Source organism: Bacteroides luhongzhouii, from assembly GCF_009193295.2.
GTDB classification, from domain to species: domain Bacteria; phylum Bacteroidota; class Bacteroidia; order Bacteroidales; family Bacteroidaceae; genus Bacteroides; species Bacteroides luhongzhouii.
Window position 1 is genome coordinate 1730141 of the sequence record NZ_CP059973.1, and the last position, 57671, is coordinate 1787811.

Here is a 57671-nt window from a genome sequence, read left to right on the forward strand (position 1 = left end):
AAGGATAAATGGATTCAGGGAGAATTGCCGGAACAGAAATACGAATGGATGAACCAATATGGGCACAACATCAATGGAGTGAAAGGATATGTTGCCGAGGGACTGTTCACTCAAGCTGAAATAGATGATATGGCACGTTGGGAATCTTTGTCGGATGCCAATAAAGCAATTACTCCCAAACCGTTTGCGTCACAGTTTGGAACAGTGAAAGCCGGAGATATCAAATACAAGGATTTAAACAATGACGGTCAGATAGATGCATACGACCAGACTTACATTTCTCGTGGTGATGTGCCGACAACTGTCTATGGTTTCGGGTTTACAGTAGGTTGGAAAGACTTGTCTGTGGGCATGATGTTCCAAGGAGTGGCAGGAGCCGAACGTGTCTTGAACGGTAGCAGTATTAATCCGTTTAATGGCGGTGGTGGTAGTGGTAACCTCTACTCTAACATTGGCGACCGTTGGACAGAAGATAATCCGGATCAGAATGCCTTTTATCCGCGTTTGTCTTATGGAAGCGAAACAACCAGTAACATTAATAACTTCCAGAGAAGTACCTGGTGGGTGCGTAACATGAACTTCCTGCGTTTGAAGACATTGCAGATATCTTATAATCTGCCGAAACCTTGGGTGAATAAAGTTCATCTGAAGAATGCGGCTGTATACGTAATGGGAACTAACCTGTTCACTTTGAGTCGTTTCAAATTGTGGGATCCGGAGTTGAATACCGATAATGGTGCTTCTTATCCAAATACGACTTCTTATTCAGTTGGTATTAATTTCACATTCTAAACAAAAAGATAATGAAAAAATATAATTATATAATCGTTAGTTTGCTGGCGTGTCTCTTGACGACATCTTGTAATGACTATTTTGACCAGGTGCCTGATGACCGTTTATCACTAAAGGAGATTTTCACAACTAGAGATGGAGCCTTGCGGTATCTTTCGAACGTATACACATTCTTACCGGATGAATTTAACCAACGTCAGGTGCACGAAACAAGTCTGTACCGTACTCCCGGTCCCTGGACAGGCTCCAGCGACGAAGCAGAGTGGACAAATGACAATAAAGGGAAATTGATAAATAACAACTCTATCGATGCGACTGAAGGAACGATGGTATTGTATCGCTGGAAGAGCTGGTTTTCAGGTATTCATGAAGCGGCAGTATTTACAGAAAATGTAGATCAGGCACCGCTGACTGTTACAGAAAGAAATCAATGGAAAGCGGAAGCAAGAGCTTTGCGGGCGATCTACTATTTTTATTTAGTGCGTACCTATGGTCCGGTTCCTTTGCTTGAAAAGGATTTCCCGATGGATACTCCGAGCGATGAGTTGCAGCTCCCGCGCAATACAGTAGATGAGTGTTTCGATTTTATCGTATCAGAACTGAGGGGTGCGCAAAACGATGGTTTGCTGGACGATGCTTCTACCGACAAAGTGTCCGGATATGGCCGTATTGATAAGGCGATTGCACAGGCATTTATCATTGAAGCATTGACTTATCGTGCCAGCTGGTTGTTTAATGGAGAGTGCAATTTCTATTCAGACTTGGCTAACACGGACGGAACAAAACTGTTTCCTAACAAACCGGACGAAGCTACCAAACGTGCCAATTGGCAGAAAGTGATTGATGAATGTAACACTTTCTTCTCTAATTACGGAACTCGTTATCATCTGATGTATACCAATAAGGACGGTGTTTCTGTTTCCGGTCCGGACTCGGAAGGATTCAGCCCGACGGAATCTTATCGCCGTGCAGTAAGAACCCTGTTTTCTGAAATGGGTAACAATAAAGAAATGATTTTCTATCGTTTGGATAATGCTGCCGGAACCATGCAGTACGATCGTATGCCAAATAGATCCGGTAATACGACCAATTATAGGGGTGGTAGTTTGTTGGGAGCAACCCAAGAAATGGTAGATGCCTATTTTATGTCAAACGGAGAATCCCCTATTTCCGGTTATAGTGCTGACGGAGTCACTCCGATTATCAACGAAAAATCCGATTATGTAGAAGAAGGAGTTTCTACAACAGAATACAAAGGAATAGACGGTACTTTATATGCACCGACAGGAACCAGAATGATGTATGTTAATCGTGAACCTCGTTTCTATGTAGACATTACCTTTAGTAATTCAAGATGGTTTGATGGAACAGAAGGCGATTATATAGTAGATTTCACTTATAGCGGAAGTTGTGGTAAAGAACAAGGTAGCAATGACTACACGAGTACAGGTTATTTGGTGCGCAAAGGAATGGATTCCGGCGACCGTAACCAGAACTTGGTTTGTGTGCTCTTGCGTCTGACTAATATTTATTTTGACTATATCGAAGCACTTGCGCATGTCAGCCCGACTCATGAAGACATTTGGACGTATATGAACATGATCCGTAAGCGTGCGGGTATTCCGGGATACGGTGAAACTGTCAATCTGCCTAAACCGACTACAACGGAAGAAGTCATGGAGCTGATCCGTAAGGAGAAACGCATTGAATTGAGTTTTGAAAACTGCCGTTATTTTGATGTACGTCGCTGGGGATTGGTAAATGAGTATTTCAACAAGGCAATTCACGGCATGAATGTCAATTATGACGGAAATGAATTCTTTAAACGTACGGAGATTGTGAAGCGTATTTTTGACCGTCAGTACTTCTTCCCTATACCACAGGGCGAAATTGATATTGATAAAAACTTGGTTCAGAATACAGGATTCTAAATACTGATTATAAAATAGAAATTATGATGAAACAATATATTTTCTCTGCAGTTTGTCTCATGTCCGGTGCCCTTTGTATGTCCTCTTGCAATGAGGATAAACAGGCAAAGCCATATACTCCGGATTACGAGATTGTCCCGGAGTATACCAATGCGGATACCTGGACTGCCTATGAAGCATTTAATGATAACTTACTGGACCCCGATAAGAACATTTATAAAACAAGTACCGCTTATACTGCGGCTACAGACCGTAATAACGGAGCTGCTGCTATCTGGTGTCAACCGATCTATTGGGACATGGCTATGAACGCATATAAACGTGCAAAAGCGGATGGGGATGCGGAAAGAGAAAACAAATACAAGCAGTTGTGTGATGATTTGTTTGCCGGAAATAAAGCACATTATGTAAACTTTGATTTCGATAATAATAATGAGAATACCGGCTGGTTTATCTATGATGATATACAGTGGTGGACCATTACTTTGGCACGTGCTTACGAATTATTTAAAGTGGAAGAGTATCGCAGTTTGGCAGAAGCAAGTTTTGCACGTGTGTGGTACGGCTCTCCCCAGGTAGGTGATACGGGTTCCTATGCAGATCCTGAAAAGAATTTGGGTGGAGGTATGTTCTGGCAATGGCAGCCTATCGGCAATCCGAATGAAAATGTAGCCGGCGATGGTAAGATGGCTTGTATCAATTTCCCGACTGTGGTAGCTGCATTGACCCTTTACAACAATGTTCCTGCCGATCGTGTGGCTGATCCGAATCCGGAAAGCTGGAGTAATAAGTACGGTGATTTTACCCGTCCGCATTATGAAACGAAGGAAGCTTATCTGGCAAAAGGAAAAGAAATCTATGAATGGGCTGTGAAGAATCTGGTAGACAGTAATACCGGAGAAGTTGCCGACAGCAAACATGGTGAAGGCAATCCGGCATGGTCGGACCATGTATACAATCAGGCTACTTTTATCGGAGCTTCGTTATTGCTTTATAAAGCTACCGGTGAGAAAACATATTTGGACAATGCAATTTTAGGAGCTGACTATACAATGAATACCATGTCCGGAACGTACGATTTACTGCCGTTTGAGAGTGGCGTGGAACAGGGTATTTATACCGCTATCTTTGCGGAATACATGGCCATGCTGGTGAACGATTGTGGTCAGACCCAGTATATACCGTTCTTGAAACGTAGCATTAATTATGGCTGGGCTAATCGCGACCGGACACGTAATTTGTGTGGTGGCGAATATCATAAGGCACAGATAGAAGGCGCTACTATTGACAGCTATAGTGCATCCGGAATACCGGCATTGATGTTATTGTTTCCGGCAGATAAATAATTGTAACCCATAAAAAAGAAGAATAATGAATACGAAATATTCAAATTGGAAAATGTGGTATTATGTGTTGTGCATGGTACTGACACTTCAATTGGCGGCTTGTTCTGAAGAAATGCATGACGAGTATACCGCGGCTCCTGAAATAGAAGATACCTATATCGACCAACTGGATGTATTGATTGCTGAAATGACCGATTTGCAGCAAAATTCAGACTACGGAGATAAGAAAGGACAGTATCCCACCGAAAGCCGGGCAATTCTGACAGATGCGATAGATGATGCCAATCGTGCGGTACTTTTAATCAAATATCAGCAACCCTCTCCGTCGGAAAGTGAGAAACAACGCTATGTGGCAGAAGCCAAGGCGGCTATAGAACAGTTTGAGAGCACGGTCCGTACGGAAGATGCTGAAACGACACCGGCTGAACTGTTTGTGGACGGACGTGGTGACGGTGGTTCTTATATCGATTTCGGACGTAGCGAAGAATATGTCAATTTCGGAACCGAAGGAAGTCAAGCCTTTACTGTTGAGTTTTGGGTGAAAGTAACCAAAGGTGGTGGAAAAGACCAGAATGTGTTCCTGTCAACTTACATGGGCGGTGACGGATGGCGTAACGGCTGGATGATGTATTGGCGTAATGCAGACGGTGGTATTTATCGTGCAACTTGGGGCGAAACAGGAGGAAATATCTGTGAACCGTCACTAAAGGCACCGGAAGATGGAGAATGGCAACATTTCTTGTTTGTGTACAGTGATAAAGGCTTGCCGGGCAATCCGGAGCTTCGTGCGAAGTTGTATGTGAACGGAGAAGTGAAAACAACCGAGGGAAGCGTGGGTAGCAGATTCTATAATTCGAGCAACTATGCCAACTATAATGCGCCGATGACTGCTTTCGGACGTTATATGCGTACCAGTGATAATCTGTTTGAAGAAGGCTTTGCCGGTTATATGAAGAAAATCCGTATCTGGAAAAGCGCAAAGGATGACAAATATATTCAGAATTCTTATAATGGAACGGCTGAAGTGACAGGTAAAGAGGCAGATTTGGCGGCAGCATGGGATTTCATGACCAAACCTTCCGGTTCGGGTAATGAAGTAATAGATTTGACAGGTCGTCATACTGCTAAGATTATCGGTACTTACGAGTGGCAACGTATTGTTGAATAATAATGTAAAAACGATGAAAAACATGGAATGTTTAACTAATAAATGGAGAGAGGGAGCAATGCTCCTCTCTTTCCTCCTGATTTCTTGTCTGGCAGGGATATTTACCGCTTGTGACGATATTGAGGACGAGTATATAACAGATACACCATTAAGTATCTTGCAGGAAAGCCGTACGTCATTGAACTATTTATTGAAAAATTCGACCTACGGAACTGCTCCCGGGACATATCCTGAAACCGGAAAGGATATATTAAATGCTGCTATTACCGAGTTGGATGCACTGATAGCACGGGTAGAAGCTGGTGAAGAACTGGATGAGACAGCTTTGGAAGCAGCTGTAGCAAAGGTAAATCAGGCGATTGATGAGTTTAAAAATTCAAAATATTACAATCTGTCTCCGGAAGCACAGCAATATATCAATAATTTGCTGGCTAAGGCGGATGAAATACTTGCGATTGTTAACGATGAAACGAAATGGGGAAATCATCAGGGACAATATCCGGTAGAAAATAAGTCGGTTTTGGAGAGTGCAGCTAAAGACTTGGAAAGTCTGGCTGAAAGAATCAAATCCGGTTCCATCACAGATATGACGCAGGAGATTTATGATGAGGCTATTGCTACTGCCGATAAGAAAGTAGAAGAAGTAGAAGATTCTGCATGGCCGGATAACAGTCAGATTACCTGGAATCTGTTTGTAGACGGAAATGCCGGTTCTTATATAGACTTTGGTTATAGCGAGGATTATGTGAAGTTTGGAGAGGATGATAATCAGGCATTCACGATTGAACTTTGGGTGAATATTAAAGAATATTGTAATAAACAGGGAGAAGACAACTGTACTTTCCTTTCTACCATGACCAACGATCCTTATTGGAGCGGATGGCGTGCACAGGATCGTACAAAGGGATTATTAAGAACAATGGTTGCTCACTGGCAAGATAATAATTACACAAATCCACAAGAATGGGAACCGGGATGGAAAAAGTCGGATAACTGGACCAAAGATCGTTGGACGCATTATGCATTCTTGTTCAGGGATAAGGGACTGCCGGGATTTGATACTCCGACAGATGTGAAGTGTTATTCTATGATTGACGGTACGAGACAAGGTGAAATCATTCGTGTGGGTGAGCCCTGGAGAACGTATATCAATAAACAATCCATAGTCAATCAGATTCACATGACCGGATTCTGTATGATGGACAATAATGGAAATCGTAACGAATGGTTCTCCGGTTACATAAAGAAGATACGTATCTGGAAAACAAACCGGACAGAAAATCAGGTATATGCTTCTTATATGGGTAATGAAGAAGGTGTAAGTGCCGATAATCCGAATTTGGTAGAAGCCTGGGATTTTGAAGTGAAAGGTGATCAGCCTACTCAAAGTGCTACCAATACAATAACAGGTTTGAAAGGCCATACGGCAACATTGGTTGGCAATAACTGGCAATGGGTTGAATCCACAGACATTACAGATAATAAATAATTGTTTACCGGGATGAGTTTTCAATAGGTAGATTAAATATTCCCCTTATCTCTGTCATAAGGACAGAGTGAGGGGAAATTATTCTCCAATAACCCTTTATTAATCCTTTATTTTTATTGTAGAAAAGTGTTTTGGTCTGTATTTGTTCTTTATTGAATAAATATTATCGTTTTTTTTCAGCTATTTCTGCAATCTTTGTAACAGGAAAAATACTATAAACTTATAAACTATCATGAAAGGCAAAATTCTTTTGGCTCTGACACTACTATTGGGAGCATCAACTACTATATGGGCAGTCGGCAATTCAGGAAAAGCAAACCAGAAGAAGCATGCATATACTAACGAAGATGTATGGGCAGCTTATGAAGGATTTAACAATACACTACTAGACTCCAATAAATATATTTACAAGACAAATTCTTCCTATCCAAGTGCTGTTGACCGTGGCAATGGAGCAGCGGCTATCTGGTGCCAGCCTATTTATTGGGATATGGCAATGAATGCTTATAAACTGGCAAAGGCACAGAAAGACAGAAAGAAGACAAGTTATTATAAAACACTCTGCGAGAAAATATTCGCAGGGAACAAAGCGCAATATTGTCAGTTTGATTTTGATGATAACAATGAAAATACCGGCTGGTTCATCTACGATGACATCATGTGGTGGACTATCAGCCTGGCACGCGGCTACGAACTTTTTGGAGTGGATGAATATCTGAAACTCTCGGAAGCCAGTTTCAAACGTGTATGGTATGGCTCGGAAAAAGTCGGTGATACCGGTTCGTATGACAAAGAAAACGGAGGTATGTTCTGGCAATGGCAGCCCATTCAAAATCCGAAACCGAATAAATTCGGTGATGGAAAGATGGCATGTATCAACTTTCCGACAGTTGTTGCGGCATTAACCCTCTACAATAACGTGCCTGAAAATAGAAAAGAATCGACCGACAAACGGCCGGATTATCAGACGAAAGCTCAATATCTTGCCAAAGGTAAAGAAATCTATGAATGGGGAGTGGAAAATCTGTTGGATAAAGCAACTGGAAAGATTGCTGATAGCCGTCATGGAAATGGCAATCCCGCCTGGAAAGCACATGTCTATAATCAGGCAACCTTTATCGGAGCCTCCATACTGCTTTATAAAGCGACCGGAGAGAAACGTTATCTGGATAATGCTATTCTTGCGGCAGACTATACAGTGAAAGATATGTCTGCAGAACATAAAGTGCTACCTTTCGAAGGTGGTATTGAACAGGGTATCTATACTGCCATCTTTGCGGAATATATGGCATGGTTGGTGTATGATTGCGGACAAACCCAATATCTCCCGTTCCTGAAACGTACCATCAAAACAGGTTGGGCAAACAGAGATAAGACACGGAACGTATGTGGAGGCGAATACTATAAAAAGTTGCCGGAAGGTGCGGAAATCGACAGTTATTCTGCTTCCGGTATACCGGCATTGATGCTTTTGTTTCCGGCTAAGAAGTAAATAGAAAACGACACAGAACCACGTAAAAATGAATAATAAACAACTACTGATTATATTCAGCCTGTTATTAACCGGCAATTATGCTTCTTTTGCTCAAACTCAAACGGCCAAAGACAAGGAAGCAAAAACGACTTTTCAAACTGCCGAACCCTGGAAACCCGAAACAGATGTGCGTGCTGATGCCACGATGGTGTATGGCACGCTGGATAAAAAGGGTGTTTCTTTTGAACAGCGTGTTCAGTCGTGGAGAGACAAGGGGTATCAGACACAATTTATGACCGGAGTGGCATGGGGAGACTATAAAGACTATTTTCTCGGCAAATGGGATGGAATAGACGGTCACCTGAAAGAGGGCCAGCGGGATCGTAACGGAAACGAGATAGCCCACGGACACTTGATTCCCTACATTGTGCCTACCGAAAGTTTTATCCGTTATATGCAGGAAACGCAGATAAAGCGGGTGATTGATGCCGGCATTACTTCCATCTATCTGGAAGAACCGGAGTTCTGGATGCGTGGCGGATACAGCGAGGCTTTCAAGTCCGAATGGCAGAAATATTATAATTTTCCCTGGAGACCTCAACATGAATCTCCCGAGAATACCTATCTCTCCAATAAATTGAAATATCATCTCTACTATAATGCATTGGATAAGATATTCACTTATGCGAAAGAATATGGTAGATCGAAAGGATTGGATGTGAAATGCTACGTGCCTACTCACTCTTTGATTAACTATACTTCCTGGCAGATTGTAAGTCCGGAAGCCAGTCTGGCTTCATTGGATTGTGTAGATGGTTATATCGCACAGGTGTGGACAGGTACTGCCCGTGAACCGAACTTCTATAACGGTGTAAAGAAGGAGCGTGTATTTGAGAATGCTTTTCTCGAATACGGATGCATGAAATCCATGACTGCCCCTTTAAATCGTAGAATGTATTTCCTGACCGACCCGATTGAAGACCGTGCTAAAGACTGGTTGGATTATAAGATCAATTATCAGGCCACTTTTGCCGCACAGTTAATGTATCCGATGGTGGATACTTATGAAGTGATGCCATGGCCGGATCGTATTTATCAGGGATTATACCGGATAGCAGGAACGGATCAGAAAGAACGTATTCCCCGTTCGTATTCTACGCAAATGCAGGTGATGATTAACACTTTGAATGACATTCGCACTTCTGACAAACAAATCAGCGGTACGCACGGCATTGGTGTATTGATGGCAAATTCGCTGATGTTCCAGCGTTTCCCGGATCATAACGGATATGACGATCCACAATTCTCCAGTTTCTATGGACAAACCTTGCCTTTATTGAAAAGGGGAATTCCGGTGGAACTGGTACACATGGAGAATACTCCGTTTAAAGATACTTTCAACGGACTTCAAGTGCTCGTAATGTCTTATTCGAATATGAAACCGATGAAATCGGAATATCATAACTATCTGACAGACTGGGTTAAAAAGGGAGGTACGTTGGTGTACTGTGGAGAAGATGTCGATCCTTATCAAACAGTTTTAGAATGGTGGAATACGGAAGGAAACGCATACAAAGCCCCTTCGGAACATCTGTTTGAGGCGATGGGCTTGTCCCGCACTCCCAGTGATGGAACCTATCGATTTGGGAAAGGCACCGTGATTGTCATGCGCGAAGATCCGAAACATTTTGTATTAAAGGGCGGGAACGACCGGAAATACTTTGAAACGATTGCATCCTCTTATCAGAGTAAAACAGGTAAGAAGATAGAAATCAAAAACAATTTTATGGTGGAACGTGGTCCTTATACGATTGCGGCAGTAATGGATGAGAGTTCTTCTAAAGAGCCTTTGAAACTGTCGGGATTGTATATCGATTTGTTCGACAAAGACCTGCCGGTATTGACTGTCAAGCAGATTAATCCCGGTGAACAGGGGTATTTGTACGACTTGAATAAAGTATCGGGTAAAGTTAAAGCAAAGGTACTTTGTGGAGCCTCCCGCATTTATGATGAAAAAGTAGGGAAGCAAAGCTACTCGTTCGTAGCTAAAAGTCCGTTACATACGACGAATGTATCAAGAGTCCTTTTGCCACGTAAACCTGGAAAGGTCTTGGTAAACGGAAAGGCAGAACAGTCTGAATGGGATGAATCTTCCAAAACTCTTTTATTGCGTTTTGAGAATGACCCTGCCGGAGTGAATGTATCGATAGAATGGTAAATAGATTAAATAAATAGGTGAATTAAATTATGAAACAACAACTGATGATGCTGTTGCTGGGAACAGCTTCTGTACTTTGTAGCTGTGAGACCCAGATAGAACAGCACGAGAAGAATGAATTACGTGCTCCGGCATATCCGCTGGTGACGATCGATCCTTATACCAGTGCATGGTCCACTACGGACAATCTGTATGACAGCCCTGTGAAACATTGGACAGGCAAGGACTTTCCTTTGCTTGGCGTTGCGAAAGTAGACGGACAAACCTACCGTTTCATGGGAACGGAAGAGCTGGAGCTAAGACCTTTGGTGAAGACATCCGAACAAGGTAGCTGGACGGGAAAGTATACCACTCAACAGCCTGCTGACGGATGGCAGAATGCCGGATTTAATGATAAAGCCTGGAAAGAAGGCGAAGCTGCCTTCGGAACCATGGAAAATGAACATACTGCCAAGACCCAATGGGGTGAAGAATTTATCTGGGTACGCCGGGTGGCTGATATTCAGGAGGATTTGACAGGGAAGAATGTATATCTTGAATTCTCTCATGACGATGACGCTATCATTTATATCAACGGCATCAAAGTAGTAGATACAGGTAATGCTTGTAAAAAGAACGAGCGGGTGAAACTGTCTGAAGAAGTGGTCGCTTCTTTGAAACCGGGTGAAAATCTGATTGCCGGCTATTGTCGTAACCGGGTAGGAAACGGATTGCTGGATTTCGGCTTGTTGGTAGAACTGGACGGTTACCGTTCTTTCCATCAAACAGCGCAACAAACTTCTGTAGATGTACAACCCATGCAGACTTATTATACATTTACTTGCGGTCCGGTAGATTTGAAACTGACATTTACCGCTCCTATGTTCATGGATAATCTGGACTTGTTGTCACGTCCGGTCAACTACATTTCTTATGAAGTAGCCTCCAATGACGGTCAGAAACATCAGGTTGAGTTGTATTTCGAAGCATCTCCACAATGGGCAATCGACCAACCTCACCAGGAATCTGTTGCTGACAGCTTTACTGACGGCGATTTGTTATTCCTTCGTACCGGAAGCCGTAATCAGGATATTCTGAAGAAAAAGGGTGATGATGTTCGTATCGACTGGGGACATTTCTATCTCGCGGCAGAAAAGGAAAACAGCACTTATGCAATCGGTGACGGCAGAGAGCTGCGGAAGAACTTTGTAGCCAATAAACTGGAAGCTCCTACCACAAATGGTTATGATAAACTAGCTTTGGTACGTTCATTGGGCGAAACACAAAAAGCTGATGGTCATCTGTTGATCGGATATGATGATATTTATTCTATCCAATACTTTGGTGATAACCTGCGTCCCTACTGGAACCGTGAGGGCAATGAAACGATTGTTTCCCAATTCCAGAAAGCGGAGAAAGAATACAAGACGCAAATGAAGAATAGCGCTGCTTTTGATAAGAAACTGATGGAAGAAGCTACAGCTGCCGGTGGACGTAAATATGCTGAACTTTGTGCATTGGCTTATCGCCAGGCATTGGCAGCTCATAAACTGGTACAGGCTCCGAACGGTGACTTGGTATTCCTTTCTAAGGAGAACTTCAGTAATGGTTCCATCGGAACAGTCGACCTGACTTATCCGGGAGCTCCGTTGCTTTTATACTATAATCCGGAATTGGTGAAGGCTACTATGAACCATATCTTCTATTATAGCGAAAGCGGAAAATGGGCGAAACCATTTGCTGCACATGATGTCGGTACTTATCCATTGGCTAACGGTCAGACCTATGGCGGTGATATGCCGGTAGAAGAATCGGGTAATATGGTAGTGCTGGCTGCTGCCATTGCAAAGGTAGAAGGTAATGCAGATTACGCACAGAAACATTGGGAAACTTTGACCACATGGACAGACTATCTGGTAGAGAACGGACTTGATCCGGCCAACCAACTTTGTACCGATGACTTTGCAGGTCACTTTGCACACAATGCAAACCTTTCTATCAAAGCGATCATGGGGGTTGCTTCCTACGGTTATCTGGCAGATATGCTGGGCAAAAAAGACGTGGCTGAAAAGTACACACAGAAAGCGAAAGAAATGGCTGCCGAATGGGTGAAAATGGCTGATGATGGTGACCACTATCGTCTGACATTTGATAAGCCGGGAACATGGAGCCAGAAGTATAACTTGGTATGGGATAAACTGTTGAATCTGCAAATCTTCCCTAAAAATGTTGCAGAAACGGAAATAGCTTACTATCTTTCGAAGCAAAATAAATATGGTCTTCCGTTGGATAACCGTGAAACATACACAAAGACCGACTGGATCATGTGGACAGCTACATTGGCAAATGACAAGGCTACCTTTGAGAAATTTATCGAACCCGTATATCTGTTTATGAACGTTACACCTAACCGTGTTCCGATGTCCGACTGGGTGTTTACAGATGAACCGAATCAGAGAGGCTTCCAGGCACGTTCCGTTGTAGGTGGATATTATATTAAGATGCTTGAAGGAAAATTGATTAAATAACACACACCATGAAGAAACTAGCTCTATTCGCTTTTACGTTACTTAGTGCGTGGAGTATGACTGCAAAAACAATTACCGGACCGGTGGACTATGTTAGTCCACTGGTTGGTACGCAGTCAAAGCACGCATTATCTACCGGAAATACTTACCCCGCCATTGCGCTACCCTGGGGAATGAACTTTTGGGTTCCGCAGACTGGTAAAATGGGCGATGGATGGGCGTATACGTATGACGCTGACAAGATCAGAGGATTCAAACAAACCCATCAACCAAGTCCCTGGATCAATGATTACGGTCAATTTGCCATTATGCCGGTAACCGGTAAGGCAGTATTTAATCAGGATGAGCGTGCCAGTTGGTTCTCTCACAAAGCTGAAACGGCTACTCCTTATTATTATAAAGTATATCTTGCCGATCATGATGTAGTGACCGAAATCGCTCCGACAGAGAGAGCGGCTGCTTTCCGTTTCACTTTCCCCGAAAACGACCACTCTTACGTAGTGGTAGACGCCTTCGATAAAGGCTCGTTTGTGAAAGTAATCCCTTCGGAGAACAAGATTATCGGCTATACCACAAAAAACAGCGGTGGTGTTCCTGCCAACTTTAAAAACTACTTTGTACTGGTATTCGACAAACCGTTTACTTATACGGCTGCCGTAGCCGGCGGTGTGATTGACACCAACAAACTGGAAGCGACAGACAATCATGCCGGCGCACTGATCGGTTTCAAAACCCGCAAGGGCGAACAGGTAAATGTGCGTGTGGCTTCTTCTTTTATCAGTCCCGAACAGGCGGAGCTGAACCTGAAAGAACTGGGTACGGACAATGTTGAACAGATTGCAGCAAAAGGCCGCAAGGTATGGAACGATGTTCTGGGACGTATTGAAGTGAAAGATGATGATATCGATCATTTGCGTACCTTCTACTCTTGTCTGTATCGTTCGGTATTATTTCCCAGAAGTTTCTACGAGATAGATGCAAAAGGAGACGTGATGCATTATAGCCCTTATAACGGCGAAGTACTTCCGGGATATATGTTTACCGATACCGGTTTCTGGGATACGTTCCGTTGTCTTTTTCCATTTCTTAACCTGATGTATCCATCCATGAATACGAAGATGCAGGAAGGACTGGTGAACACTTATAAGGAAAGCGGCTTCCTTCCGGAATGGGCGAGCCCCGGCCATAGAGGTTGTATGGTTGGAAACAACTCCGCTTCCATCGTTGCCGATGCTTATTTGAAAGGATTGAAAGGATATGATATCGAGACGCTGTGGGAGGCCGTGAAACATGGAGCGAATGCAGTGCATCCGAATGTTCGTTCTACCGGACGTCTGGGATATGAATATTACAATAAACTGGGATATGTGCCTTATAACGTAGGTATTAACGAAAATGCAGCCCGTACATTGGAATATGCTTATGATGACTGGTGTATCTATCAACTGGGCAAAGCCTTGAAGAAGCCGAAAAAAGAGATCAAGGTCTTCGCAAAGAGAGCGATGAACTATAAGAATCTTTATGATCCCGAACACAAGTTGATGCGCGGTAAGAATGAAGACGGTACGTTCCAGTCTCCGTTCAATCCGTTGAAGTGGGGGGATGCCTTTACGGAAGGTAACAGCTGGCATTACACCTGGTCGGTATTCCATGATCCTCAAGGTCTGATCGACCTGATGGGAGGTAAAGCCGGATTCAACCAGATGATGGACTCTGTATTTATTCTGCCTCCGATTTTCGATGAAAGCTATTACAGAGCCGTTATTCATGAAATCCGTGAGATGCAGATAATGAATATGGGTAACTATGCACATGGTAATCAACCGATTCAGCACATGCTCTATATGTACAACTATTCCGGGGAACCCTGGAAAGCGCAACATTGGATTCGTGAAGTGATGGACAAACTTTATACTCCTGCTCCCGACGGTTACTGCGGTGATGAGGATAACGGTCAGACTTCCGCCTGGTATGTATTCTCTGCCATGGGATTCTATCCGGTATGTCCGGGTACGGATGAATATGTTTTGGGTACTCCTTACTTCAAGGAGATGAAGCTGCATCTGGAAAACGGAAAGACGGTGTCTATCTCTGCTCCGAATAACGGAGACGACAAGCGTTACATTTCGTCAATGACGTTGAATGGCAAAGAATACACCAAAAACTACCTGACTCATCAGGATTTGTTGAATGGCGCCACCATTTCTTTCAAAATGGACGCAACCCCCAATCAGCAACGTGGTACCAAAGAGTCCGATTTCCCTTATTCTTTCTCTAACGAACTAAAAAAGAAGAAGTAATCATGAAGAAACAAATCAAATATATCAGCGCAGGTATGTTGGCAGGTATGCTTCTCTGTGGTGGGGAGCTGCAAGCCTCCAACCGTATGCCGGAAATGCATGTATGTCTGGCGGATGCCATTCAGAAAGATAACCGCCCGGAAATATCCAATCGTCTGTTCCGTTCCAATGCGGTAGAGAAGGAGATTCTCCGTGTACAGAAACTTTTAAAGAATGCGAAGTTGGCATGGATGTTTACCAACTGTTTCCCGAATACACTGGATACAACCGTACATTTCCGTAAAGGAAGCGATGGCAAACCGGATACGTTCGTATATACGGGCGATATTCATGCCATGTGGTTGCGTGATTCCGGTGCGCAGGTATGGCCTTACGTGCAATTAGCTAATTCGGACCCCGAACTGAAAGAAATGCTGGCAGGAGTTATTCTCCGTCAGTTCAAATGTATCAATATCGATCCGTATGCGAACGCTTTTAATGACGGTGCTATTCCTGACGGTCATTGGATGAGCGACCTTACGGACATGAAACCGGAGTTGCACGAACGTAAATGGGAAATTGACTCCTTATGCTATCCGTTGCGCTTGGCCTATCATTACTGGAAGACTACCGGAGATGCGAGCATATTCAATGAAGAGTGGATTCAGGCAATCACTAATGTCCTGAAAACATTCAAAGAACAACAACGCAAAGACGGAGTAGGTCCTTATAAATTCCAACGTAAGACGGAACGTGCACTGGATACTGTGAGCAATGACGGTCTGGGAGCACCGGTGAAACCTGTCGGTTTGATTGTTTCCAGTTTCCGTCCTTCGGACGACGCTACTACACTTCAATTCCTGGTTCCCTCCAATTTCTTTGCCGTATCTTCCTTGCGTAAGGCTGCCGAGATCCTGGAGAAGGTAAACAAGAAGACAGCCTTGTCTAAAGAATGTAAAGACCTGGCGCAGGAGGTGGAAACAGCTTTAAAGAAATATGCGGTGTATAATCATCCTAAATATGGTAAAATCTATGCGTTCGAGGTGGATGGTTTTGGAAATCATCATCTGATGGACGACGCCAATGTGCCGAGTTTGCTTGCGATGCCTTATCTGGGTGATGTGAATGTGAACGATCCGATTTATCAGAATACCCGCCGTTTTGTGTGGAGTGAGGACAATCCTTATTTCTTTAAAGGCAAGGCAGGTGAAGGAATCGGCGGACCGCATATCGGTTATGACATGGTGTGGCCGATGAGTATTATGATGAAGGCTTTCACAAGTCAGAATGATGCCGAAATCAAGACTTGCATTAAGATGTTGATGGACACAGATGCCGACACCGGCTTTATGCACGAATCTTTCCACAAGGATAATCCGAAGAAATTTACCCGTGCATGGTTCGCCTGGCAGAATACTCTTTTCGGTGAGTTGATTTTGAAGCTGGTTAATGAAGGAAAGGTAGATTTATTGAATAGTATACAGTAATATGCTGACATAGTAAATTGAACGCTGATAACGCGGATGATGCGGTTCTTTTTCTGATGCAAGATTAGAAAAAACGTGTTATCCGCGTCGTCTGCATCTAAATATGAATAGCTGAAAACTAATATTAAAAAAAACAATTGTATCATGAAAAAGTTATGTGTATGGGCAGTTGCCGCCCTTTTAATGGCAGCTTGTACTCCGAAAGCTGAAAAGGTTACAGATTCCGGTTTATTGCAGAGTAAATTCCAGACAGAAGTAGATGGAAAGAAGACTGATTTGTTCACTCTGCGTAACAAGAACAACATGGAAGTTTGTATCACGAACTTCGGTGGACGTATTGTTTCAGTGATGGTTCCCGATAAAGACGGACAGATGCGTGACGTTGTTCTCGGTTTCGATTCTATTCAGGACTATATCAGCAAACCTTCGGACTTCGGTGCTACTATCGGACGTTATGCCAATCGTATCAACCAGGGCAAGTTCACATTGGATGATGTAGAATATCAGCTTCCCCGCAATAACTACGGTCATTGTCTGCACGGCGGACCGCAAGGATTCCAATACCAGGTGTTTGATGCAGAATTGTTGAACCCGCAGGAATTGCAGTTGACTTACCGTGCAGAAGACGGTGAAGAAGGTTTTCCGGGAAACATCACTTGCAAGGTGTTGATGAAACTGACGGACGATAATGCCATTGATATTCAATACGAAGCGGAAACAGACAAACCGACGATTGTAAATATGACCAACCATTCCTATTTTAACCTTGAAGGCGATGCCGGCAACAATTCCGGTCATTTGCTGATGGTGGATGCGGACTATTATACTCCGGTGGACAGTACTTTCATGACAACTGGCGAGATTGTTCCGGTAGAAGGAACTCCGATGGATTTCCGTACCCCGACTCCGGTAGGCGAACGTATCAACGATTATGATTTCGTACAGCTGAAAAACGGCAATGGCTACGATCACAACTGGGTATTGAACACGAAAGGCGACGTAACCCGTAAATGCGCTTCTTTGAAATCACCGAAGACTGGTATCGTACTCGACGTTTATACTAACGAACCGGGTATTCAAGTATATGCAGGTAACTTCCTCGATGGTTCACTGACCGGAAAGAAAGGCATTACTTACAACCAACGCGCTTCCGTATGTCTCGAAACGCAGAAATATCCGGATACTCCGAACAAACCTGAATGGCCGTCGGCTGTACTTCGCCCGGGCGAAAAGTATACAAGCCAATGTATCTTCAAATTCTCTGTTGATAAATAGGTTATAAAGGCAGTTCATGCCATTGAAGAACGGGTTGTCTGATCAGAGATTATCCGTTCTTTGCTTCGAATGTAATTTGTTGGTGTTCGATAGGGCTCATAGGAAAATTAGGATGATTTCCGGAATCAGTAGAATAGACGAAATGAAGAAAAATAAAACTAAAGAACTTTTTGCATCGATAGTGCTTGGAGTGGCAGTTACAGCTTGTGCGTCTGCTTCTTCTAGTGGTACGGTGACAGTGGTGGACCGACCGGACATACAGTCAGTCAATATCAATTATATCGGGTATCGTGCTCCGCTTCGACCGTTGAATTTTATAAAGTTACCGGTAGGTAGTATCCAGCCCGAAGGTTGGGTAAAGAAATATTTGGAATTGCAGCGTGATGGTCTGACCGGACATTTGGGAGAAATCAGTGCTTGGTTGGAAAAGGATAATAATGCCTGGTTGACGACTGGCGGAGACCACGGTTGGGAGGAAGTTCCTTACTGGCTCAAGGGGTATGGCAATCTGGCATATATCCTGAATGACCCGAAGATGATTGAAGAAACCAAATATTGGATTGAAGGTGTATTTGCCAGTCGCCAGCTGGATGGCTATTTCGGTCCGGTCAATGAACGTAACGGCAAACGCGAACTTTGGGCACAGATGATTATGCTCTGGTGTCTGCAATCTTATTATGAGTACTCTCAAGATCAGCGTGTCATAGACCTGATGACGAATTACTTCAAGTGGCAGATGACCGTTCCCGACGACCAGCTTCTGGAAGATTATTGGGAAAAAAGCCGTGGCGGTGACAATATCATCAGTATCTACTGGCTTTATAATCATACCGGAGATGCTTTCCTGCTCGAGTTAGCCGAGAAGATTCACCGTAATACTGCCGACTGGACGAAATCCACCTCCTTACCTAACTGGCACAATGTAAATATCGCTCAATGTTTCCGTGAGCCTGCTACTTATTATATGCAGACCGGAGATTCAGCGATGCTGAAAGCCTCTTATAATGTCCATCATCTGATTCGACGTACTTTTGGTCAGGTTCCCGGAGGTATGTTCGGTGCGGACGAAAATGCCCGTTTAGGATATATTGATCCCCGTCAGGGAGTGGAAACTTGCGGCTTGGTAGAACAAATGGCTTCCGACGAAATCATGCTTTGCATGACAGGAGACCCCATGTGGGCGGAACACTGTGAAGAAGTGGCATTCAACTCTTATCCGGCTGCCGTGATGCCGGACTTTAAAGCATTGCGTTATATCACTTGCCCGAATCATGCTATCAGTGATTCGAAGAACCATCATCCGGGTATTGACAATCGTGGTCCGTTCCTTTCAATGAATCCTTTCAGCAGTCGTTGCTGCCAACACAATCATGCACAAGGCTGGCCTTACTTCGCCGAACATCTGGTATTGGCAACTCCTGACAACGGAGTGGCAACAGCTATTTATGCAGCTTGCAAAGCTACAGTGAAAGTGGGTGACGGCAAGAAAATCACTCTCCGTGAAGAGACGAATTATCCCTTTGAAGAAGGCATCACTTTCACGATTTCTACCGATGAAAAGGTCGCTTTTCCATTTTATCTTCGCATTCCTTCATGGACTCGAAAGGCGGAAGTTCGAGTGAATGGCAAGAAGGTAAGTGCAGCTCCTGTAGCGGGAAAATATCTTTGCATCAATCGCAAGTGGGCGAATGGTGATCGTGTGGAATTGACTCTCCCGATGTCTTTGTCTATGCGTACCTGGCAGGTTAACAAAAACAGCGTGAGTGTAGATTACGGACCTCTCACTTTGTCTCTCAAGATTGCAGAGAAATATGTAGAGAAAGACAGCCGTGAAACTGCTATCGGTGATTCTAAATGGCAGAAAGGTGCTGATTCGAAGAAATGGCCTACTACTGAAATCTATCCGGATAGCCCTTGGAATTATTCATTGGTACTGGATAAGAAAGAGCCTTTGAAGAACTTTAAAGTAATCCGTAAATCCTGGCCGGCCGACAACTATCCTTTCACGGTAGCCAGTGTACCTTTGGAAGTGAAAGCTACCGGTCGTTTGGTTCCTGAATGGAAGATAGACGAAACAGGACTGTGTGGCGTATTGCCGGAAGAAGATGCGGTGAAAGGTGATAAAGAAGAAATAACATTGATCCCTATGGGTGCGGCACGGTTGAGAATCTCTGCGTTCCCGAACACAAAAGAATAAACTAATAAATAGAAAACTTAGAATAAATGAAACGTATTGTTTTTTTAGATTACATCCGTGTGTTTGCATGCTTTCTCGTCATCCTTGTTCATGCCAGTGAGAATTTCTACGGTGCTCCCGGATCCACCGATATGGCAGGACCGCAGTCTTTTCTAGCGAATGAAGCAGACCGGCTATGGGTATCAGTATACGACGGTTTTTCACGTATGGCGGTACCCCTGTTCATGATAGTCTCTGCCTTTCTGCTTGCACCGATGAAGGAAGAGCAGTCTATGTGGCAATTCTATCGCCAGCGCTGTCTTCGCATCCTTCCACCGTTTTTTATATTCATGCTACTGTACAGCACTCTACCTATGTTGTGGGGACAGATAGACGGAGAAACATCTATGAAGGACTTGTCGCGGATATTCCTGAATTTCCCGACGCTAGCCGGACACTTGTGGTTTATGTATCCCCTGATAAGCCTTTACTTGTTTATCCCTATTATATCCCCATGGTTGAGAAAAGCCACGGCTAAAGAAGAGCGTTTCTTTATAGGGTTGTTTGTGTTGTCAACCTGTATGCCTTATCTCAATCGTTGGTGCGGTGAAGTGTGGGGACAATGTTTCTGGAATGAATACCACATGTTGTGGTACTTCTCCGGTTATCTGGGCTATCTTGTTCTGGCGCATTACATTCGCGTACACCTTACCTGGAATCGTTCCAAACGTTTCACTATAGGAACCATTTTAATGGTAATCGGTGCTGTATGGACTATTTATTCATTCTATGTGCAGGCTATACCCGGCGAAATCCATTCCACACCTGTAATAGAAATAGGATGGGCTTTCTGTACCATTAACTGTGTGCTTCTCACAACGGGTACATTCCTTATGTTTACATGTATCAAACGTCCGCAAGCTCCCAGGTTGGTGACGGAAACATCAAAACTTAGCTATGGTATGTATCTTATGCACATATTCTGGCTCGGACTGTGGGTGACTGTGTTCAAAGATACGTTGGCGCTTCCCACTGTTGCCGCTATACCATGTATCGCAGTGGTTACATTTGTCTGTTGTTTTGTAACAACTAAGATCATATCGTTTATACCGGGCAGTAAATGGATAGTAGGATAAATATCCGGAAACAATAAGATTTTGAATAGATAATTAAGTTTTTCCTGATTTTCTATTCAAAATCTTACTGTTTATAGCTTATTTCCCTCTTAATGTCCTCTTTCTCTTTTTACTTCTTTCACCTCTTTCACTCCTATTATAAACCATTACTCCCCAACCTCTTACGGGTGAACCCTCCCTCTGTTTGGAGCTTTATGCCGCTTTCATCGGTTTCACCAGATACACATTCCCATATTTGGTGTGTTTGCGGGTGACACCTGCCGCAAGCAAAACTTGCGCGAACGTAGCCGGATTACTTCCACGCATGGCAGCGGGGTTATACATCTTCAGTCTCCTGAATATGTCCGAAGCCGAGAGCCGTTCGCTTCCCTCTTCATCATCTTTAGCTATCCGGAAGCAGGCATGAAAGACTTCCTCTGCCGGGCACGGATGATAAAAAGCAGCGTTATGGTGTTGCAGTTCTCGTTCCTCTTCTTTGGTGAACCAATAGCGGATGCCGGAAAGCAGTTCAGCTTTCAGTTGGGCATAGATCTGATCGTGCATGATACCTTCGCAATCGATCAGATGTTCTGCTTCAATGCAGATGAATCGCCGGCTACCGGTGGGATCGGTGAGCAAGTCAAAGCGGTTGCTTGTACCGATGAAAGAAGCGATGCGCGGCAAGTTGCGGAAATTCTTTTGATAAGCTTTGCAGATATTCAGGTTTGCCATTTGCATCAGATTCTTCAATAATGGCATTTGCTGTGTGCCGTACTTGTCAAATTCATCCATGTTCAGAAGTCCCATTTCGGCAAGTAACCTTTCCGGTTTTCCTTGTGCAGACAGTTTCAGGTTGTCTATGTAATAACGTGACAATGCCGGCGGCATCAGTGCCTTGCAAAATGTGGATTTTTGTCGTCCCTGCTCGCTGCTGACAAGTATGGGGGCTACACTGTTGGCATGTATTCCCGTCATGCCTAACCATTGGGCGGTGAGTCCCAGCATCCAGGTATGGAAGCTTTTTATCCAGAGCTGATTGTCAGAGACACGCTGCGCTAAAGCCTCCAGTCTGTCTGTCCCATCCCAGCCGGGCAGTTCTTCCATGTAAAGCCGGAAAGGATGGTATTCAGGAATACAAGTGGAATAAATGTAACGGCTCAAGTCTTTATCCCAGCAGGATATGCCCTGGTCGTGTGCTTCCATGCAGAAAGTGTTCAGTTCCCGCTTACTTACAGGTTCGAAAGGAACGGCACGCTTGTTGGCAGGACGATATTCCGTTTCTTCCGTCAATAGGTTGTAACGAAAATCATACTGTTTTTGCAGGAATGTACGTACCTCTTGGGTTAATCGGACCGGTTGTTTTCGTTCTGTCTCCTTCTCTCTTTCAGTAGGCGGTACTGTGTCCGGCAGGGGAACGGTATATTTATCTTCATGACATTTTAGCGTTTTCTGTAGCTCTTTGTCTGTTTTCTCAACTGCATCTTCTTTGTTTTCCTTCATCTGAAACAAGTTTAGTTCCTTCAATACCTGTCTCCATATCAAAGTTATTGCATTCATTATTTTTTCTATTTTTAAGTGATTAAAATCGGTTTATTGTTCAGCGCTGATACTGCGAATGTACTATAGGATGATACCGGTTTGCAAGTATTTCTCCGGAAAAAATATTAATTTCTACGTACCTGAAGAAGTCGGCTTCTTATCATCCTTTTCTCTATTTTTTATCGTATCTTTGACGAAGAGTTATTGTTGATTCACTTTCGTGGTTCAATCAAATGACAAGAGTGATCTAATTGGATAACGATTGTGATTTAAATGAACCACGGTAGTGGTTTGATGATAAACTTAAAGTTTTTACATGAAATGTATTCACTATCAAAACGTTAACTGCTGATGGCTATACTTTACGATTGGTATGAGAATCCCGGTGAGTCCGACGATTCGGAAGAGAAAGGTTTGCATCCCCGCATTTTTTTGAATGGTAAGGTGGGAACGGATAAACTGTGCCGGATGATTCACGGACGCAGTTCGCTTTCCGTAGGTGATGTAAAAAATGCGTTTGAGATGCTTGCCCAAATTTGTGGTGAAGAACTGCGCGAGGGACGTGAGGTGCATATTGAGGGACTTGGCTATTTTGCTCCAATCTTGCGGAGTACACAAAAAGTGACTCGCAGCACTAAGAACAAATGGTCGAAAATGGAGTTGAAAACAATCGGTTTTCGTCCCGATGCCCGTTTGCGGGGAGAACTGGTAGGTGTTAAGGGCAGCCGAAGCAAGTATGCACGCCATTCGGAATCCTTGTCGGCAGTGGAGATAGATATGCGGCTGAAGGAATATTTCGCCGATCATGACGTAATGCTTCGCTACGATTTTCAGGAAGTATGCTGTATGACACGGACTACGGCGAATCGTCATCTCCGGCGATTACTAGAAGAAGGTAAATTGCGAAATATCGGTAAACGTATGCAGCCGATTTATGTGGCTGCAGCGGGTTATTACGGGGTATCTCGTGATGTGCTCCGGCGGTAAATGGAAACGATTTGAAGTGTGTCGGTGAAAGTGGTGAAAGCGTGATAGAAGGGCTTTTGCATAGTCGCTTTCACCCGCTTTCTTGCTTGGAATAGAGGTTTCAGGAAGAAGGTGAAAGCGGTGAAGGATGTAGGTATTTCGTATGATAATATAGGGCTTTTTTGTCTTATAATAAAAATCAATTCGTTACAATTATGCATTAAAACGGGTGCTTTTGTGTTTGTATGTTATTGATAATCAATAGTATGTCCGGTGATGGAGTGTAACATCCATTTGCTTGGCATTTATATGTATCGTATCTTTATGAAAAATGCGTTACTTGAAAAATCTAATATATATGAAAGGATTTCTATTTTCATTGCTAGTATTTTTTAGCCTTAGCCTTACAGCACAAAATCAAGCAAAATTGTGCTTTTTAAAGAAGACAATTGATTTGGGAGAGTTTGTTTGTACGAAAGATTCCATTGTTAAAATCAATTTTATATTCTCAAATAATGGGGATGCTCCTTTAGTTATTTATAATATTGTCGCTTCATGTGGGTGTGTAAAGCCTAAATGGCCTAAGAAACCGATAAAAAGTGGGGAGAAGTCTATTGTTTGTATAGAATTGGACACAAAAGATCGACATGGGGTTTTTACTAAAGATATTTATGTTGAATCGAATTCTATAGAACGTGTATTGCTATTAAAAATAAAAGGAAATATTAAAAGATTATGATTATTATGAAAGAACACATGCTGTCGTTTAAATTTATTGGTGTTGTAGCACAGCTAGGCCTAATTTTAATGTTGATGGTATCTTGTAGCCAAGATGAAGCCATTTATAGCTGCAATCCGGAGATAGATTTATGGGTCAAGGAGAATAAACAATCAATTAACGTAATGTCATCTAATGAATTCTTATCTTTGGAACGAGATTATCAAAAAGCTTCTTATATTGCGTTTTCTTCAAAACAACGAGAGAATTTATGGATCTCCAAAATTACAGAAGCCTCAAAACTGGATTGGAGTGAAGATGAACAAAAACATATAGGGAAATTATTAATCGCTTTAAAAGAACATTCAAATATTTTTTCTAAAGATTGTCCGGAAGAATATAAAGATGACTTTAAGATTTGGGTTTATCAATGGATTAAAGGAGGAGAAGAGCTCTTTAATTGGTCTCCTAAATTAATTAAGAATTTATTATTCTCTCCTAATCAATTGTTGAGTAAAGATGGAGAAATTAAAGGCGGTAAGAATAAAATAGCTCGTCAATTAAAAACGCGAAGTGAAGATGGGGGAGATAGTAGTCGTAATTGCAATTGCAATTCTAATTCTAGTCATGGAGAAGGCATATTTTCAGATGATTGTTCAGAGGATAGTCATTGTGTGCAAGGATATTGGGGCTGTGAAACAAAGTGGGCTGGATGTGGATTATTCTTCTTAGATTCATGTGATGGATATTGTTGGTAATTGTAAATTGTATGTAATTTGTGACTTATGAAAAATAAAGCATATTTAATTATCCTGATAGTATCTCTGATACTAACTTTTGCTGTTGGTCCATTGCGTATGTTTTGTCTTTTTGAGAATCCTCCACTTTATTTGGGAACATTGATCCGCGGGATAGTCTTTTGGGGGCTAACTGTTTATTTCCTTACCAGATATAGTGATAGAGTGAAACCATATAAAATTGTGTTATTGGTGTTGCTGGCGGACTTAGTACCGGATATTATTGTTAGGGTATTTATGGGACATTTTATGATTGCATTGCCTTCATTCCCTGATACAATTTTACAGATAATAGTTGTTTTATTAGGTTGGTGGTATACCCGACTTAATAAAGTGGAAAAGGTGGTGTTGACATTAGTAAATTTATTGATTTGTATTGGAGTATCTTCGTATGGTTTTGTCCAGTGGAATGATTTGGACTTTGTCAAAGATGGTAAGTTTAAGAAATTAGAAATCGTTGATATGTTAGAGCAGGGAGATTCTACCTTATCTCAAGATAGTATTATAAGCAAACTTCAAGGTAAGAACCTGATTGTTTATGTTGGAGGTGAGGATGATGAAAAAAATAAGATTGGGCTAACTTTCTTACAAAAGGTGCAGAAAGAATTTGAGGAAAATAGCGGTACAGTTGTATTGGCTCTGATTTATCATAGCAACTCTGAAAGCCGGACCTCAACTTTACTTCCGGAAAATATTGACTATCTAATTTTAAGTATGGATCAAGATAAATCTCAACTCAAAAGTTCTGTTTTGTATCATTGGTATGTTGTGGATAGAAATAAAGAAATTAGATGGAGGAAAAAAATACAGTTGCAAGAAAATAATGATGCGCAGAAAGAACGAAATGAATTACAATTTCTTAGGGAACTTATAGCAGGATTAAATGGAAACGTTGAATGAATCTTTCAGAAAGCTTTCTCTTGTGGGCAAAATATTGCGGTTGATTGGTAAATAAACATACTTTTTTCTTATATTTGTGATTCAAGAACACAAGATAAAGAGAATGATGAAACTGTCTATTTATTCTTTTAAGCAATTACTGTCAGGAGGGCTGCTTTGTTGCGCGATTCTGTTGGCAGCTTATATATTTCAGGCATTTTTCCCTGAAATGTATGTTGATGCGTTTTCATCTTCTATACATCTATTGATGTGGCTGACACTCTTTGTGGGGGCATTACTATGGACATTCCGTGTAAAAGGAGAACGTATCGGTATTTCTGAAGTAATAGACTGGCAGTTTATAGCCGCTTTTGTTTTGATTACGGCAGATCAGATTTATATCATCATGCCGAAAGAAATTCATTTGGATATAGCGCCTGTATTGTCGGGATATACTATTCCTGTATTGGTTGTCGTTGGTGTAATGGTAGCCGGCACGATTAAAGTCTCCATTGCATTGTATCAAAAATTGGCTGACGAACGTCGACAAACCATTCTTCAAGCTCAAAAAATACAACAATTAATGGATGATCCTCCGACAGAACAGAAAGGCGTTTCTTTTCTTCGTATGCTTATTGAGAATCGCTCTATCGCTCAATTATCTGTTAAAGATTATCTTTTATTAGTAGAGGGGTGCCATCTGATTGATCCTGATTTATTTGCTTGGTTGAGAAGGCAAGGTTGTCAACTCACACCGCGAGATATTGTATTATGTGTGCTTATTCGAATGTGTAAAACGAAAGGGGAAATTTTATCTATATTTTGTATTAGTGATGGCACTTATCGTACAATGAAGTCCCGTGTTCGAAAGCGTTTGGGGATTGGAGAGGAGGATTTGGAAGTCTTTTTGCAGAACGAATTAAAATAATAATTTTTGTAGGGTACCGACCAATCGTATAAATGTGTCAATAATTGCCAAACTCCCACCCATGATCATATAGTAAAACCATACTCGTTTATTGGAATATGGTTCTTGTGGAAATAGGCTGATAGCTCCTGCCACAAATGTTGTTCGTGCAAGGAGCTCAAAGAAAATAATTAGAAAATCTTGAAATGTATAGTTTATGTTGTCAATAAAGCGATCTAAATAACACATTGTAATACTGGCAATCCACATTACATTATATAGAAATATATATATAATTATTCTTTTATACATTCTTCGTATTCTTTATCAGCTGCTCTTTGGTTTCTTCGGTAGTTGGCTAATGCTTGTGTATAACAATAGGTAGTTGGAGATTCTGCTTTGCATTTGGCTATGGCATTATTATAATCTGCTTCAGCTTGTGTATATGCTGCTTGTCTCAATTCTTCACATTTGCTATTACCATTTCCTTCTTTGCGTGTTTTTAATATCTTTCTTTTTGCTAGCTCACGACTTTTGGCATATTGCCTGAATAATAACAACCGTTCCTCTTCACTCAATCTTAAGAATACCGTATGTTCAAGCAAGCCTTTTTTAGCTTCATCCATTTGTCGGAGTTCTTCTTCCAGATTCGCTTTTTTGATGAAATCTTCCATATACTCATCATCATTCAGACTTTCCATGAGTTTGTCATATTCTTTATTATTTAGTTTGGATGTATAAGCACTAAACTTGTCCGCTAATTGTTCACTACATCTTTCAAATTCATAAAACTCGTCTGAATTGGCAACGGAATCTATCAATACATTTCCTGTATTCCAAGTTTGAGAGACCAAGCTGCGTGTTTTGGCAATTGAGTTTACTTCTGTTGCTGTCTCATTTGTATAGTTGTATTCATCGGTGCTACAACTATAAATAAGGAATGTGGTCAATAATATTCCAAACAGTGTAATTACGTATATACTGCTCTGTTTTTTGTTCTCGCTTTTCATGTCTTGTTTATAATTTAAATTAGGAAAAACAAAGAAAGGGATTTTATAGCAATTAGATGGAATGTTTTGTTCAAAAAATGAAATAATTTGTTCAAATAGCTGTTTGATGACTATAATAACTCATATATCAATGTTACAATTTAGATATAAAATGACTTTTTTAGGGCTCTATATGCCCGATAAATGCCTATATGACAGGGATAGGAGTGTAACGCCCCCTTGAATGGCATTTGTTATGCTCGTATCTTTGTGTAAAAATAATATTATGAAAGCACTGACAAAGCTGATTCCTATTATTTGTCTTTTTGTTATTACAGGCGGCTCTCTTTTTTATTCTTGTTCACAAGAGAAGAAAGAGGAGATTGCTATTATACTTCCGTTGGAGGCAGCTTTGTCACAGGCTAGAGAAAATCGTGTTGAACTTGAGAAGGTATTACATCGTTATCAATCCAATCCATCGGATAGCTTGAAATATAGGGCAGCTCGTTTCCTGATAGAGAATATGCCATCTTATACCTATTATAAAGGTAAGCTGCTGAAACAATACCTCACCTTCTTTACTCTCCTGCAAGAAGCACGGAGTAAAAAGGTATATCCACAAGCAATGATAGATTCTATCAGAAGGATGTATGGACCATTTTCTTTAGATTCTTTGCAATATTGCAAAGACGTTTTGACAGTCGATTCTGCTTATTTATGTAATAACATTGACTGGGCATTTAAAGTATGGCAAGAACAGCCTTGGGGGAAGAATGTATCTTTTGCCGATTTTTGCGAGTGTATTCTTCCTTATCGTATTGGTGATGAAACATTAAGCTATTGGCGTGAGGATATTTATCGAAAGTATAATCCTTTGCTTGATTCTCTGCGTGCTTCTACTGTTCTTGATATAAAAGATCCGCTTGTTGCAGCCCGTTGTTTGTGTGATTCTCTTCGTAAACGTAGCCGCTTCTTTACAACTACGGTTCCGCAAGGACTTCCTCATGTAGGACCGGAGATTGCTCAAAGCGTTTCGGGCAGTTGTCGTGAACTTTCCGATTATGTCGTTTATGTTTGTCGTGCGTTGGGAATTCCTTGTGCTATAGATTTTATGCCTCTTCATGGAGGTGGGAATGATGGGCACCAGTGGGTGTCGTTCACTGATAAATATGGTACGCTTTATTTTCAAGAGTATCCGGATAAGATAAAAGAAGTCCGTAAGGATAAGATGTGTGGAGCTTCGAAAATAAAGGTTTATCGGAATACGTTCAGTCTTAATCGTGCTATGCAGGCAGAAATGCAACGCTTAGATACGGCTGTTGTTCCTTTCTTCCGAGATCCGCACATCGTTGATGTGACAGCCGATTACGCAAAGACATACAAAAAGAAACTGGAGATTCCTGCATCTATGCTTTATTTGGGAAAGCCCCGTTCGCGTATAGCTTATCTTTGTGGCAGTAGCCGCATGGATTGGGAGCCTGTGGCATGGGCGGAGTTTGATGGTGAACATCTTGCTTTCAGCGATGTCCAGATAGAACCCGTCATGCGGATAGCAACTTACGAACGAGGAAGACTTCGTTACTGGACTGATCCTTTTGAAATTACTGTTTCCGGTGAATTTCATGTTTTTACTCCGTCAGATAGTGTTCAGGATGTAACGCTGTTTGCTAAATATCCTTTGTGGCAAGATGAGAAGTATCAGAAACGTATGATAGGAGGTGTTTTTGAAGGAAGCAATGATCCGGATTTTCGTCAGAAAGAGGTGCTTTTCCTGATAGAAAAGCAACCCGAACGGTTACGGACAATGGTGTATTCCCATTCTTTGATACCTTGTCGGTATGTCCGCTATATAGGACCGGAAAAGGGGCATTGTAATGTGGCGGAAATAGAGTTTTATGAAGCGGGTGGACTGTTGCCATTAAGCGGTAGAATTATTGGTACTCCCGGTTGTTATCAACAGGATGGCTCGCACGAATATACGAATGCGTTCGACGGTAATACTGAAACGTCTTTTGATTATACGGAACCCTATGGCGGCTGGACTGGGTTAGACTTAGGCACACCAAAGGTGATAGATAAGATAATTTATACGCCTGCTAACCGGGATAATTATGTTCGTTCGTTGGATGACTATGAGTTGTCTTATTGTACAAAGAGAGGGTGGAGGACGTTAGGACAGCAAACGGCGATGTTGGATTCGCTGGTTTACAGGAGGGTTCCTAAAGGAGCGTTGCTGCTGTTGCAGAATCATACACGCGGGAATCAGGAACGGATTTTTGTGTATGAGGGTGGAAAGCAGGTGTGGAAATGAAGAGTTTTTATGATTGGATGTAATATATTTAACAATTTAATATTTTATTATGAGTAAAAAAATATTTGTACAGGAGTGGCATTGGCATGTGTATTATTTATGTCAAGTTGTGGCTCTTCTGCTAAATTAGCAAAGAATCATGATGAAATGAAGAGTGATTCAAGAATATCGGATTATCTCAACATCAGTAAAAGAGAACGTGCATTGGTTGATTCTATTGTAGCATTGGATGAATATGCTGTATTTCTTGATTCATACCAAAAGTATCGGACAAAGAAGAATGCTATGCGTGAGGGCGAAGATGTGGAACAAACGAAAGAGTTTGCGGAATATGTGGCAGCATGTTCTAAAATATTCAGGATTATTGATAAGTTGAAATTAAGTAAAGATGCGTCTATTGCTGTGTTTGAGAATCTATATAGAGTTGCTAATAATAAATAAATTGAATCGTTATGAAATTATTTAAAAGTGTTTTTGGAACTATTTTGGTCGTATCATTTTTGCAGATTGGTTATAGTTGTTCCTCTGATTTCCATCGTTTTAATGATGAGTTGGATGAAATTAAAGTAAAAGGAGCAACAACAAGGGGAATGGTTGGTCATAGTATGTCTCTTGTGGACTCAGTAGCGGAGACTGATGAGTTTGTAGAATACATGATAGCACTCAATTCTTTGTATAAAAAATCAGATGAATATTTTTCAAAATTGAGCAAACAAGAAATTGAGATGTTAGAGTCTACAGCAAAATTGAATAATGTTGAAGAACTAGATGCGGGAGTAGGATATTCAGATCTTTATAAGGCTTTGAAAAGTGAGATGGATATGGTTGTGAGGACAGCGAGAGTTTTACGTGAAAAAACTGATTACTTAAGATTGAATGATAATGAATTGAATACTTTATTTAGGGGGCAGACTCTTACATCAAAGCGGGTGATTAAAAAGAATAGAAATCCGGAAAATGATCGACTAAAAAAATGTGAAGCAGAAAGACAAGCGAAATATGAACAAATTGAATCGGAAGCTACTAGAGCTACGGGAGAGTGTTTAGATATAGAAGATGAATTTAAACGTATACAATGTATAGGAGATGTGATGGTTGCTTATAATAAAAAGAAAGCTCGGGCTGATGAAGTGTATGAGGATTGTATAAAAGGTAAATGATTTGATAAAATCGTAATGCGCTCCGTGTATTGGTACGATAGAGAAGGATAGTGTGGTCTACGATTTTGAAATCTTGAGTATTCAATATGATTCTTTGCATTATGGTTTGATTGCAGATATTGAATTTGTAACGAAGAGTGGCTATCACAACCATCTCGTTATGGAGTATGATGGAAAAGAGGAATCGTTGAGTAGTACGGATGATTAAGATGTAGGATATTATGATAGTTCCAATAATAAGATTGGTGTTTATCTGTTTTAGATCTGTTTTAGGGATTATATTAGTATTATTCTGTGAAAATGAAGATAAAAAGAAATACTATGATTGTGACATTTTAAAACTTCAGTAAGTATATTGTTACTGTAGAATCATGCACGAAGAAGGTAGAGACAGATATTTTTTATGAAAATAAAAAGTTATTATGGAAATAGTATCTAAGGAGAAATGCGAATTGGTATTATATTCATGAGAAGTTAATCTTGGAATGTTATTTATTAAAATGTATATCAAATGAAAAAAGAAGTAAGAAAAAACATTTGTATAAAAGTCTTCTTTATGGCTTTTATTTTTCCCTTTATTCAAAGTTGTACTACTGACAACAATGCGCTAACTAGTGAGAACATCTGTATGGCAATAATTTCTGGTGCTGGAACTGCACCTCCTATACCGAAATTACCAGAGGATAGAGTTGTATTGATTGATTCTATAATAGAAACAAATGAAATTCAAGAATATGTTAAGACGTTAAAACGTTTAAAAAAGAAAGTAGAACCTTATACAGTGGGTATCGGTAAAGAAAAAATGAAAGAATTTAGAAAAAATATGCGAGATGAAATTTATACCAAAGCTTATTTAAAAAATATGCGAGCACAAATAGATATTGAGAATGAGCTTCAAGATCTGAATAACTGTTGGGGTAAAATAATCGTAATGTCTAAGACATTAAACCTTTCAGTAGAAGAACAAGTTGCTTTATTTGCAAAAACATTACATCAAACTTATTAAAATGAATATGAAATTAAGACTGAAAATTAGTTTAACAGTTTTACTGCTGTTATTAACGCTTTGTACAACTATTATTTATAGTTGTAGTTCTGAAGATTATGATTTTGAAGATAACTCAGAAGAACTAAAGGTAACTCGCGTAGCATACAAAGTAGGACAGTTTTGGTTGAATCTATTGCAGAATCAGATGTGTATATGGATTTTATTATAAGCTGTGATTTGTTGACCGAGAAGATGGATAATTATAGGGCAACTTTAAGTCAAGAGGAGTTAAATGAAATCTCACATAATATGAATAATGTAGATTTCGTTCTAAAACTTGTGAAAAAGGCTGGTGTTCAGAATGAAATTAATCAAATTGTTGAGGCTCGAGAAAGATTGAACAAATCAACAAAATTCTCCCAGCTTAATAGTAAAGAAGTAGATATGTTATTCTATGATTATACAAAGCCAGCTAAACATACCGTTATGTTGCTTAAAAAACGTGAGGAAAATACTAAAGAAGGTTGTTATGAAGCGTTGCTAAAAGAATTAGAAATGAGTTATAGTACATATTATGCAATGATGGCATTATGTGATAGTGAACCGATACCAGCTCTCTGTCAAATGTCGGCGGAAACATTTTTGCAAAAAGCAAAAGAAATAGCAGCTGAAAATTATAAGAATTGCATGGATAAGGTTAGAAGAGTTTTTTTATAAACTTGAAAGTAGATATGATGCTACTATTTAGATAATTAAATTGTTCCTCTGTATTTTTGCTAATTGTATAAATAATGAAACAATATGTAGTAGTTCTATACCCGTTTTTTTGCTTCCTTGCGTGTATTTACAATAAAGTTACTAATATAGTCTCTATTGAATCTGAAATGATTTTATTTTTTCAGGAAACTTTAGAAACTAACTATGGTAACAAAGATGCAGTTTGCTTATTTGTGCAGGCTTTGAAACGCTATCATTTTAATTATTTATTAGATGTAGACAAGGATAGGTTAAAACGAATAAATGAAAAGCTTTACACAGGTGGCATCCTTTATTCCTACTTCCTTGACGGGGCTATCCTGAATGATTCATGTATGTTGTTTGTTCCTACTGGTGTTTCTCCGTCAGCATATCGTCGTTCTGATGCTTATCGGCAGGCATTAAAGAAGTTGCAGGTTAAGGATTCTTATTCTGTTGGTCTAATTGTCGATTCCGCAAAGTATATGTATAATAAAGCTCAAGTGGAGGATATCCCCTTGCCATTGAAGAAGCGAGAAGATGGTTTTACATATTGGCAAAGAGAATTACTACAGGCAGTTCATCCCGCTTTGAAAGCAATAGCAAAGGTTGAAGATGAAACTGGAGGAAATCCTCCTTCGTCTGTGCTATTTGGGATGATCGCTAATAATACGGAGAATATTTGCGAAGGCTTTAAGGATGATCGGGAGGTGCAAATGTTTCTAACGCTTTATTTTTGGAAGTATTTGTGTCATTTTGCAAATATAGATTTCTATACAGGAATGGATAAAACAAGTGAAGTAATAAAATGTAAATAAGGAGAATATGAAAAGAAGTATCTTTTTATTCTTTCTGGGAATAATATTGTTTGTTTGCCAGACAAAAGCATCTACAATAAACGATGTGTCTGCTGTAGAGACAGAAATGATTAACTTTTTCTGTTCTACATTGCAACGTAACTACGGCAGTTCTGACGGAAAAGCAGTAAAGTTGATGATGGATGCTCTTCTGCATTATAAATTTCATTATATTATTGATGTGGACAAGGAGGCTTTGAAAGCTATTAATGACAAACTTTATCCGGATATATTTGGTCGCTATTTTGTAGAGACTAATGAGCAGCCGATTGATTCACTTCATACGAATTGGGAACGGTATGATCCTTATCATATCATTTGTAGCTATAAGTTTAAAAAACAACTGAATGAAGAAACTTATTACCAGAAGGAACTGTCACAGGCTACATCTCCTTTATTTAAGGAAGTATGTAATGCGTATGAAGCAACCGGCAGTTTACCTTTTACTGTCGTTTGGGGAAAGATCCGTGACAACAAATATCAATGTTTAGATGCTTTTGAAACGGATAGGGATGTTCAGATGTTTTTCACTTTCTTCTTTTGGCGTTATTTATGTTATTGTGTGAATCTTGATTTTATGACGGGAAAGGATAAAACGAAGTTATGTATAGATATGAGAAGATAAGAAGTATAAGTTTAATTTCATCAATAAATTGGTGATAAATCATTTTTATAATATGAACAGACAGAAGATTTATTTGGCAATAGTCTTGGCATTGATATTTATGTCAAGTTGTGGTTCTTCTGCTAAGATAGCAAAGAATTGCGATGAAATGAAGAGTGATTCAAGAATATGGGATTATCTTGACGTCAGTGATAGAGAACGTACATTGGTTGATTCTATTGTAGCATTGGATGAATATGCTGTATTTCTTGATTCATACAAAAAGTATCGGACAAAGAAGAATGCTATGCGTGAGGGCGAAGATGTGGAACAAACGAAAGAGTTTGCGGAATATGTGGCAGCGTGTTCTAAAATATTAAGAATCACGGATGAGTTAAAGTTAAGTGTGAATGCATCTGTTGCTGTGTTTGAGAAGATGCGTGAAGTTGCTAATAATAAATAGAATCAATAAAGAATATGATCCGGGAAGATAAAACGCCAACTAAAAAGATGTTGTCGACCAAGAATAACATTTATATAGGACTGTGTATCTTATATCTAGTGTTGTTAATGATAAACAGGAAATATCCAATAGGAGATATAACACTGCATATCGTTTATCTTTCAACCTGGTTTTTTCTTTTATTGTGGGAAGTAGTAGATGTACTAATAAATAGAAAGAAGAATATTAGCTTCATAGTTATAATTTCGATGGTGCTGGTTATGTACATTGCAAATATGTTGAGGTAAAAAATAATATGTATTATGCGAACCGTTTTATTTCTAGTTAGTATCGTTTTTAATATAGTTGGTATAGCAACTGCTAACGAAGTATTCAACCGTTGTGATACTCTTCCATCTGCGCAAATGGATTTGTTTACTTATGGAAGTCCGTCTATTGTAACAAGTGAGATGAATTTTAGAAATCTGTTTCGGAATTTTCCCATTTATGTAGATAATGCTAATGAAATAAAACTGCTATATTATCACTATGTGGAAACGATTAAAAACAAGAAGCAAATAAAAAGCTATGTGAAGAGAAATTTTCCACCATATGTTCCCAATTGGGGAGTAGCTGGAAGTCAAGGTGGAAATTCTGATATTGGTGAATTCTCTACTTGGCGTTTCACAATTGAACAAGATCCTTTTCAAACAATAGATGAAGACATTGTCAGTAAGATGATGCGGGAGGTTAAAATAGGCTATGAAGTATGGGAGGTTGTGTTTAAATTGTGGGATACGACTTACCATTATTATATGTTTGTGAATGCTAAAACGCAGGCAATTGTGAAGTGGGGGAATATTTTTGGAGCCAATATACCACAAAGCCATATTGATTTCATAAACCGAAAATACAAACGAGATGCCAAAAAGCATATTGAGGTTGTTCCGATTCTTCATCATCAATAATGGAAAAATATGATAGGATATGAAATAGCTATTAATGATCAGTCACCTGTGGTTGTCACGTCACCTGACGTGGCAGTCGTCATGGTGCATAGCAATTGCTCTTTCGGTGATAGTATTTATGTAGGAGGCTTGAATACTTCGAGAAGAATCGTTTGGGTAGATGAAAAACTGAAAGTGGGAGATAGGGTTCGTTTGAAAAAGGTATTGGAGGATGAGAACTTGATTTAATACCAAGATAGAAATGATAAGACTCTTTCATATTTTGTTTGCCGCAGCATGTATAGGCAGTATGTTTGTATATTCCCACCAATTTACAGACGCATATATTGTGCCCAAATGGTGCTGCGTTTTGTTTGTGCTGTTATGGATGCTGGTGTGTGCTGCATTTCTGGCATTGCAGCGTAAATCCATAGTGGCGGATATGGCGATATGGGGGAGTATCATTGTTTCCAGTTGTTGGTTGCAGGCTGTTTATGGAATATTGCAATACGTAGGTTTATTTCCTTCTCATGCAACCTTCCGTGTGACTGGTAGTTTTGATAATCCGGCAGGATTTGCTGCTTGCCTTTGTGCCGGATTGCCTTTTGTCGTTTTTTTGATCATACATAGAAATAAGTATATTCGATATGCCGGATGGCTGGCAGGTGGAGTGATGGTGTTGGCGATATTTTTATCTCATTCGCGATCCGGTATGGTAAGTGTCATTGCGGTATGTGTCATGTATTTGTGTGGAAGATTCGTTCATGGGAGATTATGGAGATATTTACTATCGGTATCTATGATAGGATTGTTAATAATCGGCTCCTATTGGTTGAAAAAAGATTCGGCAGATGGTCGGTTGTTGATTTGGCGGTGTGGTTTGGAAATGGTGAAAGATGCTCCTTGGACGGGGCATGGCGTCGGAAGTTTCGAGGCTAAATATATGGACTATCAGGCGGATTACTTCAAAGAATATGGTTCGCAAAATCGCTATGTAATGTTAGCGGATAATGTAAAGCAGCCTTTTAATGAATATTTGGGAGTTCTGATTAATTTCGGTATTGTCGGATTGGCTTTGCTTTTGGGTATTATGTGGGCACTTGTGTATTGTTATAGGCAAAATCCTACACAGGAAAAGAAAATAGCTCTTTATATTTTGCTATCAATAGGCGTATTCTCTTTCTTTTCCTATCCGTTTACGTATCCTTTTACTTGGGTGGTGACATTTCTTGCCGTTCTCATGTTGACTGTTGATTATTTGGAGCAGATAAAAATAGGAACATGGGGCAGGAATATAATGTATACAGCAACAATGATGTGTTTCTTCTGGGGACTGTTTAAGTTGGGTGAACGTACACAGTCGGAACGCAGTTGGCAGGAGGCTTCGGTATTAGCTCTTTGTCATTCGTATGATGAGGCGCTTCCGTACTATGTGAGTCTGAAACATCGATTCAAAGATAATCCTTATTTCCTGTATAATTATGCTGCTGTTTTCACGGAAGCCAAAGAATACGAGAAGGCTTTAAAGGTAGCGTTAGAGTGTCGCCGGTATTGGGCAGATTATGATTTGGAATTGATGATAGGAGAGAATTATCAGGAACAAAAAGATTTTATTTCAGCAGAAAAATATTACAAAAATGCATCAATGATGTGTCCGTCGAGATTTACTCCACTATATCAACTATTTAAACTTTATAAACAGTTTGGTGAAAGCGTACGAGTCTATGAAATGGCTGAAATGATTATAAATAAACCGGTAAAGATAAATTCCATGACAATACGTATGATGAAACGAGAGATGGAAAAAGAAATATTACAAATGAAAGGATGATTTGGTTACTATAAAAATGAAATAATGAAGAAACTATTGATTGCTTTACTAATATTGCTGTTGGCAGCCTGTTCGAAAAGTGTTCCTTATTCTGACGAAACTATTAAAAACGACTTGCGTGTACCTGCTTATCCGCTGCTGATGCTCCACCCGCATCTGCGTTTATGGTCGACAACAGATCAGCTGACAGAGAAGAATATGATTTTTACTAATGGGAAAAATCTTCCTTTTGTCGGTTTCCTGCGGGTGGACGGAACGATGTATCGCTTTATGGGTAGACGTGAACTACCTATGCAAGCCATTGCAACAATGGCATACGATTATGAAAGCTGGGAAGGAAAGTACACCTCTCTTAGACCGGATGAAGGCTGGGAGCAACCGGATTTTAATGATCAATATTGGCAGGTAAATGAAGGTGCATTCGGTACACGCGACAGACGTGAAACGAGAACGCAGTGGCTTTCAACTGATATATGGGTGCGGAGGGAAATCGTGGATATTGATCCATATTTGCTTGAGAACAAGAAGATTTATTTGCGTTATTCGTATGATGACATAGTTCAATTATATATTAACGGAAAACTAGTCGTAAGTGCGGACCGCGCAGCGGCAAATTTAAAAGTCGAGTTGCCGGATTCTATCTTGGATACAATGAAGGAAGGGAAAGCCCTTATTGCAGCTCATTGTGAGAATAAAAAAGGTAGTGCATTGATTGATTTCGGCTTATTTGCAGAGGAGCCGGGAATATTGGTAGAAGGCATAGCTCCTGTTTCTAATGAGAAGGAATGGATTGGGAAATATACAACAGAACAACCGGAAGAGGGTTGGGAAATGACTGCTTTCAATGATAGCACATGGGCACAAGGAAACGCTGCTTTTGGCACGGAAGGCGGACCGAGTGTTGGTACTCCTTGGAATACTAATAGGCTATGGATTAGGAGAGAAGTCTCATTCGATCCTTCCTTAGTGAAAAACAGACAACTTTTTGTACGTTATTCGTATAATGACGGTATGCAACTGCTTATTAATGGAAAGGAGCTTGTTCGTACGGGAACGAAGGCACGCAACGACGTGAAAGTGCAAATCCCGGATTCTATCTTAGAAACAATGGAAGATGGAAAAGCTTTGTTTGCGGCCCGTTGCGTGAATTGGGGAGGTACTTCCTTTGCAGATTTCGGGTTGTATGGTGAACTGAAAGAAGCCGGGCAAAAATCAGTGGATGTGCAGGCTACCCAAACACATTATATTTTTGATTGTGGAGATGTGGAATTGAAACTGACATTTACGGCTCCTTATTTATTGGATGATTTGGAACTGTTAAGTCGTCCGGTTAATTATATTTCTTATCAGGCTAAGGCCTTGGACGGTAAGGAGCATGATGTCGCTATTTATTTTGAAATGGATCCTCATAAAGCCTTTCGTGCCGGACAGTCTACGGAGATGTATGAAAAAGACGGTTGGGTGATGATGAAGACCGGTCGGGAGAATCAGAAGTTATGGGTAGATAAGCTGAAGGATGCTCCGGCCTGGGGATATTTCTATTTAGGAGCGAAAGAGAATGTTACTTGTGCACAAGGGGATGCGGCAGAGATGCGGGCACACTTTATGAAAGAAGGTGATTTGAAAGAAATGCGTCGGTCGAATGAAAAACGTTATGCGGCGATAGCACAGAAGCTGGAAATGAATAGTGAGTTTCCCCAACATCTGATTGCGGCTTTCGATGGATTGTATACAATGGCTTATTTCGGTGAGGACCTACGACCTTATTGGAATAAGGACGGAGATAAAACGATAGAAGGGTTATATGAAGATGCGGAAAAAGTATATAAAGAAACAATGGCAAGGTGCTATGCTTTTGACAGGCAATTGATGGAAAATGCTTGCCGTGTCGGTGGTAAAGAGTACGCAGAACTGTGTGCTTCGGCATATCGTCAGGCCGTTTCGTCTTTCCAGATGTCTAAGAATTCGAGTGATGAGTTGCTCTATTTTACTACGTTGGTGGGGTCGCTGGATATTTATTATGCTGTTTCACCGCTATTTCTTTGTTACAATCCCGATCTGCTGAAAGCAATGTTGAATCCTTTCTTTTATTATAGTGAGAGTGGTAAATGGAATAAGCCTTTCCCGGCTCATGATTTGGGCGGTTATCCGTTTGTAAACGGACAAGCGAAAGGGGGAGATTTACCGGTTGAACATGCCGGAAATATGCTGATTATGGTGGCTGCTATGGCTAAAGCGGAAAAAGATGCATCTTACGCAAAGGCTCATTGGGAGACTCTCTCCAAATGGGCGGGTTATTTGATGGAGAACGGGGTTGATACCGATAAACAGATTGATACTGATAGCTTTGCCGGCCGTTATTCTCATAATGCTAATTTGTCTGCCAAAGGAATTTTAGGTATTGCATCGTATGCTCTTCTGGCAAAAATGCTAGGTAAACAGGAAGATGCTGAAAAATATTTGGCAGCAGCAAAAAGAATGGCCGAGGAATGGGAGAAGCAGGCTTCTGATGGGGACCATTATCGTTTGGCTTTTGACCAGACGGATAGCTGGGGGCAAAAATATAACTTGATTTGGGATAAACTCCTTGACCTTCATGTTTTCCCGGATAGAGTAGTAGAATTGGAAACTGCTTTTTATAGGACTAAATTGAATACTTACGGTTGTCCGTTGCATAGTAAAACTGATTATGCGAAAGCTGATTGGACTATATGGACGGCTGCATTGCAAAATGACCGACTTATGTTTCGTGAGTTTATTCTTCCGCTTTACAATTATATGAATGAAAACAAATGGCGTGTACCAATGGCGGACACTTATAATGTTGTGAATCAGAAAACAAGAGTCACATCATGGGGAAGACCGGTAACGGGTGCCTATTTCATAAAATTATTAGAGGCGGTTATTGAATGATGTTGATTTAATGTGTATCTGTGCAAAAAAATAGTGTGGTTGCCCTGATTCTATACTTCGGATGTGCTTGATAAAGAAGAACCGATTGTAGCTATTGAAAAATTACTCTAGAGGAATATAAGAACGGATTTTTACATATGTAGATCAAATTCAAATTTGGAAATAATACTAATATATAACAGTTAATTAGATTTGTAAAATGAAGAAGACTATTGCTTTGATTTTTGTATCTTTATTTTTTCTATCTAGTTGTATAAATGATACAACAGGTAAAAAAGCTAACTTGCCAACCGAAAAATCCGTTATAGAAAATAGGAAAGCTTGCTTGGAAATTGTAAATAAGAAATATGATTTTGGAAAAATAAGCAAAAAAGAACATTCATATTTAGATGTTGAATTTGAGTTGAGGAATACGGGGAAAATTCCTTTAATAATATCAAAAGTTGACGTGTCTTGTGGGTGCTTGTCTGTCAATTACTCGAAAGAACCAATAAATCCTGGTAAAATAAGAAAACTGGCAGTACATATTGATACTAAAAATCAATATGGTATGTTTAATAAGGTCATTTTTATAAATTCCAATGCGGAGAATAACCTAGAGCTTATAAGGATAACAGGCGAAGTGGAAAAGTAAGCGACATTTAAGGTGCGGGGTCTAACTATATTGATACCAATGTGAAGTTAAATAACGAATTAATTGTTAGAGAGTAAATAAAGTAATATTTGCTAGAACCATTTGATGATATAATAAATAAACAAAAGTGAATATGAATCCTCCATGAATTAAGATAATTGCTAGAAACAGTGGATATTGGCTACCACTATGATATTGAAGTTGCATTATTGGTTGGAACATCCTAGGGTGAATATAAACTAATTTTATAGCTAAGTGCCAGATTGCACAAATAGGACGTGTACCAAGTATAATGTTAATAGAATGTCACTTAACATTTATTATAAGATAAATATTTATTAGAAAAAATATTGTATAACGCTTCTTTTTGTAAGAAGCATAATGATTATTTATATATGAAAAAAATATATTTTATATTAATAGCACTATCGTATTTTACAGTTTCGTGCTCTAATATTGACGATGAGTTACGTTATAGCTGTAATGAAAAAATTGATAGTTGGGTGAAAGAGAACTTTACTGAGATTCAAAAAATGGGTTATACCGAAATTCTAGAATATGATATGGGTACCCAAAAAGCAATTTATAATGCGATGTCGTTAGAACAAAGATATAATCTTTGGATAACTAAATTGAATAATGTTCTAAAATTGGAATGGAATGAGAAAGAAGAAGAACATCTAAATAATTTGTTGATATTTATTGAGAATAATAAGATACTTTTTGATAATAAAAAGAACGATGATATAAATGACGAATTTGAGTTGTTCATGTACAAATGGAAAGAATATGCAAAAAATGAATTGGGCTGGGATCAAATGAGTCTTTATAGTATTTACTGTACTTTAATAACTCCTACTAAGAAATTAGAAAATGATACTGTTCGACTTTTTGTAGAAGAAGATTTACTATCTAGTAATATTCCACAAACAAGGTCTAAAACAGAATTAATAAAAAAGCATGATACAAGTGAGGTTTGCTATTGTTCAACTAGTTCTGATTATTGTGGTAATAATAATTCATCATCAACTGCAGGAAGTTATACATCTTATTGCTCTAGTGGTTGTAGATCTACAGGTGAACCAAAAGGTTGTGGTATATTATGGCAATATGAGTGTGATGGCGGTTGTGATATGTATTATACACCTGTTGGTAATTAGAATATACTTCAATTAAATTAATTATCATTAAATGGTTCTACAGATGATAAGCTTAAATTTTAATGACTAGATTTTGTTTTTATCTTAAATTGTATCTGCTATAATGAAATATGTGTACGTTTTTTTTGCATCAGTTGTTCTATCTGTTATTAATTGTTTCCTAGGATCTGGATATATATATATAGGCTCCCTACATGGATTTAAATTATCAATATTGAGTGCCTTAATCTTATATTTGGTTTTTACTTTTATTGTTCTTAAAAAAAGTAAGCAATCTAATATCTCTTGGTTATTACTTGTAATTTTACTTGGATGTCTAATATTGGATTTGCCTGTGCATATATTAGATTTTAAGAACACGCTTATGTCGTTACTTGATTTGCCGTGTCGTTGGTTGGCAATTATTGTGGCTTATTTTTGTTACCGTTGGCAAAATTATATGATACGGTTATTCTCTTTGGTAATTCTTTATTTGATATTTGCTTTTTGGTTAACTTTTGAAGGCTTTGACTTATGGGTGCATAAACTAAACTTTGGAACATTTACTGGGAAAGTAATTGAAGATGTGGCTGAAAATGATATAGTGTTTACGAATGAATTGGGGGAAAAGAAGAGTATAGATCAATTGCATGGTGAGTATATCGTTTTAGATTTCTGGTTTACTGGATGTAGAATATGTTTCGATACAATGCCCAATTTTCAAAAGTTATACAATTTGTCAAATAGTAATAAGGTCGGATTGTTTTCTGTTTGTTGCTATAATGAAAAACAAGGGGAGGACTATCTAACAGGCCGTAAGGTACTTTCTGAAAGAGGATATGATTATCCTGTGCTTTCAATAAATATTAAAGATCCTTTATTGCAGAATTTAGGTGTAAGTGCTATGCCAATGGTTTTAATCTTTAATTCTGAACGAAAACTGATTTTTAGAGGTTCTCTCGAATATGCAGAAGATTTTATGAAAGATTTTAAATGTAAGATTTGATATGAAGCATATCCTCAACAGGAACATTAAAGATATACTCTATACGGTAATCATGAGTGTTTTTATTGTATGTGTTATGTTTATTACCTTAGATATATTTCAAGACTCTGTAATATTAACTAAGTGGTATGCTTTTTTGATTGGTTCCTCCGTGTTTGGTATTTTAATGCTATGTTCAAGAACTGTTTTTTGTATATTTAGTGATAAAATCACACTGTGCTTGTTGATTTTTTTGTCATATCTGCTTATACGAAATATCAATTTATATTTAGGTATTAACTCACTTTATTCTCCATTAGTGTTCTTTGTTTTGTTTCTATGTTTCCGTAACTTGTCAACGAAACTGAATAATAGAATAGTTATCGTTATAGTAGTATTATGCTTTTTCCAATCTATATATGGCATACTTCAGTATTGTGAGGTTTTTAATAATTATAGCAGATTTAAGGTTGTGGGAAGCTATGATAATCCTAGTGGATTTGCAGCTTGTCTTTCAGCTAGCTTTCCTTATTGTTTTTCTTTCTTTAATACGAAGAAGCCAATACTTTTGTTTACGGGAGTTATAATCTCTATTTTAATAATAATAGCAATAATTCTATCCGGTTCTAGGTCTGGTATACTTTCAATAATTATAGTATCTATGCTTTATTGCGGATATAAGCGTTTTTTTGTTGCAACAAATTGATAAAGCAAGTTTGGCTGTGTAGTGGTATGTTTGTTCTAATAGCTATTGGAATAATCTTGTTTGTAATAAAAAAAGATTCCGCAGTTGGTCGCATACTTATTTGGAGTAATACTCTTGAATTAATAAATGATAGACCGTTGTTTGGATATGGGCCTTGCGGTTTTACTGCCAATTATATGAGTGCACAAGCAGTCTATTTTGAAAACAATAGTGAAAGCATTTATTCTCAACTGGCAGATAATATTATAATGCCATTTAATGACTACTTATTTATTGCTGTAAAATATGGTATTGTAGGGTTGTTGATGTTTTTTGTTGTTGCGTATTATGTGTTTAAAGAAAGTGACAAATTAGAATTAGGCCATTTTTGCATAATTTCAATAGGAGTATTCGCTTGTTTTTCATATCCGTTAAGATATCCTTGTGTACTTTTTTTATTGGCCTACTCAATTGCTATATCTTCAAAGAAAATCTGTATGCACAACTTAAATGTAATGGTAAAAAGGTTATTAACGGGTATTCTTATCATTGGAATGTATATGCTCTGCCTAGATATTCGTTTTGAAAGTAAATGGAATATCCTTGTTGAGATGTCTGTATTAGGAAAGACACGGACTTTAATTCCAGAGTATAATAAATTATATAAAACCTGGAATTATAATCCTTCATTTTTGTATAACTATGCAGCGGTTTTGAATAAAGCTTCTGATTTCCGTGCAAGTAACGCTGTTATAAAAGAATGTGTAAAATATGTAAATGATTATGATACTCAAATATTATTGGCTAATAACTATTATAATCTAAACGATTTGGATTTGGCGGAAAAGTATTATATGAATGCAAGTAATATGTGTCCAAATAGATTTATTCCCTTGTATGGATTGTTTCTTGTCAACCAAAAAAGAGGAGATCAGAAAAAATGTTATGAATTAGCTAGCTTAATATTAAATAAACCTATTAAAACAATGTCAAGTACGATAAAAAATATAAAGAGAGAGGTTTATGTATTTAACAAATCTAAGAAAGCTATTAATAGATTAGACGAACGTAATGAAGAAAATTAGTTTTTTTTTGATACTCTCAAAAATCGTGCTAGGTCTTACATTTCTTTTTTCAGGATTTGTAAAGTCTGTAGATGTTTATGGAACAACATTTAAAATTGTCGATTATTTCCATGCATTTCATTTAGATATTTTCCAACCATTATCAAAACTACTGGCTTTTGGTATTGTCGGTTTAGAGTTTTTGCTAGGTATCTTAATTATAATAGGTATTTATGCTAAAGTTGTATCAAAATTAGTAATATCAATAGTCTTTTTTATGATGTTACTCACTTTGTATATAGCTTTATTCAACAATGTTGAAGATTGTGGATGTTTTGGAGATGTATTAATTCTCTCAAATTGGGTTACATTTTTTAAAAATGTAGTATTGCTGATATTTGCATTCATGTTTGTGATTTACCACCGTTTGGTGACTCCATTATTTTCAATAAAAATAAGAAAGTACGTTTTAAGGTATAGTTTTATATATATTAGCGGAATTCTTTTATATAACTATATATATGAGCCATTATTTGATTTTCGCCCTTATCATGTTGGCGCAAAGCTTATGCCTTTTGACTCAATTAATAAGAAAAACAAAGATCAAGTATCTTTGATTTATAGAAAGGATGGTGAGGAAAAAGTTTTCACTCCTGAAACAGCTCCTTGGCAAAATGGTGAGTGGACATATGTTGAAACCCGTATCAATTCTTTAAACATAGAAAATACGAAATCAATTGCAGACTTTTCAATTCAAAATATTAGATTTAACAAAGAAAATAAACCAACAATAATTGATATAACTGATAAGGTTTTATTGGATTCTGAATACTCTTTCTTTTTGCTGATACCAGATTTATCAATATTGTCAGACATTCAGTATGATACAATAAATAAAATTGCATTGTATGCAGGGAACAATAAATACAAAGTTTACTGTCTGACAGCTTCTACTAAAAATGAGATATTACAATTTAAAGAGCATCTAAATCCAGAAATAATGATATGCTTAGCTGACAATAGATTAATTAATACTATTGTGCGTGCATCCCCAGGATTAATGATTATGAAAAAAGGGCTTATAGTAGCTAAATGGTCTAGATGGTCCTTCCCTTTTGATTTGCATCTGGGATGTAATATAAACGAACTAATAACTTCATCCCCATCATCAAAGAGAATTGGCCCTATTATATTAGCTGTATTGTTACTGCTTCTACCTATGATAGTTTTTAAAATTAAAGATAAAAGAATAAATAATCAATTTACGAAATGAAAAGAAATATTATTTACTTGCTGGCTTTGCTTTTTGCAGCCTGCACAAGCGTGAAGTAGTCGGACGAAACCATCAAAAACGATCTTCGCGCGCCCGCTGCCCCATTGCTCACATTACATCCACATGTGACATTATGGTCCGCCGCCGACAAACTCAACGAAAAGAATATATCTTTCGCTAGTGGTAAAGAACTCCCCTTTATTGGTTTCTTGCGAGTAGATGGGGTTTTATATTGTTTCATGGGTAGTGAGAAACTTTCTATGCAGGCTATTGCTCATTCGGTTAATTATATCTCTTATCAGGCCAAAGCTCTTGACGGCAAAAAACATGATGGGGCTATTTATTTTGAGGTGGATTCTTCTTCCGCTTTACAATTATATGAATGAAAACAAATGGTGTGTACCAATGGCAGACACTTATAATGTTGTGAATCAGAAAACAAGAGTCACATCATGGGGAAGACCGGTAACGGGTGCCTATTTCATAAAATTATTAGAGGCGGTTTTGGATGAAAAAGGTAATAATATCGTTTCAAAAGATGAAATGAATTGTTCAAAGTAGCCCTGATAATATAGGTGCTTGAATGTTATAATTATAGATGAATAGGGGATATTTCGTTTGTCTGTACCTTACAGAGAGCGTGAGTGGTAACCTTATGGATTGCAATATACTATTGAATGATGTTGATTTAATGTATATCTTTGTATAGTAATACAAGATGAAACATGGAATCAATATAAATCCCATAAATAAAATCAGATAATTATGAAAAACATTTTCCTTCCCAAAGTAATGATGTGCATAATTGCACTGTTTACTTTAACTTTACCAGCTTCTGCACAAAATACAAATGCGACAGATGAGTACAAAGAAACGTTGAAGAAAATCATGGATTTTTCTGGTACTTCGACTACTACGGATGACTTTTTCCAGAGATTATCATCTATAATGAAATTAAATGCGCCGAAAAAGGATGAAGCTTATTGGAATGAGTTCTCTAAAAACTGGAAAGAGAAAGTAGAAAATAAGGTGTTTGAAATGTATATGCCTGTTTATGAGAAGCATTTAACATTGGAAGAATTAAAAGCTGTTGCTGCATTTTATGAATCTCCCGTAGGTAAAAAATATAAAGAGGCTTCATTGATTGTTATACGTGAGACAACGCCGTTGTTAGTGCAGCAACTCCATACAGAGATGTCCAAAGAGGTAATGCCGGAGAAAAGTGAACGAGCAAAAAGAGGTGAACAGCGGTTGAAAGAATATGAGCAAAAGCAGAAGCGTGATAAAGAATTATATGCACAAGCCTATATGCTTCCAAGTGATAGTATAGTTATAGTTCCTGAAGAAGTGTATGAGAAAGCGTATGAGAATGGGAGGTCTACAACTCCTTCTTTGTATTCGATTGAAAGGAGAAAAAATGATACTAAAGTGACATTCATACAGCCTATTTATTGGGACTGGCAATGGTTGTATTATAGTCCGGGGTTTAAGATTGTTGATAAGAAAAGTGGCGATGAATATAATGTGAGAGGATATGATGGTGGAGCTCCGATGGGGAGGCTGTTGGCTGTCAAAGGATTTAATCATAAATATATTTATATCAGTCTTCTATTCCCGAAACTGAAGAAAAGTGTGAAAGAAATAGATATCCTTGAGTTGTTGAACGAAAAGGATAAAGAACAGTTGCCTTCTAATGATGATGGAAAGTCTAAATCATATTTTAATATAAAGGTGAAGGATTATCAGGTTGCTTCCGGTAAGAAAGGTAAGAAGATCTATTATTAGTTTAAATGATGATCAAAGTCTGAAATGATAATAGCAGGTATATGAACAGGAGTGTTTACTGTTTTTGATAAAATTTATTCCATATGAGAAATCGAATTATGATTCTATGCACGTTTTGTGTTATTGCTATATTTTCTTCTGCCCAAGAGAAATTCTCTATCCGTGGTATTGCGAATGAGGAATTGAATAATCAATTGTTGTATTTATGCTTGATGGAAGATGGAGAGAAAGCTAAAGAAGTTGTTTGGGACAGTACAACAGTGGAAAAAGGCAAGTTCTCTTTTTCTGGTGTACATCAGATGCCGGATATTGCAATCATTAAGGATATGGATGGAGAAACCTATCCGTTGATTCTCGAAAAAGGAAAAATATCAGTGAATATTGCCGCGAATAAGAGAGGAGGAACGCCTTTAAATGATTCATTGAATATAGCTTTGAATCGTATGCAGCTTATAATGGATAATATGAATCAGACTGCAAAGGCAATTTATGATCTTGTTCTTGGTGTTAAGTCGGAAGTATTTATAGATAAGATCATGAATGATACCGCATTTAAAGCAAAGCGTGATAGAATGGAGAAGATATTTTTCTCGCAAATAGATTCTGTATCGCATTGTATAAAGGATTATAAGAATACTATAGTGGGGGTATACCTTTTTACTGTCGGGGGTATAATGATGCCTTTTGATGATATGAAGGCTCTGATGGAAGAAGCTTCGCCTATGTTTTCACAAAATAATTTGGTGAAAAATGTTGTGGAAAAGAAGAAGCAAGCAGAGTTACGCATAAAGGCGGAAGTTGAAAAGACGATGTCCAAAGAACAAATGGAAGAACAAAAGAAACGGCAGGATATGGATGCTAAGATAAAGATTGGCGAACGTTTCTTGGATGCTAAAGTGAAAGATAATATAGGTAACACGAAGCTCTTGTCCGATTATGTAGGTAAGGGAAAATATGTATTGATTGACTTTTGGGCTTCATGGTGCGGACCTTGCCGCCATGAAATGCCCAATGTGAGAGCTGCTTATGAAAAATATGCTTCTAAGGGATTTGAGGTGATTAGCATATCTACAGATCGGAAACTGAAACCTTGGAGGGCTGCTATTGAAGAACTTGGAATGAATTGGGTGCAATTGTTGGATGTGGATGCTTCCGATATATATGGAATCTATGCTATACCTAAAACTTTTCTTGTAGATCCTACGGGGATTGTTATAGACAGAAATTTAAGGGGTGAAAAGCTGGAGGAAGCTTTATCGAAGTTGTTTGAATAATCGTTGCTTTGTTTTTATTGTATGAGTGAATTGATAGTTGAGAACTATGGTAGGATAACAACTATCAATTCATCAATGACTTTTATTAGATCAGAAGTCCGTCCAATAGTTCTAAATAAAGTCCGATAGCTTCTTCTATTTCTTTTAACATGATATATTCCTCTGCAGTATGTGAGCGTGATGAACGTCCCGGACCTATTTTTACCGATGGAAAAGACATTAAGGCCTGATCGGACAGTGTTGGAGAACCAAAAGGAATGCGTCCTAACTTCATCGCTTTCTGTACAAACGGATGTTTCTCGTCAATCCGTGAAGAATTGAGACGGAATGAACGAGCTTGGGCTTCACAGGAAATATGCTTTTTGATTTCAGCAAACAATTCTTCGTTTGAGTAAAGCTCGTTACTCCGGACATCAACGATGAAAGTACATTTATCGGGAATCACATTGTGTTGTGTGCCGGCATTGATGACAGTAACACTCATTTTCACGGGACCTAACAAGGGTGATTCTTTCTCAAAACGATAGTCACGGAACCAGGCAATATCATCCAATACCTTGTAAATAGCATTGTCTCCTTCGTTACGTGCTGCGTGTCCCGCTTTACCTGTTGCGGTCACATCCAATACCATTAATCCCTTTTCGGCAATGGCAGGTTGCATTTCCGTCGGTTCTCCTACGATAGCGAATGAGACTGGAGGAAGTCCCGGCAATACACTCTCAATCCCGTCCTTGCCTGAAACCTCTTCTTCGCAAGAAGCAAGGTAAATCAGATTGTATTTTTGCGAAGTACGACATAGTTGCAGGAACACCTGTAATAACGAAACAACGCTGGCACCAGCATCGTTGCTTCCTAATCCATAGATCTTGCCGTTTTCTTCACGTGGAGTGAACGGATCTTTCCGCCATCCATTAACAGGTTTCACCGTGTCTATGTGGGAGTTAAGTAAAATAGTCGGCTTCTTCAGATCAAACATCGGACTAAAGCACCACACATTATTACCTTTACGTCCAGTCTGCATACCCGCCATTTCAATATAGTTTTGCAGGAAATCCGCAGCCTGGGTTTCTTCCCGACTGATTGAGGGGATGCTAATCAGTGATTTAAGTAGGCTTACAGCCTCTGTTGACATATACGGAATATCATATTTCATAGTGCAAATCTTTTATCTATATCTTAATCTTTGCACAAAGATAGTCGTTTTGAACAATAGTTTCAAATAAAACAACAGGCTTTCAAGAAACTGTTTTTTTTGAAAGATTATATAAAAACATTATCTTTGCTTTCATTATAATCATGAAATGATTTTTTCAATACTATGAACGTGGAATATATTGCTATACAAGAAAGGAAGCACAATTATATCATATATGTTTTATGTTTACTATGGATATTGTTAGTAAGCTCTCGTTGCTTGGCGCAGGGACTTCTCTTTGGTGGGAATGAGAAAAAAATTGCAGAAAGGTCTTCTTATCAAGTTTTTACGGATGATAAGCTGCCGGATTTTTCTAATGAAATAAAAATTAGTTTTGACTGTTCGATACAAAATATATGGAGTCCTGGTTATATCCTTTTGTTGAAAGATAATCGTAATAATAAGTCTTACAATTTTACTTATTTATGTGGGGAAAAGGAGGCTTTTTTTATATTTTCGGAGGATGGTAAGAGATCTTATTATTCGACAAAGTATGCTATTGACTCGTTGAAAAATAAAAAAGTGATTCCTATATCTTTGCGTCTGTTGGTATCACAAAACCGAGCAGAAATCAAGATAGGAAAAGACAGTGTGTCGCTTGCGGAAGTAGGTCTCGATGATGGGCGTTTTTCACCTATGGTATATTTTGGAATGTGCGACTATATTCTTGAAACGGCTTCTTTTTCTATTTGGAATCTTTCAGTATCTAACGGAAAGAAGACTTGGAAAATTCCTCTGGACGAGAGTAGTGGTGAAGATGTACACGATGATAAGGGAGAGGTAATCGGACAAGTAAAACAACCAGTTTGGCTGATCAACCAGTCATATTATTGGAAGTCCGAATTCTGTTATTGCTCTTCTACTCCGGTTGGGGTGAATTTTAGCGAAAGAGAACAAAAACTGTATATTTATAATAAGGATTCTTTGATTTCCTATGATATACAATCTAAGGCATTAGAAGCTGAGGCTTATAGGAATTTCTCTGCTTTTCCTGGAGACCTTTGTTTGGGGATGAATTTTTTAGATGATCAGTCCGGTAAGATTTACGCTTATGAACTGATTCGGGAGAAAATGGTGGCGGAACTCTCACTTGATGCTATGCAATGGAGATTGGCTTCTACGGATCCTTTCGCTACTTATATCTGCTTACATCATCATTGTGGTTTTTATCATCCTTATCAGAAAAAGTTCCTGTTGTTTGGTGGTTATGGTATGCGGCGATATAGTGATTGTTTTTTGTCGTATGAGGTGGAAAAGGCCCGTTGGGATACTATCCAGTTTTCCGGTGATCGAATTACTCCCCGTTTTTTTGCAGGGTTGGCAGTTTCTGATAATTATAAGTATGCCTATATTTATGGTGGAAAAGGGAATGAGGCAGGAGATCAGAATATCGGAGTACAATATTATTATGATCTTTATCGTGTTGATTTAGAGCAACAGGCAATTCGAAAATTGTGGGAACAGAAACCGATGTCCGGTAACAATCGTGTAGTGGCACGTAACATGATCTTGTCTGAAGATGAGCAGTCAATTTATTTTTTGGGTTATCCGGAATATCTGCCTCAATCGTATGCGTTGCTTTATCGCATGAATATAGCAGATGGAAGTTGTGAGGAGTTGGGGGATAGTATTCCTTTTATTTCGGAAGAGATTGCTACGAATGTCAATTTGTATTATAGCAACAAACGGAAAGAGTTTTATTGTTTGGTGCAGGAGTTTGAGAAACAAGGAGAAGCAGCTGTTAGAATGTATTCTTTGCAAGCCCCTCCTGTTTCGCTAAATGAAATGAAGCGTTATGAGTTGGAAGCTACACGCAAATTGTGGCAGGTATATGCTGCCATGGGGGGATTGGTATTAAGCGTTTTAGTTGTATTATGTTGGGCGGTATATAAGAAAAAAAAGAACGTAGCGAAAATTGCTGATGCACCTTCCGAACAGGAACAAAAAGGGGCGGAAAGGTTGGTAAAGGTGGATAAAGTTGAGGAAGCTAACCTGATGGAAATCCATTATAGGGATCGGAATGCCATTTATCTTTTTGGCACCTTTTCCGTGCTTGATCGTGAAGGACGGGATATTGCATATATGTTCTCTCCAAAGTTACGTACTATTTTTCTGTATATTTTGTTGCACAGTATTTGGGACGACGGTATTTTCTCTTCTGCAATGAATGAAATATTTTGGCCGGAAAAAACGAATGATAAAGTTAAGAATTTGAAAGGGGTTGCAATCAATCATATTAGAAAAATATTGCAGGAACTTGATGGAATAGAACTTATACACGTGCACGACAGAGGTCGTTTTATCTTGAAAACTTGTGATGATTTCTATTGTGATTATGCTAGTTTCGCGCATATTCTTAACTCGGGCAATACTTTGGATTCGGAAGTTGTTGGCAGGCTTTTGAAAATATGGATTCGTGGCCGTTTCTTAAATGCGATAGACCATGAATTGTTTGATAGTTATAAATATAAAGTAGAGGAAACAATTTTGACTATAGTTCCTGTTGAGGTAAACAAAGCATATAATATAGCTAATTTTGTGTTGGTGATTAAACTCTGTAATGTATGGGCTTACGCAGATCCGTTGAATGAGCAGGGATTATTTTATATGGTATGTGCTTATCGCAAAATGGGAAATCCGGAAGAAGCGTTGAGGCGCTATAACTCTTTTGTCAATCTCTATAAAAAAACGATGAACGTAAACTATTCAATTGGATATGAATCTATAAAACTTCCCCAGATTTTATAATTTTATTTCGCTACATATATTCGAATTATCTTATGGCATATTGGTTACTTTTAAATAAAGCCCAATATGCCTGCTAAATGTGTATTTATCCTGGAAAGCTCGTTTAAATATCTCTTGTAATAAACTGCTTTTCTTTAGACTTTTTATACTCCTTTGATTGCTTAATCTGTTTATTCATAGTGATTTATGGGTGTGTTAATAAAAAATATGCAGGGTTAATAAGTTTGCTAACCCATATTTAGACATTTTATTAACATGGCTCAAATATATTTGCCTTGACTTCTTCAAAACGAAGAGGTGATTTGATTCTATTATATAAAATTCTTAAAGCTATGAATGAACACGGTAATACCTCATGATGAATTTATACGATTTTTCGTGGGAAGAATGTCAGAGTGAAATATTCTATCATATCAATTATGACGAAGGATATATTTAAGTTCTAATCTAATTTATTATGTAAAGCATGGGAAAATACAAATTGCTTAACAAAACGGGCTGGCTGAAACGCCCTCTTTTTTGCTTGTTGTTAACTTATCCTCTTATGGCTATGGCTGATGAAGCACCTATAGAGGCGGTAAAAGAAACGGTGGAACTGGAAGTTGCACAGCAAAAGAAAGTAGAAATGCGTACTGTGGTAGGAACAATTGTCGATAATTCTGATAATACGCCTGTCATAGGGGCAAATGTTCGGATTAAAGATGAAAAAATCGGTGTAATTAGTGATGTAGACGGACATTTCTCTATTCAGATACCAAGGGGAAAGCATGTGACTTTAGAAATTAGTTACATCGGTTATGCAACTCAAACTGTTTATATAACAGATCAGGGTGAGGTAAATATAAAGTTGGTGTCTGACGATAAGATATTGGAAGAGGTGGTTATTGTAGGAGCCGGAACACAAAAGAAAGTTTCTGTAACGGGGGCTATCACTTCTATAAAAGGAACAGTCCTTAATGCTCCGTCCTCTTCTCTTACTAATAATATAGCAGGTAAACTGGCCGGTGTAATATCCAAGACGACTAGTGGTGAACCAGGATCTGCTTCAGAATTTTATATTCGTGGTATCGGAACATTCGGCGGACGTGCTACACCTCTCATTTTATTAGACGGTGTGGAGATTTCTAAAGAAGACCTTAACCGTATACCTGCAGAAAGTATTGAGAGTTTTTCTTTGTTAAAGGACGCTTCTGCAACGGCTATCTATGGTGCTCGTGGAGCAAACGGAGTGATGATGGTTACGACGAAAGAGGGAGAACTGAATCAGAAAGCCAGAATAAGCGTATCGGCAGAAGCCTCCATGCAGAAAAGTATGAAATTTGTGGAATATGTTGACGGAGCGCAATGGATGGAGATTTATAATGAAGCTGCGATGGCAAGAGACAAAAATCCGAGGTATACTGTTGACGAAATAGATTTTACAAGAAGTGGAAAGTATCCATATCGTTATCCTAGTGTAGACTGGCAGGATGTAATGTTCAAGAATTCCACATGGAATGAACGTGCTAACATTAACATATCCGGAGGTGGATCGAAAGTTACGTATTACATGAGTTTACAGGCTTCTCATGACACTGGTATGTTGGATATCCCGAAAACATATTCGTTTGACAACAATATTAGTCAATGGACATATGTATTTCAGAACAATATAAATTATACTTTGACTCCTACTACAAAGATAAGTTTGAAAATGAATACTCAGATAGGTCATCAGAAAGGACCGGGAAATTCTGTATCTTCATTGTTCGATGCTGCATGGAAGGTTAATCCTACAGCTTTTCCGGCAACATATCCGGCTCGTGAAGGTGATACACATATTCGTTTCGGTAATGATATCTTATCAGGATGGGAACTTTATACCAATCCTTATGCCTTGATGCTTAGTAAACTGACGGAAACAAACTACAATACATTAAATACCGTAATGGACATTGAGCAGAAATTGGATTTTATAACCAAAGGACTTAAGGTTACAGCTCTTGTAAACTTTAAGAATTGGTCTTCGTCCAGTTTCGATAGATGGATGGATCCTTATTACTATAGAATGAATAAGAGTACATGGGATCCGAACAGTCCTGATACGTATGAAATGGAAAGACTGGGAGAGAGTGGTACCGATTATATTAATGAACAGGATAAAGGGTATTCATCTGATAATACTTTCTATTTTGACGCTAGATTGGATTACAATCGTGCCTTTGGTAACCATAATGTTTCCGGTATGTTGATGTACATGCAAAGGGAATTCAGAAATGGAGTACGCCCCAATCGTCTTCAAGGCTTTTCCGGACGATTTACTTACGATTATAAGCATAAATACCTTGCTGAATTCAACTTTGGATACAATGGTACGGAACGACTTGCGAAAGATAACCGTTTTGAATTCTTCCCTGCAATGTCATTAGGATGGGTGCCGAGTAGTGAAGACTTTTGGGAACCTTTGCAGAAATATATAAATCATTTTAAGATAAGAGGTTCATACGGTATTGTAGGTAGTGACGGGCTTGATGAAGGTGCAGGACATTATCTTTATGTGGATAATGTAGCTCTTTCAGGAAATACGTTCCATACAGGTTATCATGGAGAATATGCTTATAGTGGTCCGGTTTTCAATACATTTGCAGTAGAAGATGCTTGTTGGGAAAGAGTGAACAAACTGGATATTGGTGTTGACCTGGAGTTATTCAACCAACTGAATATAACATTCGACTATTTCTATGATCGCAGACACAAAATATTGATGAAACGCGGTTCATGGCCTATACTTACCGGTTATGCTAATACAACTCCGTGGAGTAATATTGGTAAGGTAGATAATCAGGGGGTAGAATTTAGCGTAAATTGGCGTAAGGAACTTGTTAAAGATTTAGTAATGGACCTTAGAGGAAACTTTACTTATAATAAGAACAAATATGTTTATTACGATGACCCCAACTATTCGTCAGTATGGCATAAGAAAAACAACCAGCCGTTGAGCATTTCGTGGGGATATCTGGCTGAAGGATATTTCCAGAGCGATGAAGAAGTTGCACAATGGGCTGACCAAACAGGACTTGGAAGCCAGCCACGGGCAGGTGATATTAAGTATCGCGATGTAAATGGTGACGGTATCATCAGCAACGATGATAAGGTGATGCTTTCTCCTTATGGAACAACACCTAGGATACAATATGGTTTCGGGTTGAATCTGACTTATAAGAAGTTTGATTTTGGTGTGTTCTTCAACGGATCGGCAAAACGTAATATTATGATTCATGGATCGTTTACAGATTTCGGACAATATAACTCGAACGTTATGAAATGGATTGCCGATGATCATTGGACAAAAGATAATCAGAATGCTCAATTCCCTAGGCTTGGCTTGTCTTGGTCCGATATAGGAAACAACGCTCAAGAAAGTAGTCATTGGATGCGTAATGGTAACTTTATCCGTTTCAAAACACTCGAAGTAGGGTATCGCTTCCCACATTGTCGCGTTTACTTCAGCGGTGATAACTTAGCTGTTTGGAGTCCGTTCGATTTGTGGGATCCGGAATTGAGCTGGAACTCTTATCCGTTGCAACGCACATTTAACATTGGTGTACAAATGAATTTTTAACTGGAAATTTTAATTGTTATGAGAAAACATAAAGCAAGGAATATAGCATGTAGCATGATTTTAGGTCTTAGTGTATGTGTGACATCATGTGATTATCTTGATGTGGTTCCACCGGAACAGGCTACAATAAACGATACGATGAAAGACCGGGAAGATGTTGTAAATTTTATCAACTCATGTTATGTGGCGGTAGAAAATACGTCTCCTTTTTTCTATTCTATTTTTGAATGGTCGGCTGATGAAACTGTATCTCCTCCCCTTTGGAATGATAATAACCAGAATACAGCGTGGAATTTACGTTCGGCTTCTAATGCTGGTGGGTATTGGAGCGATCTGTATAATTCAATAGGACAATGTAATATGTTCCAAAAATTGCTTGCAGGTAGTTCTCCGTTAGGAGCTACGGAGCAAGATATAAAACGTTGGTATGCGGAATCCGAATTTTTGA

At 38.9% G+C, this 57671-nt stretch carries 46 protein-coding genes (2 of these 46 running past the window's edge); 43 read left to right on the forward strand and 3 right to left on the reverse strand.

The features are described 5' to 3' along the window. The 13 genes from GD631_RS06315 to GD631_RS06375 all read left to right on the forward strand — a co-directional run. On the forward strand, positions 1 to 792 hold the 3' portion of the coding sequence (locus GD631_RS06315) for a TonB-dependent receptor (protein WP_143256847.1). The gene continues 2640 nt to the left of window position 1, outside the view; 792 of the gene's 3432 nt are visible here — the last part of the coding sequence; its start codon lies beyond the left edge, outside the window; its stop codon occupies positions 790 to 792. A gap of 11 nt (positions 793 to 803) precedes the next feature. Beyond that, the gene (locus tag GD631_RS06320) at positions 804 to 2723 is read left to right on the forward strand and encodes a RagB/SusD family nutrient uptake outer membrane protein (protein WP_143256848.1); all 1920 of its coding nucleotides are present in this window, start codon (positions 804 to 806) and stop codon (positions 2721 to 2723) included. Positions 2724 to 2746: 23 nt separating this feature from the next. Beyond that, positions 2747 to 4069 (forward strand): glycoside hydrolase family 76 protein, encoded by a 1323-nt coding sequence (locus GD631_RS06325; protein ID WP_143256849.1) that lies wholly within the window; start codon positions 2747 to 2749, stop codon positions 4067 to 4069. 25 nt (positions 4070 to 4094) lie between these two features. Continuing rightward, on the forward strand, positions 4095 to 5237 hold the full coding sequence (locus GD631_RS06330) for a DUF4972 domain-containing protein (RefSeq protein ID WP_143256850.1): 1143 nt from the start codon (positions 4095 to 4097) through the stop codon (positions 5235 to 5237). Between the two features lie 22 nt (positions 5238 to 5259). Beyond that, positions 5260 to 6726 carry a DUF4972 domain-containing protein gene (locus GD631_RS06335; RefSeq protein WP_143256851.1) on the forward strand — a complete coding sequence of 489 codons (1467 nt, stop codon included), beginning with the start codon at positions 5260 to 5262 and terminating at the stop codon, positions 6724 to 6726. A 232-nt stretch (positions 6727 to 6958) separates the two neighbouring features. Continuing rightward, positions 6959 to 8218 (forward strand): glycoside hydrolase family 76 protein, encoded by a 1260-nt coding sequence (locus GD631_RS06340; RefSeq protein ID WP_143256852.1) that lies wholly within the window; start codon positions 6959 to 6961, stop codon positions 8216 to 8218. A gap of 28 nt (positions 8219 to 8246) precedes the next feature. Continuing rightward, a complete protein-coding gene (locus GD631_RS06345; RefSeq protein WP_143256853.1) occupies positions 8247 to 10418 on the forward strand; it encodes a hypothetical protein in 2172 nt (723 codons plus the stop codon). A 29-nt stretch (positions 10419 to 10447) separates the two neighbouring features. After that, on the forward strand, positions 10448 to 12925 hold the full coding sequence (locus tag GD631_RS06350; protein ID WP_143256854.1) for a glutaminase domain-containing protein: 2478 nt from the start codon (positions 10448 to 10450) through the stop codon (positions 12923 to 12925). A gap of 8 nt (positions 12926 to 12933) precedes the next feature. Continuing rightward, positions 12934 to 15225, forward strand: a complete 2292-nt coding sequence (locus tag GD631_RS06355) for a GH92 family glycosyl hydrolase (protein WP_143256855.1) — start codon at positions 12934 to 12936, stop codon at positions 15223 to 15225. 47 nt (positions 15226 to 15272) lie between these two features. Then, positions 15273 to 16691, forward strand: a complete 1419-nt coding sequence (locus GD631_RS06360; protein WP_223225813.1) for a glycoside hydrolase family 125 protein — start codon at positions 15273 to 15275, stop codon at positions 16689 to 16691. A 144-nt stretch (positions 16692 to 16835) separates the two neighbouring features. Further along, the gene (locus GD631_RS06365) at positions 16836 to 17966 is read left to right on the forward strand and encodes an aldose epimerase family protein (RefSeq protein ID WP_143256857.1); all 1131 of its coding nucleotides are present in this window, start codon (positions 16836 to 16838) and stop codon (positions 17964 to 17966) included. 142 nt (positions 17967 to 18108) lie between these two features. Continuing rightward, complete coding sequence (locus tag GD631_RS06370) at positions 18109 to 20163, forward strand: beta-L-arabinofuranosidase domain-containing protein (RefSeq protein ID WP_143256858.1); 2055 nt, start codon at positions 18109 to 18111, stop codon at positions 20161 to 20163. 26 nt (positions 20164 to 20189) lie between these two features. After that, a complete protein-coding gene (locus GD631_RS06375) occupies positions 20190 to 21278 on the forward strand; it encodes an acyltransferase (RefSeq protein WP_143256859.1) in 1089 nt (362 codons plus the stop codon). Positions 21279 to 21470: 192 nt separating this feature from the next. On the opposite strand, the gene GD631_RS06380 is transcribed toward GD631_RS06375, so the two are convergent. Beyond that, complete coding sequence (locus GD631_RS06380) at positions 21471 to 22814, reverse strand: VapE domain-containing protein (protein ID WP_143256860.1); 1344 nt, start codon at positions 22812 to 22814, stop codon at positions 21471 to 21473. A gap of 333 nt (positions 22815 to 23147) precedes the next feature. Between GD631_RS06380 and GD631_RS06385 the strand changes: the two genes are divergently transcribed. The 5 genes from GD631_RS06385 (at position 23148) to GD631_RS06405 (ending at position 27084) form a co-directional block, all read left to right on the forward strand. After that, positions 23148 to 23783 carry an HU family DNA-binding protein gene (locus tag GD631_RS06385; RefSeq protein ID WP_143256861.1) on the forward strand — a complete coding sequence of 212 codons (636 nt, stop codon included), beginning with the start codon at positions 23148 to 23150 and terminating at the stop codon, positions 23781 to 23783. A 337-nt stretch (positions 23784 to 24120) separates the two neighbouring features. Further along, the gene (locus tag GD631_RS06390) at positions 24121 to 24501 is read left to right on the forward strand and encodes a DUF1573 domain-containing protein (protein ID WP_185911586.1); all 381 of its coding nucleotides are present in this window, start codon (positions 24121 to 24123) and stop codon (positions 24499 to 24501) included. Between the two features lie 5 nt (positions 24502 to 24506). Continuing rightward, the gene (locus tag GD631_RS06395) at positions 24507 to 25238 is read left to right on the forward strand and encodes a bacteriocin fulvocin C-related protein (RefSeq protein ID WP_185911587.1); all 732 of its coding nucleotides are present in this window, start codon (positions 24507 to 24509) and stop codon (positions 25236 to 25238) included. 27 nt (positions 25239 to 25265) lie between these two features. Next, positions 25266 to 26177 carry a hypothetical protein gene (locus GD631_RS06400; protein WP_143256863.1) on the forward strand — a complete coding sequence of 304 codons (912 nt, stop codon included), beginning with the start codon at positions 25266 to 25268 and terminating at the stop codon, positions 26175 to 26177. A gap of 103 nt (positions 26178 to 26280) precedes the next feature. After that, on the forward strand, positions 26281 to 27084 hold the full coding sequence (locus GD631_RS06405; RefSeq protein WP_223225799.1) for a hypothetical protein: 804 nt from the start codon (positions 26281 to 26283) through the stop codon (positions 27082 to 27084). 275 nt (positions 27085 to 27359) lie between these two features. Here the strand turns inward: GD631_RS06405 and GD631_RS06410 are convergent, their stop codons facing one another. Continuing rightward, on the reverse strand, positions 27360 to 28073 hold the full coding sequence (locus GD631_RS06410) for a hypothetical protein (protein ID WP_143256865.1): 714 nt from the start codon (positions 28071 to 28073) through the stop codon (positions 27360 to 27362). A gap of 265 nt (positions 28074 to 28338) precedes the next feature. Between GD631_RS06410 and GD631_RS06415 the strand changes: the two genes are divergently transcribed. The 22 genes from GD631_RS06415 (at position 28339) to GD631_RS06515 (ending at position 49679) form a co-directional block, all read left to right on the forward strand. Further along, positions 28339 to 30363: a discoidin domain-containing protein gene (locus GD631_RS06415; RefSeq protein WP_143256866.1), complete on the forward strand. Its 2025-nt coding sequence runs from the start codon at positions 28339 to 28341 to the stop codon at positions 30361 to 30363. Positions 30364 to 30462: 99 nt separating this feature from the next. After that, on the forward strand, positions 30463 to 30804 hold the full coding sequence (locus tag GD631_RS06420; protein ID WP_185972652.1) for a hypothetical protein: 342 nt from the start codon (positions 30463 to 30465) through the stop codon (positions 30802 to 30804). Between the two features lie 11 nt (positions 30805 to 30815). Continuing rightward, on the forward strand, positions 30816 to 31523 hold the full coding sequence (locus GD631_RS06425) for a hypothetical protein (RefSeq protein WP_143256868.1): 708 nt from the start codon (positions 30816 to 30818) through the stop codon (positions 31521 to 31523). Between the two features lie 73 nt (positions 31524 to 31596). Next, complete coding sequence (locus GD631_RS22265; RefSeq protein WP_255435726.1) at positions 31597 to 31731, forward strand: hypothetical protein; 135 nt, start codon at positions 31597 to 31599, stop codon at positions 31729 to 31731. Between the two features lie 303 nt (positions 31732 to 32034). Continuing rightward, positions 32035 to 32529, forward strand: a complete 495-nt coding sequence (locus GD631_RS06430; protein WP_143256869.1) for a hypothetical protein — start codon at positions 32035 to 32037, stop codon at positions 32527 to 32529. Between the two features lie 195 nt (positions 32530 to 32724). Beyond that, entirely contained in the window at positions 32725 to 33228 is a 504-nt protein-coding gene (locus tag GD631_RS06435; protein ID WP_143256870.1) for a hypothetical protein, read from the forward strand. A 74-nt stretch (positions 33229 to 33302) separates the two neighbouring features. Next, entirely contained in the window at positions 33303 to 34064 is a 762-nt protein-coding gene (locus GD631_RS22130; RefSeq protein WP_223225798.1) for a hypothetical protein, read from the forward strand. Positions 34065 to 34071: 7 nt separating this feature from the next. Beyond that, complete coding sequence (locus GD631_RS06445) at positions 34072 to 34728, forward strand: hypothetical protein (RefSeq protein WP_143256871.1); 657 nt, start codon at positions 34072 to 34074, stop codon at positions 34726 to 34728. Positions 34729 to 34780: 52 nt separating this feature from the next. Further along, entirely contained in the window at positions 34781 to 35170 is a 390-nt protein-coding gene (locus GD631_RS06450) for a hypothetical protein (protein WP_143256872.1), read from the forward strand. A 302-nt stretch (positions 35171 to 35472) separates the two neighbouring features. Beyond that, positions 35473 to 36117 (forward strand): hypothetical protein, encoded by a 645-nt coding sequence (locus tag GD631_RS06455; RefSeq protein ID WP_143256874.1) that lies wholly within the window; start codon positions 35473 to 35475, stop codon positions 36115 to 36117. A 9-nt stretch (positions 36118 to 36126) separates the two neighbouring features. Continuing rightward, positions 36127 to 36345: a hypothetical protein gene (locus GD631_RS06460; protein ID WP_185911588.1), complete on the forward strand. Its 219-nt coding sequence runs from the start codon at positions 36127 to 36129 to the stop codon at positions 36343 to 36345. Positions 36346 to 36358: 13 nt separating this feature from the next. Beyond that, positions 36359 to 37927: an O-antigen ligase family protein gene (locus GD631_RS06465; protein ID WP_143256875.1), complete on the forward strand. Its 1569-nt coding sequence runs from the start codon at positions 36359 to 36361 to the stop codon at positions 37925 to 37927. 24 nt (positions 37928 to 37951) lie between these two features. Continuing rightward, positions 37952 to 40840, forward strand: coding sequence for a glutaminase family protein (locus tag GD631_RS06470; RefSeq protein ID WP_143256876.1), 2889 nt, complete (start codon positions 37952 to 37954; stop codon positions 40838 to 40840). Positions 40841 to 41039: 199 nt separating this feature from the next. Beyond that, complete coding sequence (locus GD631_RS06475) at positions 41040 to 41474, forward strand: DUF1573 domain-containing protein (protein WP_143256877.1); 435 nt, start codon at positions 41040 to 41042, stop codon at positions 41472 to 41474. 395 nt (positions 41475 to 41869) lie between these two features. Further along, positions 41870 to 42634, forward strand: a complete 765-nt coding sequence (locus GD631_RS06480) for a bacteriocin fulvocin C-related protein (protein ID WP_143256878.1) — start codon at positions 41870 to 41872, stop codon at positions 42632 to 42634. Between the two features lie 364 nt (positions 42635 to 42998). Further along, the gene (locus tag GD631_RS06485; RefSeq protein ID WP_185911589.1) at positions 42999 to 43619 is read left to right on the forward strand and encodes a TlpA family protein disulfide reductase; all 621 of its coding nucleotides are present in this window, start codon (positions 42999 to 43001) and stop codon (positions 43617 to 43619) included. A 681-nt stretch (positions 43620 to 44300) separates the two neighbouring features. Further along, entirely contained in the window at positions 44301 to 45368 is a 1068-nt protein-coding gene (locus tag GD631_RS06490) for an O-antigen ligase family protein (protein ID WP_143256880.1), read from the forward strand. Continuing rightward, complete coding sequence (locus GD631_RS06495; protein WP_143256881.1) at positions 45355 to 46620, forward strand: BT_3928 family protein; 1266 nt, start codon at positions 45355 to 45357, stop codon at positions 46618 to 46620. Before GD631_RS06490 ends, GD631_RS06495 begins: the two co-directional genes overlap by 14 nt. A 104-nt stretch (positions 46621 to 46724) precedes the next feature. Beyond that, positions 46725 to 47006, forward strand: a complete 282-nt coding sequence (locus GD631_RS06500; protein ID WP_223225797.1) for a DUF4964 domain-containing protein — start codon at positions 46725 to 46727, stop codon at positions 47004 to 47006. A gap of 19 nt (positions 47007 to 47025) precedes the next feature. After that, complete coding sequence (locus GD631_RS06505; protein WP_153260285.1) at positions 47026 to 47181, forward strand: hypothetical protein; 156 nt, start codon at positions 47026 to 47028, stop codon at positions 47179 to 47181. Between the two features lie 204 nt (positions 47182 to 47385). Continuing rightward, entirely contained in the window at positions 47386 to 48405 is a 1020-nt protein-coding gene (locus GD631_RS06510; protein WP_143256882.1) for a DUF2059 domain-containing protein, read from the forward strand. 83 nt (positions 48406 to 48488) lie between these two features. Beyond that, complete coding sequence (locus GD631_RS06515) at positions 48489 to 49679, forward strand: TlpA disulfide reductase family protein (protein ID WP_223225796.1); 1191 nt, start codon at positions 48489 to 48491, stop codon at positions 49677 to 49679. A gap of 85 nt (positions 49680 to 49764) precedes the next feature. On the opposite strand, the gene GD631_RS06520 is transcribed toward GD631_RS06515, so the two are convergent. After that, positions 49765 to 50832, reverse strand: coding sequence for a M20 family metallo-hydrolase (locus GD631_RS06520; RefSeq protein WP_143256883.1), 1068 nt, complete (start codon positions 50830 to 50832; stop codon positions 49765 to 49767). Positions 50833 to 51396: 564 nt separating this feature from the next. On the opposite strand from GD631_RS06520, the gene GD631_RS06525 reads away from it, so the two are divergent. The 3 genes from GD631_RS06525 to GD631_RS06535 form a co-directional block, all read left to right on the forward strand. Continuing rightward, entirely contained in the window at positions 51397 to 53622 is a 2226-nt protein-coding gene (locus GD631_RS06525) for a hypothetical protein (protein WP_143256884.1), read from the forward strand. 466 nt (positions 53623 to 54088) lie between these two features. Beyond that, positions 54089 to 57223 (forward strand): SusC/RagA family TonB-linked outer membrane protein, encoded by a 3135-nt coding sequence (locus GD631_RS06530; RefSeq protein ID WP_143256885.1) that lies wholly within the window; start codon positions 54089 to 54091, stop codon positions 57221 to 57223. Positions 57224 to 57241: 18 nt separating this feature from the next. Further along, a protein-coding gene (locus GD631_RS06535; protein WP_143256886.1) for a RagB/SusD family nutrient uptake outer membrane protein crosses the window boundary here: on the forward strand, positions 57242 to 57671 show its 5' portion. Its footprint extends 1535 nt past the window's final position; 430 of the gene's 1965 nt are visible here — the first part of the coding sequence; its start codon is at positions 57242 to 57244; its stop codon lies beyond the right edge, outside the window.

What these genes read in the sequence shown, in the direction of transcription:
- GD631_RS06320 (WP_143256848.1), top strand. Translation starts at nt 804, where the DNA reads ATGAAAAAATATAATTATATAATCGTTAGTTTGCTGGCGTGTCTCTTG.
- GD631_RS06325 (WP_143256849.1), top strand. Translation starts at nt 2,747, where the DNA reads ATGATGAAACAATATATTTTCTCTGCAGTTTGTCTCATGTCCGGTGCC.
- GD631_RS06330 (WP_143256850.1), top strand. Translation starts at nt 4,095, where the DNA reads ATGAATACGAAATATTCAAATTGGAAAATGTGGTATTATGTGTTGTGC.
- GD631_RS06335 (WP_143256851.1), top strand. Translation starts at nt 5,260, where the DNA reads ATGGAATGTTTAACTAATAAATGGAGAGAGGGAGCAATGCTCCTCTCT.
- GD631_RS06340 (WP_143256852.1), top strand. Translation starts at nt 6,959, where the DNA reads ATGAAAGGCAAAATTCTTTTGGCTCTGACACTACTATTGGGAGCATCA.
- GD631_RS06345 (WP_143256853.1), top strand. Translation starts at nt 8,247, where the DNA reads ATGAATAATAAACAACTACTGATTATATTCAGCCTGTTATTAACCGGC.
- GD631_RS06350 (WP_143256854.1), top strand. Translation starts at nt 10,448, where the DNA reads ATGAAACAACAACTGATGATGCTGTTGCTGGGAACAGCTTCTGTACTT.
- GD631_RS06355 (WP_143256855.1), top strand. Translation starts at nt 12,934, where the DNA reads ATGAAGAAACTAGCTCTATTCGCTTTTACGTTACTTAGTGCGTGGAGT.
- GD631_RS06360 (WP_223225813.1), top strand. Translation starts at nt 15,273, where the DNA reads ATGCTTCTCTGTGGTGGGGAGCTGCAAGCCTCCAACCGTATGCCGGAA.
- GD631_RS06365 (WP_143256857.1), top strand. Translation starts at nt 16,836, where the DNA reads ATGAAAAAGTTATGTGTATGGGCAGTTGCCGCCCTTTTAATGGCAGCT.
- GD631_RS06370 (WP_143256858.1), top strand. Translation starts at nt 18,109, where the DNA reads ATGAAGAAAAATAAAACTAAAGAACTTTTTGCATCGATAGTGCTTGGA.
- GD631_RS06375 (WP_143256859.1), top strand. Translation starts at nt 20,190, where the DNA reads ATGAAACGTATTGTTTTTTTAGATTACATCCGTGTGTTTGCATGCTTT.
- GD631_RS06380 (WP_143256860.1), bottom strand. Translation starts at nt 22,814, where the DNA reads ATGAATGCAATAACTTTGATATGGAGACAGGTATTGAAGGAACTAAAC.
- GD631_RS06385 (WP_143256861.1), top strand. Translation starts at nt 23,148, where the DNA reads ATGGCTATACTTTACGATTGGTATGAGAATCCCGGTGAGTCCGACGAT.
- GD631_RS06390 (WP_185911586.1), top strand. Translation starts at nt 24,121, where the DNA reads ATGAAAGGATTTCTATTTTCATTGCTAGTATTTTTTAGCCTTAGCCTT.
- GD631_RS06395 (WP_185911587.1), top strand. Translation starts at nt 24,507, where the DNA reads ATGAAAGAACACATGCTGTCGTTTAAATTTATTGGTGTTGTAGCACAG.
- GD631_RS06400 (WP_143256863.1), top strand. Translation starts at nt 25,266, where the DNA reads ATGAAAAATAAAGCATATTTAATTATCCTGATAGTATCTCTGATACTA.
- GD631_RS06405 (WP_223225799.1), top strand. Translation starts at nt 26,281, where the DNA reads ATGATGAAACTGTCTATTTATTCTTTTAAGCAATTACTGTCAGGAGGG.
- GD631_RS06410 (WP_143256865.1), bottom strand. Translation starts at nt 28,073, where the DNA reads ATGAAAAGCGAGAACAAAAAACAGAGCAGTATATACGTAATTACACTG.
- GD631_RS06415 (WP_143256866.1), top strand. Translation starts at nt 28,339, where the DNA reads ATGAAAGCACTGACAAAGCTGATTCCTATTATTTGTCTTTTTGTTATT.
- GD631_RS06420 (WP_185972652.1), top strand. Translation starts at nt 30,463, where the DNA reads ATGTCAAGTTGTGGCTCTTCTGCTAAATTAGCAAAGAATCATGATGAA.
- GD631_RS06425 (WP_143256868.1), top strand. Translation starts at nt 30,816, where the DNA reads ATGAAATTATTTAAAAGTGTTTTTGGAACTATTTTGGTCGTATCATTT.
- GD631_RS06430 (WP_143256869.1), top strand. Translation starts at nt 32,035, where the DNA reads ATGAAAAAAGAAGTAAGAAAAAACATTTGTATAAAAGTCTTCTTTATG.
- GD631_RS06435 (WP_143256870.1), top strand. Translation starts at nt 32,725, where the DNA reads ATGGATTTTATTATAAGCTGTGATTTGTTGACCGAGAAGATGGATAAT.
- GD631_RS22130 (WP_223225798.1), top strand. Translation starts at nt 33,303, where the DNA reads ATGAAACAATATGTAGTAGTTCTATACCCGTTTTTTTGCTTCCTTGCG.
- GD631_RS06445 (WP_143256871.1), top strand. Translation starts at nt 34,072, where the DNA reads ATGAAAAGAAGTATCTTTTTATTCTTTCTGGGAATAATATTGTTTGTT.
- GD631_RS06450 (WP_143256872.1), top strand. Translation starts at nt 34,781, where the DNA reads ATGAACAGACAGAAGATTTATTTGGCAATAGTCTTGGCATTGATATTT.
- GD631_RS06455 (WP_143256874.1), top strand. Translation starts at nt 35,473, where the DNA reads ATGCGAACCGTTTTATTTCTAGTTAGTATCGTTTTTAATATAGTTGGT.
- GD631_RS06460 (WP_185911588.1), top strand. Translation starts at nt 36,127, where the DNA reads ATGATAGGATATGAAATAGCTATTAATGATCAGTCACCTGTGGTTGTC.
- GD631_RS06465 (WP_143256875.1), top strand. Translation starts at nt 36,359, where the DNA reads ATGATAAGACTCTTTCATATTTTGTTTGCCGCAGCATGTATAGGCAGT.
- GD631_RS06470 (WP_143256876.1), top strand. Translation starts at nt 37,952, where the DNA reads ATGAAGAAACTATTGATTGCTTTACTAATATTGCTGTTGGCAGCCTGT.
- GD631_RS06475 (WP_143256877.1), top strand. Translation starts at nt 41,040, where the DNA reads ATGAAGAAGACTATTGCTTTGATTTTTGTATCTTTATTTTTTCTATCT.
- GD631_RS06480 (WP_143256878.1), top strand. Translation starts at nt 41,870, where the DNA reads ATGAAAAAAATATATTTTATATTAATAGCACTATCGTATTTTACAGTT.
- GD631_RS06485 (WP_185911589.1), top strand. Translation starts at nt 42,999, where the DNA reads ATGTCGTTACTTGATTTGCCGTGTCGTTGGTTGGCAATTATTGTGGCT.
- GD631_RS06495 (WP_143256881.1), top strand. Translation starts at nt 45,355, where the DNA reads ATGAAGAAAATTAGTTTTTTTTTGATACTCTCAAAAATCGTGCTAGGT.
- GD631_RS06505 (WP_153260285.1), top strand. Translation starts at nt 47,026, where the DNA reads ATGGCAGACACTTATAATGTTGTGAATCAGAAAACAAGAGTCACATCA.
- GD631_RS06510 (WP_143256882.1), top strand. Translation starts at nt 47,386, where the DNA reads ATGAAAAACATTTTCCTTCCCAAAGTAATGATGTGCATAATTGCACTG.
- GD631_RS06515 (WP_223225796.1), top strand. Translation starts at nt 48,489, where the DNA reads ATGAGAAATCGAATTATGATTCTATGCACGTTTTGTGTTATTGCTATA.
- GD631_RS06520 (WP_143256883.1), bottom strand. Translation starts at nt 50,832, where the DNA reads ATGAAATATGATATTCCGTATATGTCAACAGAGGCTGTAAGCCTACTT.
- GD631_RS06530 (WP_143256885.1), top strand. Translation starts at nt 54,089, where the DNA reads ATGGGAAAATACAAATTGCTTAACAAAACGGGCTGGCTGAAACGCCCT.